The sequence below is a fragment of the Reyranella sp. genome, from assembly GCF_004297265.1.
Lineage (GTDB): Bacteria > Pseudomonadota > Alphaproteobacteria > Reyranellales > Reyranellaceae > Reyranella.
On the sequence record NZ_SCUT01000043.1, the window covers coordinates 54,820 to 99,258 of the forward strand.

Here is a 44,439-nt window from a genome sequence, read left to right on the forward strand (position 1 = left end):
TTGAGCAGTGTGCGTTCGATGCCGCGCACGCCGAAGATCGTGTTGATCAGCAGCGGCCATGTGCCGGCCAGGAAGATCAGCGCGATCGCCGGCTTGTCGCCGATGCCCAGGAACAGCAGCGCCATGGGAATGAGCGCGATCGGCGGGATCGAGCGGAAGATCTGGATCGACCAGTCGGTCATCGTGTCGAGCAGCCGGTAGCGGCCGATCATCAGGCCGAGCGGCACCGCGAACAGGAAGGCGAGCGAAATGCCCACCGCGACGCGGCTGATGCTGGCCAGTGCATTGCCGAGCACGGTATCCCAATCGTCGATGAAGACCATCAGGACCTTGGCCGGCGGCGGCAGCAGGACAGGCGGATAGACCTTGGCCTGCACCGCCAGTTCCCAGGCGAGCAGCAGCAGCGCCAGGGGCAGAAGCCCCAGCGCCCGTCGGAACTGCATCAGACGTAGCCGAGGTTCAGGAAGTTGTCCCAGTCGGGTTCCTTCTCGAGCATCTTGTCGTCGATCATCATCCTGGCCAGCGACTTGAGGCCGCTGACGAAGGCCGGACCGGAGTCGGCGCTGAAGAACAGGTTCTTGGTCGAGAGTTCCGCCACTTCCTTGGTCATCTTGAACTGCTTGATCGTGGTCTCGATGGCGATCGAGGGATTGGCCGCCATCTCCTTGGTCGCCTTCACATGCGCGGCCACCATCTTCTTCGTGAGGTCCGGGTCCTTCTTCACGAAGGCCGAAGACGCGACGAAACCCAGGTTGGTCTTGCCCATGGGGGAGTCGTAGGGAACCCACAGCCGCTTGCCCCAGCCATTCTGCTCGGCGAGCGCGGCATAGGGCTCGAACACGCAGATGGCCGCGACGTCGCCGCGCATCAGCGGAATCGGCTGGTCCTGGTTGTCCATGAAGGCCAGATCGACTTTTCCGAACACGCCTTCCTGCTTCAGCTTCCAGTTCAGCGAGACGAGGCCGATCGAACCGTTCTGGACGGCGATCTTCTTGCCCACCAGATCTTTGAAGCTCTTGATCGAGGGCTGCGCCAGCACCATCCAGCCGCCGTCGCAGCCATTGGCCAGTACCTGCATCGGGAAGCCCTTGGTCGCGACCTGCATGGTGGCTGAAAGACCGCCATTGCCGATATCGACGTCACCCGAGGCAACGGCCTGCATGCGCTGCACCAGCGAGGGGAACATCACCAGTTCGAGGTCGATGCCCTCGGGCTTCAGCAGCGCAGGCATCAGGAAGGCCGCGTTGGTCGTCGTGGTGAAGGCCGAGCCCATCTTCACCTTGCGAAGGTTCTGTCCGAGCGACGCGCGCGAGACGATGGCAGGCGCGGCGAACGAGGCGGCAGCGGTGGCGAGGAGCTTGCGTCGCAACATATGTGAATCTCCATGGGCCGCGAAGGCGGCAGACGGGCCGCTGTCAGCAATCGCCGGGCCAATCCCTAGAAACCTTCATGCGCCTCAGATGCGGAATGATGGCACCGTAATGCTAGGGTAACCAACATGAGTGAGATCGGTACCGGCCTGCAGAACGCATCAGGCATCCGCGCCGCCGTCGAGCGGGCGGGCTATGCCTTCGTGGAAGCCTCCGACATGCGGACGGCCCTCGCCCGCTTCGGGTCGCTGGCCGATTGGCCGGCCTTCGCCGAGAGCTGGAACGATCTCGAGGTCGATACCTACATGGGCGATGGGGGCCGCTACCGGAAGCGCCGCTTCGGCGTCTACGCAGCCGAGCGTCAGGGCGCGATCGTGCGCGCCCCTCACCAGCCGCATTACCAGACCCTGGACTACAACACCCTGAATGGCGGCATCGAACGGTGGTTCAAGCCGGTGACCGAGGAGATCGGCAGCGGCGCCTCGATGCGCACCATCCTCGAATATTGCCGCGCCCTGTTCGGTCGCCTCGTACCCGAGGCGAAGAAGTGGCACATCGAGGTCCACCAGTTCCGAATCGAGGCGAAGACCGGCGAGGCCGGCAAGCCGACGCCCGAGGGCATGCATCGGGACGGCGTCGACTATGTGCTGGTGCTGCTGATCAACCGCCGCAACATCGCCAGTGGCACCACCACGGTGCACGATCTCGACAAGCGCGTGCTGGGCAGCTTCACCCTCACCGACCCGCTCGATGCCGCGCTCGTCGACGACTCCCGCTGCTATCACGGCGTGACGCCGGTCGAGCCGGAGAATCCCGCCCAGCCCGCCTATCGCGACGTGCTGGTGGTTACGTTCAAGAAGAGGCCGTAGTCACTCCGGTCGGGTATCGGACAATCGGAAGCTGCCCAGCGTGCAGCTGACCGCGAAGATCGGGACCGGCTCGCAGAAATCGACCGTCCCTTTCGCTCCCTTGGCCGCAGCCGCCGCTGCAATGAACGTCCGGATCTCGAAGCCGCCCTGCCCGGCTTCGCGATAGGTCTCGGCATCCGTGTAGGACAGCAGCGCCTCGCGGTCGTTGGCCGACCAGCGGCGCAGGAACTCGCGGTCCCATTCCTGGTTGATCTTGCCTGAGTCCGGCGTGGCCGGCCAATGCGAGAGGCCGCCGGTGCCGATGAGCGCGATGCGTTCGGGCACCGCGTCCGCGGCACGTCGCAGCGCCTCGCCGAACGCCCAGGCGCGCGCCAGCGGGCTAAGCGGCGGGCCCTGGCAGTTGATGTTGGCCGGAACGATCGGCAGGTCGTAGTCGGGTGTCAGGAAGTGGAGCGGCACCGAGATGCCGTGGTCGAACTTCCATTCCTCGGCATAGGCCACGTCGACCGTCTGCATCACCTTCTCGATCAACCGGCGCGACAGGGCCTTGTTGCCGGGCACGGTCGTGCGCCCGATGCGCAGGAAGGCCTCGTCCTCGATCGGCCCCTCGTAACTGTCAGCCATGCCGATGGCGAAGGCCGGCATGTTGTTCATGAAGAAGTTGGCGAAGTGCTCGGCCGCGATCACCACCAGAGCATCGGGCCTGGTGGCGCGGATATCGTCGCCCATCCGGCGGAACGCGCTCTCCAGCGCCTGCCGTGTCTGGGTGTCGGCACGCTCGGCACGGGCCGTCATGCCGGGGGCGTGGCTGCAGGCGCCGCAATAGACCAGGGGCATCAGCGAGTCTCCCGTTCTGCCTTGAGGCGGGCCTCATGCGCTTCGACGCCTTCATAGCCGGTGGCGGCATAGACGCCCTCGCGCACCTGGCCGTGATCCCTGAGCCCCTGCCGCATCCGTTCGAGATAGTCGGTCCACTCGATACGGTGCAGGGCCGCGAAGTGCATCAGCAGCTGGCCGTTGACGCCCAGCACATAGAGGAGCCCGATATCAGGCTTCAGCAGCGCGCCGATCTCCTCTCGCGTGAGATCGTACTCGCCGAGCACCGCGTCGGGTTCGTCGGCATAGCGCTGCCGCGTGCGCGGGTCGCGGTTGAGCTGATAGATCAGCTTCTGGACCTGGTAGAGGCTCATCCCGATCCTCCCGCGCCCTAGGCGGGGCGGTCAGCCGCCGCTGCCGATGGTCACGCCGGCGTCGGCGATGATGGTCTGGCCGGTGATGAAGGCTCCGGCCTTGCCGGCCAGCATCACCGCGATGCCGCCGATATCGTCCGGCTCGCCAATCCGGCCCAGCGGCGCGCCCTTGAGACGGACGGCGAGGTACTTCGGATCGTCCCACAGCGCCTTGGCGAAGTCGGTCTTCACCAGGCCCGGGGCGATCGTGTTCACGCGGATATTGTCCTTGCCATACTCGACGGCGAGGTTGCGTGCGAGCTGCATGTCGGCGGCCTTGGAGATGCCGTAGGCGCCGATCACCGGGGTGCCGCGCACGCCGCCGATCGACGAGACGATGATGATCGAGCCGTCCTTCTTGGCGCGCATGTCGGGCAGGCAGAAATTGATCAGCCACATGCTCGACAGGATGTTGTTGTGCATCACCTTCATGAACACGTCGTCCGGCAGCTTCTCGTTCGGCCCGTAATAGGGATTCGAGGCGGCGTTGCAGACGAGGATGTCGACCGGGCCGAGCTGCTTGCGTGTCTCCGCGATCAGGTTCTCGCACTGCGACTTGTCGGAGATGTTGCAGGGAATGACGATCGCCTCGCCGCCGGCCGCCTTGATCTCTGCCGCCGCTTCCTCGCACGCCGGCGCCTTGCGGCTCGACACCACGACCTTGGCGCCCTGCAGCGCGAGATGCAGGGCGATCGACTTGCCGATGCCCTTGCTCGAGCCGGTGACGACGGCGACCTTGCCGGTGAGGTCGAAGAGCGGCGATGCCATTGAGCTGTCCTCCAGAGGTTTTCAGCTTCTTGTGTGGCATGAACGCAAGGACTCGAAAACCCCCGCTCCCGGGGTCGCGATCGTTCACGAAGGCCTGATTTGCTGACGCGAACATCGCGACCCTAGCCTGACATCCAGTCCACAGGAGTTCTCGATGCGCCTCACGACCAGGATCGGCGCCGTGCTCGCGGGTCTCGCCGCGCTGCCCGCCCTCGCCGTCGCGGCCACGATCGGCGGCGTTTACTATGCGCCGCAGTACGACTATCGCGACTTCTTCGCCGCGACCGACGGCAGGAATTTCCCGGTGATCCTCGCGGGCGATGCCTTCCCCGGCGTCGATCCCGGCGTAGTGGCACGGGACCTCCTTCCGGCGATGCAGGCGGCCAAGCCGCGCCCGGCGCTCACCTTCACCTACGACCGCCCGATTCCGCCGGCCAGTCCCGACTACCGGCTGGTCTTGGTGTTCGATCCCGCCAACGATCTCAATGCCGATCCGGTATGCGCGGGCGAGCCGGCGCGCTTCAAGCCGGGCACGCCGGGCCGTTTCTATGTCTATGCGATCTATTGTCGGAACGACCGAGCCATGTCCTTTACCACGGCATGGACACAGGCGACCGGACCGGCCGATCCGCGCATCGAACAGCTCTTCCGGCAGCTCTTCATGGTCATCTTCACCGATCAACAGCGGCGTTATGCGGAACTCGACCCCAGGTTCATACCGTGAGCGACCGCGCTCCGCTGCGGGTCGTGGGCCAATAGACGCGCAGACGCATCCCTTTTAGCCGCCGCGCGTTGTATGTGTCGCGTGGCATGGCCTTTGTAGATCGCGAGTTCCTGCGTTGGGCGCGCATATGCTGCCTCATCTCGATGACCTGGGCGGCATCGGCGAGCCTTTGGTCGCGCGCGGTCGATGCGCGAACGGGCAAGGTCGTTCTTGCCGTGGCCGGAGACGAGCGCATGTCGTCCGATCTCAAGGAGCTGTCGGAAGACTTCCAGAAACAGCAGCCCCTGACGGGCGATGCGCTGGGAATATTGCAGGGCGCGCAGGCGATTGCCGCCCAGTTCAACACGGCCCTGCGGTCGCGGGGTTTCTACGACGCGACGATCAATGCCACGATCGACGGAAGACCGATAGCGGACGCCTCCGCCCTGGAGGCCCTCGAAGCGCGTCCCGACACTGAGGCGACGACCGTCGACATCACCATCGATACCGGCCCCCGCTATCGGATCGGCTCCCTCGCGATCCGGCCGCCCGGCAGCCAGCAGTCGCTGCCCGGGATCGACCGCGCGGAGCTCGGCATCGCGCCCGGCGATCCAGCCGACGCCTCCGCCATCATCGCCGCCCAGAACAAGCTGCTGGACGAACTGCGCAAGCAGGGCCACGCGCTGGCCGCCATCAAGGACCGCGAGGTCATCGTCGATCATGCCACGCGCGAGGCCGAGGTGACCTTCGTCGCCGAGCCCGGCCCGCTCGCCAGAATGGGCCCGGTGCGCTTCACCGGCACCGAGAAGGTCGACACGGTCTGGCTTCAGCGTCGCGTGCCCTTCAAGGAGGGCGAGCCCTACTCGCCGGCCAAGGTCGAAGAGCTGCGCGGAAAGCTCACCTCGCTGGGCACGTTCAACGCGGTACGCCTGAAACCCGCGACGGAGCTCGATGCAAACGGCGAGTTGCCGATCGAGGCCGAGCTGACCGATCGGCTGCAGCGCTCGATCGGCTTCGGCGTGAGCTACGAGACCCAGCTCGGTTTCGCGGTCGAGGGTTTCTGGGTCCATCGCAACCTGTTCGGCCAGGCCGAAAGCCTGCGCCTGTCGGGTGAGATCAACCATATCGGCCAGGGCTACGCGATCCTCGACACCGGCTTCGCCTTCCGTGCGGCCTTCCGCAAGCCCGACTGGTGGTTGCCGGGACAGGATCTGCGACTGGAAGCGGCGGCGCTGCGCGAAGTGGTCCCTGCCTATACGAGAAAGGCCGCCACCTTCTATGGCGGTTTCGACCGGACCTTTTCGCCGCGCTGGCAGGCCCGCGTCGGCCTGGCCGGCGAGATCGCCGACATAACCCGCAACGGGATCACCCAGAGCTATCGCATGCTGGGGCTTCAGGGGACGGTGCTCTACAATCGCGCCAACAGCGACCTCGACCCGACGCGTGGCTATCGCATCGAGTTCAACGTGCAGCCTTGGATCGATACCGGACCGGGCGGCGACATGTTCACCATCCTGCGCCTGACCGGCCGTCACTATTGGGACATCGCCGAGCCCGGCCGCACCGTTCTTGCCACGCGCGCTTCGTTCGGTATCGAGCCTGCCACCAGCATCGGCGGCATCCCGCCCGACAAGCTCTTCTATGCGGGCGGCGGCGGCTCGGTTCGCGGCTTCGTCTACCAGACCGCCGGACCGCTGGACGCCTACGGCAATCCGCTGGGCGGCCCGAGCGTCGTCGAGGCCAACATCGAATTGCGCCAGCGCATCGGCAAGGCATTCGGCGCCGTCGCCTTCGTCGATGCCGGCAGCGCCTACCCTGACATCCTGCCAAACTTTTCGCAGTTGGCGCCGAGGGTCGGCGCCGGCGTCGGCATCCGCTACTACACCGACTTCGGGCCAATCCGGGCCGATGTCGGCATCCCGCTCAACCGCCGCCCAACCGATCCGCCGTTCGGCATCTATGTCAGCCTGGGTCAGGCCTTCTGATGCGCGCGCTCCGCATAGCGGCCTATGTGGTCGCCGTCATGGCGGTGGTCGGCCTCGCCTTCGCGGGCGTGCAAACCGCACCGGGCAAACGGTTGCTCGCCTCCGTGGCCTCCAATCTCGCCTCCTCTCCGGACCAACAGATCCGCATCATCGGCGTTGAGGGCTTCGTGCCGACCGACCTCCGCGTGGCGCGCGTCGAAATCGCCGACCGAGCAGGCCCGTGGCTAGAGGTCGAGGAGGCGCACCTCTCCTGGTCCTTCGCCTCGCTCCTGCAGCGCCGGCTGCGTATCGAACTCCTGTCGGCCGCGAAGATCATCGTTCTACGCGTGCCGCAGGAAGAGAAGAAGGAAAGCACGCCCACGACCGGCGGCCTCCGGCTTCCCTTCGACATCGAGCTGCAGTCCCTGCGGGTCGACGACCTCCATCTCGCGGCCGCTCTCGGCGGCATCGATTCACACTGGAAGATCGGGGGCGAGGCGGCGGTCGCCCGCGACCTCGCCGAAATCAGCGCCCGGCTCGCGGCCGACCGACTGGAAGGCCCCAAGGGCAAGCTCACCGCCGACGTGCGGCTGGAGCGCTCGCCCCGCAGGATCGCGGCCGACATCACGCTCGACGAGGCGTCCGGAGGCATCGTGGCGGCGCTGATGCAGCGGCCCGACTTGCCGGACATTTCTCTGAAGCTCTCGGCCTCGGGCGACGAACGGGACGGCACGGCCGAACTGAGCGCCAAGGCCGGCGATGCGGCGACCGCCAACGGCGGTCTGCGGTGGATGCCGGATGGCAGCGACACCGGGTTTCAGTCCACCCTCGACGCGGGCCCCATCGATGTCCCGGCGCAGGGCCTCGCCTGGCAGGGTCTCCATCTCAAGGCGGATGGCAAGCTCACCGGCGCGGTCCGCGTGCGGGGCACTGTCCAGGATCTGAAGCTGGCAACGCTCGATCCCCGCCTGCCGCAACCCGGCACCGTCACGGTCGATGCCACGGTCTCGGATTTTGTCGGTGGCAAGATAAGGGTTCGGTCGTTCGATGTTGGCATGCCGCTCCTGCGCCTGACAGGAGACGGGGACTACGTCCCGGCGGACGACAAGGGCGAGGTGCGTGCGAAGGTCGAGCTGCCGAGCCTCGAGCCGCTGTCGGCGCTGGCCGGCCGCACGCTGAGCGGCAAGGCGCAGGTCGACCTCACGGCGGGCATCGACAAGGGCAATCTCTCCGCTGGTTGGCAGGGCCGAATCGACGGGTTCGGGGCCCCCGACGTGCCGCAGGGTCTGGTGGCCACCGTCAGTCTCGCCGGCAACGCCACCCTCGCGCCCGATGGCACCTGGACGATCCGGCAGGCGAAGCTCGGCAGCGACAGCGGCACGCTCACGGTGTCCGGCCGGGGCCAAGAGCAGGCGGGCACCCTCGACCTCGCGCTCGATCTGCCCCGGCTGGCGACCTTCCGCGCCGAGGTGCAGGGCGCTGCGACCGCTGCGGCGACCGTGGATTTCGGCGGTCCCGAAACCTCGCTCAGGCTCAAGGTCGAGGGCCGCGACGTCGCCTACCAGAAAATCACATCGCGAACCCTCGTCCTCGACACCACCGTATCGCTCGCACCCGGCGGCAAGTTGACGGGCTCGCTTCAGGCCGACGGTGACGTCGCGGGCCAACCCCTGTCGCTCGCGGGGAAGTTCTCGCACGAAGAGGCCGCCGGCCTCTCGGTGCCAACCCTCCAGGGACGCTGGTCGAGCGCCCTGCTCGACGTCACCAATCTTGCCATTGCCCAGACGCGGACGACCGGGCACGCACGCCTGGCAATTCCCCAGCTCAAGGATATCGAGGCGCTGGCCGCGCTGGGTCTCGAAGGATCGCTGGTTGCGGAAGTCACGGCCGATCCGAATGCCCCCGCAGGCCGGCTCGACGTCTCGGTGAAGGGTACCGACCTTGCCGGCCAGGGCCTGGGCGCCGGCACGCTCGATCTCAAGGGGCATGTCGACGATCCGGCCGGCCGGGCCGCCACGGACCTCACACTCGATGCGACACGCCTGCGCGGCGCCGGCGGTCTGTCCGCCCTGAAGGCGACGGCCAAGGGTGATCGGGCGAGCGGCATCGACCTCGCCCTGCAGGGTTCGGGCCCGGAACTGTCCGCCGACCTCGCCGCCAAGATTGAGTTCGCGGCCGAGGAAGTCCGGGTCGCCTTATCCAGGTTCACCGGCCGCTACCGTGACATTCCGCTCGGTCTGAACGCGCCGGCGAAGATTACCGTCGCCGGTGCACGCATCGTGATCGATCCGACGAACTTGCGCGTCGGCGCCGGCCGGGTGGCCGTACGCGGCACGCTCGATCCCGTGGCGAGTGACCTGCAGACCGAAATCACCGGCCTGCCACTCGCCCTGGTCGACACCTTCGCGCCCGGGACCGGCCTGGAAGGCACTCTCCAGGCCAAGGTTCGCGCCACCGGGGCGATGGCCTCCCCGAGGCTGGAGGCGAATTACAGCGCGGCCGGCATCCGCGTGCGCCGGCCCGACGCGGTCTTGGTGCCCGCGGTGTCGCTGCAGGGAACAGCTTCTCTCGTCGGCCAGGAGGCGAGCATCGACACGCGGCTTGCGGCCGGCGGCAGCACGAACTTGACAGTGAAAGGCACGGGAACCGTGCCTCGCGGCACTGGACCTGTCGCCGCCAGGATCGCCCTGGGGGGCTCGATCGACATCGCGCCCTTTGCGCCCCTCCTGGGCAACGACATCCGTAACGTAACCGGCCGGATCCGGCCCAGCGTGTCGGTATCGATCAACGGCACGCAGATCAGCGGCACCGGGGCGATCGACCTCGAGGGCGGCGCTCTGGCGATGCCGGAAGCAGGCCTGAAACTCACCGGCGGCCAGGGTCGCTTCATCCTCCAGGGCGACACGCTGCAGGTGCAGCAGCTGACCTTCCGCGCGGGTACCGGCACCGTGACCGGAAGCGGTTCGATGCGCGTCGATGCCAACCAGGGTCTCGTGCTGGACCTCGGTCTCGCGACGCATCGTGCGCTGCTGGTGAGCCGACCGGACATGGTCGCCACCGTTTCGAGTACCCTCAGGATCACGGGGGCGACCACTTCCGGCATCGAAGTCTCCGGGCCGGTGACGATCGACCGTGCCGAAATCTCGGTCGGCGGTGGCCAGACCGCTTCCTTCCCGACTATCGAGGTCAGGGAGATCAACAAGCCGGGTGCCGCTCCTCCAGCAGCTCCATCGGCACAGCGCCGCCCGACCCCGAAAGCCCCGCCTCCCCCCGACTCCACACCGATCAAGCTCGCACTCGACGTGCGCGCACCGCAGGCAATCTTCGTCCGCGGTCGCGGCCTCGACGCCGAGATGAGCGGCCAGCTCACGGTCAGCGGCAGCCCCAGTACGCCCGCCGTCATCGGCGGCTTCACGATGCGCCGCGGCACGTTCAGCCTGGGCAGCCGCAGGCTCACCTTCTCCAAGGGCATCGTGACCCTCGACAACCTCAATACCATCGACCCGCGCCTCGACTTCCTCGCAAGCACGACGGCCAATTCGGCCACGATCGGCGTCGCCATTACCGGAACCTCCCGCGAACCGAAGCTCGAAATCACCTCGACGCCCTCGATGCCCCCGGACGAGGCGATGGCCCTTCTCATCTTCGGGAAGCCGGCCTCGCAGCTCGGGGCCTCGGAGCTGCTTCAGGTCGCGCAGGCGCTCGCCGAGCTGGCCGGCCAGTCTCCGGGCGAGGGGGTCCTGAGCCGGCTGCGCAAGGGGCTGGGGCTCGATCAGCTGAGCGTCGGATCCTCGTCTGCCAGGACAGGTGAGCCCACGGGTGCCGCCGCCAGCGGGGTGTCCCTCGAAGCGGGCCGCTACGTGGCCCCGGGCGTCTATGTCGGCGCCCGGCAGGGGGCGGAAGGCAATTCCAGCCGCGGCGTGGTGCAGCTCGACGTCTTCGACAACATCAAGGTCGAGGGCGATATCGGCGCCAATTCCACGGGGCGGGTGGGGGTCAAAGCCGAGTGGGACTACTGATCCGGACGACGGAAAGTTCTTTGTGCATGGCATCGGAACTTCCAAGGGGCGCGCGCGTTTAAGCCCTCGGACGGACCCACCGTGGGTTTAGATCCGAAAATCGAGGGAAACCATTCCATGCTCAAAAAACTCCTGGTCGTCGCCGCGGCGACATTCCTGTTGGGCGCCTGCGCGTCGGAGCCGCCTCCGCCGCCGCCTCCCCCGCCGCCGCCGCCGGTCCAGGCGCAGACCTTCATGGTCTTCTTCGATTGGGACCGTTCCAACCTGACCGCCCAGGCCGTGGAAACGGTCCGCCAGGCCGCCCAGGCCTACAAGACCCGCGGCAGCGCCAGCATCGTGGCGACCGGTCATACGGATACTTCGGGCTCGCCGCAGTACAACATGGCGCTCTCGCTGCGCCGCGCGAACTCGGTCAAGGAGCAGCTCGTCCGCGAGGGCGTGCCGGCGACCGCGATCACGGTCAACGGCCGGGGCGAGGAAGGCCTGCTCGTGCAGACCGGCGACAATGTCCGCGAGCCGCAGAATCGTCGCGTCGAGATCGTTGTCGGTGGCGGCCAGACCACGGTCAGCACCGTGTTCTCCGACCCGGCCTCCTACTGCAAGGCGCTGAGCGACAAATGGCGCCAGTATCGCACTGCGGTGATCGAGCCGCGTGAGGCGGCCGCCATCGCGAAGTGCGAAGCGGGAGACTATGCCGCCGGCATCCCGGTGCTCGAAGACGCGCTGATCGGCGTCAAGATCCCGCTGCCGGCGCCCGGCTATCGCTGGCCCGGCCGTCCCATCGGCCCGGCCTGAAACCTGGCCCGTTGAACCACGGAAGGCGGCCCCTCGCGGGGCCGCCTTTTTCGTTGTAGGCAGTGCGAATGCTCGACGGCGACCTCGCCTCCTTCCTCGATTTCATCCGCCAGCACGGCGACGCCGTCTATGCCTTCGTCACCGTCTATTCGATGGCCAACAGCCTCCTGCTGGCGCTGTTCTCCGGCTATGCCGCACAGGCGGGTGCGCTGGGCTACGAACAGGCGCTGGCCGCCTGCTGGACCGGCACGTTCGCCGGCGACATCATCCGCTTCTGGGTCGGCCGGCGCTTCGGCACGCGCTGGCTGCGCGGCATCCCGCGCCTGCAGCGCGCCGTCGAGACGGCAGCCCGCCTTGCCGACCGCCACCATACCTGGATGATCCTGATCCACCGCTATCCGCGCATCATCCGCAACGTCGCGGGCTTCGCCTACGGCGCCTCCGCCTTGAGCTGGCCGCGCTTCCTCGTGTTGAACTTCATCGCGGCGGGCCTGTGGGCCGGTATCGCGGTCTCGGCGGGCTATGGTTTCGGCTTCGTCTCCGAGAAGACCATGACCGATGCCCTCTCGGCCTTCGGCATCGCCATGCTGGTGGCCTTCCTCGCGCTCGGCTGGTTCCTGACGCGACGTCTGGAGCGTGTGATGGAGCGCAACTAGGATGAATCCCTACTGGAGCCGGATCGCACGCGAACTGTCGCCCTACACGCCGGGCGAACAGCCACGTATCGCCAACCTCGTTAAGCTCAACACCAACGAGAGCCCGTTCGGCCCTTCGCCCCGCGCCGAGGAGGCGATGCGGGCGGCGGCCTCCGACTCCCTGCGACTCTATCCCGACCCGGAAGCCGTGGAGCTGCGCCAGGCGCTGGCCGACCATCACGGCGTCAGGCGGGAGCAGGTATTCGTCGGCAACGGCTCCGACGAGGTGCTGGCCCACGCCTTCGCCGGCCTGCTGAAACAGACCCGGCCGCTCCTCTGCCCCGACATCACCTACAGTTTCTATCCGGTGTGGGCGCAGCTCTTCGGCATCACCCTGGAGACCGTACCGCTCGACGCGGGGATGGGCGTGCGCATCGAGGACTATCGCCGCGAAGCCGGGGCGATCGTGATCGCCAATCCCAACGCCCCGACCGGCATCGCCCTACCTCGTGCCGCCATCGCCCGGCTGCTCGACGAGCATGCCGGCATTCCCGTCCTGGTCGACGAAGCCTATGTCGATTTCGGCGGCGAGAGCGCGGTGCCGCTGATCGCCGACCATCCGAACCTGCTGGTCGTGCAGACCATGTCCAAGTCGCGCGCCTTGGCCGGACTGCGCGTCGGCTATGCGCTGGGCGATGCAGGGCTGATCGAGGCGCTGCGCCGGGTGAAGGACTCCTTCAATTCCTACCCGCTGGGGCGCATCGCGCAGGCCGGCGCCACCGCCTCGGTGCGCGACGATCCCTGGTTCCGCGACAGCTGTTCCCGGATCGTTGCGACGCGCGAGACGATGACGCGCGAGCTGACGGCACTGGGCTTCATCGTCCTGCCCTCCTGCGCCAACTTCGTCTTCGCCCGGCATCCGTTGATGGGCGGCGCGGCGTTCGCCGCGGCCCTGCGCGACCGTGCGATCCTGGTCCGGCACTTCGACAAGCCCCGCTCCGCGCCCTACATGCGCATCACCGTCGGCACGCCGGACGACGTCCGGAAGCTGATCGCGGCCGCTTCGGACATCCTGAAGGGCCGCTAGCCGGAAAAGGGCGCGACGATATGCGATGAGGATGCGAAAGATGATCACGCGACGACAGGCCGTTCTCGCAGGAGCCTCACTTGGCCTGTTCGGGCTCAACGGCCCGACACAGGCCCAGGAACTGCGCGTACTGGACTCCGCGCCCCAGGCGAACGCGGTGGTCGGCCAGCGCAGCAGCGCTTTCTATGTCCGCTTCAACCGTCCGGTCGACCATCAGGATTCCCGCCTCGCCATCAAGCGGGACGGCAGGATCATCGAGGTCCTGCATCCCCGACTGGAGTCGACACCGGACGTGCTTTTCGCCCGCGCACCCACCCTGCAGCCGGGCCGCTACAGCCTGCATTGGATCGTCGGCGGCGAGCCGCAATTCGACGGCGAGATCCCCTTCTCCGTCGGCAACGACTGAGGATCAGTCGAGCAACTCGCGCAGGACGCGCCCGGTGGCCGTGATGGCGAGCAACGTCGGCACCTTCACCACGGCCTTCACGGCCGCCTTCGTTGCGGGCCCGTAGCTCATGCAGTCGAGCGCCACGAGGTCGGGCTTGCTCGCCGCCAGACGACCGGACACGTCGGCCGCCTCTTCCGGCCCGGCACTCGGCACGAGTGCCTCGACCGTGACGGCGACGCCGCTCCGCGCCCATTTGGCGGCGAGTTTCTCGCCCTGCTCGGCAAACGGCACCAGCAGGCCGAGCCGCCCGCGCGGCAGCAGGCCTTCGGCGATGCCGCTCAGGACCCGCGACGGGAACAGCACACCGGCATCGCCTTCCATCGCCGGAAACTCCCCCGTGCAGGCATAGACGATGGCATCGCAACCGTCGGCGCGCAGCTTCGCCAGCGTCTGCGGAGAGCGGGCGATCACCGCCTGCTTGGAGATCTTCACGTCGCGGCCGCCGCGCAGGCGCGTATAGAGCGTGTCGGCGCCGCTGAGCGGCGGCAGGGCATCGACCTCGGCGTCGCTGAGGCCATCGAGCGCGCCGCGAAGGATCACCTTCGTGCCGGCCGGCGCCTGGGCGGCGAACAGTTCGACGATGTCGTCCCGCGGCGCCTGTCCGACGGTGACGATCCCCAGCGTGCTCATGCTCTCAGCCCTCCAGTGCCACGGCGTCGCCGTCGTTCCAGGCAAGCCCGACCGCATCGCCCGGTGCCCGCGAGGCCCTTTCGCCGGCATGGGTCTCGCGAACCAGCATCGACGGCCCGTTCGCGGGCTGAACGCGCAGCAAGGTCGAGCCGCCGAGATAGTTCGAGGTCTCGACCGTGCCCGACAGGCGCGCACCGTCGGGTGCCACCAGCCTGATCTTTTCGGGCCGCAGCGCTCGGAGGCGGCCGCCCTCTTCCAGAATGTTGATCTCGCCGATGAAGTCGGCGACGAACCGCGTGCGCGGCCGCTCGTAGATCTCGGTCGGCGTGCCGACCTGCTCGACCTTGCCGCCGTTCATCACGGCGATCCGGTCGCTCATGGCCAGCGCCTCCTCCTGGTCGTGGGTCACGAAGACCAGGGTGACGCCGAGGCGCTTCTGCAGTTCCTTCAGCTCGAACTGCATCTGCTGACGCAGTTTGCGGTCGAGCGCGCCCAACGGCTCGTCGCAGAGAAGCACCGGCGGCTCGACGACCAGCGCGCGCGCGAGCGCCACCCGCTGCTGCTGTCCGCCGGAAAGCTGGCCGGGCTTGCGCGTCTCGAAACCCGTCAGCGCCACCTGTGCCAGCGCCGCCGCGACCCGCCGCTCGATCTCCGGCTTCGGGACCTCGCGCATGCGCAATCCGAACGCCACGTTTTCCGCCACGGTGCGATGCGGGAACAACGCATAGGACTGGAACACCATTCCCATGTCGCGCCGGTGCACCGGCAGGTCGGTGATGTCGTTGCCACCGACATGGACGCGGCCCGAGTCGGGATGCTCGAAACCCGCGATCATGCGCAGGCTCGTGGTCTTGCCGCAGCCCGATGGCCCGAGCAGCGAGAAGAACTCGCCGGCGGCGATATCGAGCGTCACCGAATCGACGGCCATGACGCGGCCGTCGAACGTCTTGGTCACCTGGTCGAGCTTGATGGCCGCGGAAGTCATTCAAACACCATCCTCACCCTGAGGAGGCCGCAGAGCGGCCGTCTCGAAGGGGCGGTACGCGCACCTTGTTTGTTACCCATCCTTCGAGACGCGGTCCTGCGGACCGCTCCTCAGGATGAGGGTTTGCACTCACGCCTAGCCCTTCAGGATCTTGGTGACGCGGGCGTCGATGTCCTCGCGGCGTGCATTGTACCACTTCCAGTCCGGCTGGATCAGGGTCGCCACCTTCTCCGGCGTGGTGAGGAGCTTGGCGTCGTACTTGGCGTCGAGCTTCACCTTCCTGTTCGCCGGGGAGTACCACACGGCCTCTGCCAGCAGCTTCTGCACGTCGGGGCGCAGCATGTAGTCGATATAGGCAAAGGCCAGCTCCTTGACCTTCGATCCCGGTGTCACGTTCAGCACCTGCTCCAGTGCCAGCACGCCCTCGGAGGGGCTGGCGAAGTCGACCGGCTGCATGTTCGCGCCTTCGTATCGGTAGACACCCGAGTCATGGATGACGCCCATCGACACTTCCGCCGACAGCAGCATCTTCTCCATCTGGCCAGTGAAATCGACCAGCTTGATCGGCTTCAACGCCTCGAGCGCCTTGTAGGCGGCGTCGAGATCGGTAAGGCCCTTGCCGTAGACCTTGCCCAGCATCATCAGGTGCGCCTGGCCGAGGCTGTTCACCGGGATCAGGTAGCCGCCGCGCGCGCCGGCCAGCTTGGGATCGGCGAGATCCTTCCACGAGGTCGGCTTGGCGAGGCCCTTGTCGGTGCGATAGCCCAGTCCGATGGCGCTGGTGAAGATCGTGACACCGACGATCTTGTCGCTCACCGCGTAGGGATAGACGTCGGCGATGTTGGGCACTTCCTTGGCGGTGATCTTGTCCATCACCAGCCCCTCGACGACGGCGTTCCACTGCTCGTTCGAGTTGGCGTGCAGCACGTCGTAGATCGGGTCGTTCTTCGGGCTGACCTGCAGCTTGGGCAGGAACGGGAAGGCCTGGTCGGCCGACACCGTGCACTTGAACTCCTTCTCGAAGGCCGGCAGCACCGTGGCCTTCATGACCTCGCCCCACTTGCCGCCCCAGGTCGTGATCTTGAGCGTCTTGGTCTGGGCGTGGACGATCGACGGCGCCCCCATCGTGGCCAGGGCCGCGAGGCCCGCACCGGCACGCAACGCTTTGCGACGTGAAATCATGGCAACCCCCTGTTCGTTCCCGATCACAGCTTAACGTAGGCCTTGAGGCCGATCAGCCTTTCCAGCACCAGAACCACCGACAATGCGAGCAAGATCGAGACCATCGAGGCTGCGGCTATCGCGCCGTCGAGATCGAATTTCATGTAGTTGAACAGCACCACGGGCAAGGTCTCGCCCTTCGGCACCACCAGGAACAGCGATACCGGGAACTGGTCGAACGAGACGATGAAGGCGAAGACCCCGCCCGCGAATACGCCCGGCCGGATCAGCGGCAGGGTGACCTCGAAGAACACCCGGACCGGGCTGGCCCCCAGGACGGCGGCGGCCTCCTCGATGCGGCGGTCGAAATTGTGCAGCACGGCAAGCGTCGTGCGGATGACATAGGGCACCGCGACCAGGGTATGGGCTGCGATCAGCCCCCACACCGGACGGCCGATCCCCGACAGGAGATAGGCCTGGAACAGCGCGAGGCCCGTCAGGATGGCCGGCACCATCAGCGGCGACATGAAGAAGGCCGTCAGGACCGCGCGCCCCGGCAGGCTGCCGCGCGCCAGGGCGAGCGCGCAGGCGGCGCCGATCACGATCGACAGGACCAGCACCACCGTCGCCACCCAGAGCGACAGCCAGAGCGCATTCATGAACTCGGCGTTCGTGAAGAACTTCTCGAACCAGCGCAGGCTCACGCCGACCGGCGGGAACGAGATGTAGGGCGTCGGGTTCAGCGCGAATACCAGCACGATGGCGATCGGCAGCAGCAGGAACCCGAGCAGCAGCGCGTTGAGCGCGAGATAGGCGGCGCGGCCCGCATCGAACGGCCGGCGGTTGGGTGCGGCGCTCATGCCATACCCTGCCCGCCCGCAAGCCGCGCCAGGATGCGGTTGTAGGCAACGACGATGGCGAGCGACACCAGCAGCAGGATGACGCCGAGCGCGCCCGCAAAGTTCGGATTGAAGCTGGTGCCGACCTGCTGGGCGATCAGCATGGGAAGCGTCAGCACGTCGGTGCCGCCCATCAGCGAGGGCGTGACGTAGGCGCTGATCGACAGCGCGAAGACCAGGAGCGAACCCGCCAGGATGCCGGGCAGGCTGAGCGGCAGGGTCACCTCGACGAAGGCGCGCAGGCGGCCGGCGCCCAGACTACGCGCCGCCTGCTCCAGCCGCTCGTCGATGCGGCCGATCACACCGGTCAGGGTCAGGACCATGAACGGCACGTAGATGTGGACCAGCGCGACGATGGTGCCGAACTCGTTGTACATCAGCGGCAGCGGCTTCTCGATCAGGCCCCACTGCATCAGCGTCGTGTTGATGACGCCCTTGTCCTGCAGGATCGTCATCCAGGCGAAGGTGCGCACGACGATGCCGGTCAGCATCGGCGCGATCACCGCCATCAGCACCAGCGCATGGCCGAGACGCGACTGCATGCGCGCCATCCAGTGGGCGAGCGGATAGCCGATCAGCAGCGAGACGATCGTGGTGACGAGGCCGATGCGCAAGGTCGACCACAGAGCCTCGTGGAAGATGCCCGCCGTGTCGAAGAGGAAGCGCTCGTAGTGCCGGGTCGTGAGGAAAGCGTTGGGGTTGGTGACCGGATTGCCGGAGTAGAAGGACATCGCGGTCATCACGGCGAACGGCAGCACGAAGAACAGGACGAACAGCAGCCCGGCCGGCGCGATCAGCCAGGCGATCGGTGATGGGCGGGCCGCGTTCGTCATGCCGGCACGGTCACGCGGTGGCGGCGACGTCGCCGACGACCCGGACGCGCACGCGGACCGAGTTGCCAGGCAGGTAGGCGAGAGGCATGTCCTCGCTCTCGATCGTGTGCAGGGTCGCGCGGTCGGCGCCGGCTGCGACGGCACGGTCGTTCGCGATCTCCTGCGCGGCGGCGAGCGCCTCGACCCGGCTCATGTCCTTGAAGATCTGGTCGCATTCGCCCGAGACCTGCGCGATGGCGGCGCCGACGGCATTGGCGCAATCGCCATGCTCGACATGGATGACCTGCGAGACGCCCGTCATCTTCTCGGGGATCAGGAAGGCCCCGCCACCGACCGCGATCAGCGGCACGTCGCCCGCCTCCGTCTTCATGCGATCGACCGCTTCCTCCGCAAGACGCGCCGCCTCGGAAAAGACCTTCGCGCAGGTCACGGCATCGAGATGCTCGACCTTTATCCTGTCGCCGAGATCGAGAATGCCGGAGGCGACCGCCACGTCGGTGGTGGTGAGCTGCGCGCCGCCGAAGGCGATGCCGTCGGTCAGCAGCCGGTAGCCCACGGAAAGCGGGCCGATGGAGAGCGGATCGAGCACCACATGGCTGCCGCCGCCCAAACCGATCGACAGCAGGTCGGGCATGCGGAAAAGCGTGCGGACACCGCCCACCTTGACCACGGAGTTGGCCTCGCGCGGGAAGCCGAGCTTGAGTTGGCCGACGTCGGTCGTGGTGCCGCCGACGTCGATCACCATCGCGTCGCTCAGGCCCGAGAGGTAGGCGGCGCCGCGCATCGAGTTGGTCGCGCCCGAGGCAAAGCTGTAGACCGGCAGGCGACGCGCCTGGCTCGCCTCGGCAACGGTGCCGTCGTTCTGGGTGATGAAGAGAGGCGCGGCGATGCCGGAATCGCGGATCGCCTTCTCGAAGGCCGCGATCGTGTCGCGCGACAGGTCGGCGAGCGCGGCATTCAGCAGCCCGGCATTCTCGCGTTCCAGCAGCCCGATGCGGCCGAGATCGGACGAGCAGGTGATGGCCGCATCCGGGATCACCGAGGCGACCAGTTCGGCCGCGCGCTTTTCGTGGCTGGGATCGAGCGGCGAGAAGACCGACGAGATGCCGACCGCGCGCAGACCCGCGGCCTTCATTTCCTGCGCCGCCTTCAGGACGGCGGCCTCGTCGAGCGGCATGAACGGGCGGCCGTCATATTCATGGCCGCCTTCGACCATCCAGACGCCGCCGCGCACCAGCTCGCCAAGATCCTCGGGCCAGTCGCAGAACGGCGGCAGCGAGGCGCCGGACGGCAGGCCGAGCCGCAGCGCAGCCACCTTCGTAAGATGCCGGCGCTGGACCACGGCATTGATGAAATGCGTGGTGCCGATCATCACGCCGTCGACCTTCTTCGGCGCGCCGTCAGCGCCCTTCAGCACGCCGGTCGCGGCGAGCTTCTTCAGCGCGTCGAGGATGCCCGTCGTCACGTCCTGGCTGGTCGGCGCCTTCACCGCGCCCACGACCCTGCCCTCTTCGATCAGGACGGCGTCGGTGTTGGTGCCGCCGACATCGATACCGATTCGTCTCATGACGCGAACACGCTCCTGAAGTCGAGATCATAGCCAAAGGCCCGCGGACCGACATGGGCCAGCCCTTCGGGGGTGAGAAAGATGTCGGGGCCGGGCAAGGCAATCACCGTGACCCGCTGGCCGTAGCGGATGGTCTCGGTGCCGACCGCCTCGCCCGACACCGAATCGAGCACGCAGATCAGGTCGGGGCTCATGGCGACCGGCTCGCCGTCACGTTGCGCCACGATCCACTCGTTCTGAAAATTGATCTGCATTGCCGAGCCGCGCCAGTCGTCCATGCCCTCGAAACGCACGACGCCGCGCAGGAAACCCTCTGTGGCGCGTCGCTCGACGTCGACCACCTTGCCGCGATAGAGGAGCTTGCCCGGCTCGACGGCAAGGATGGCGGCGACCGGGTCGTCGTGCGTGCGCTGCGCCTCGCGCACGGCACGACCGATGGCGATCGCCTTGGTAGTCGTGCCGTGGATGCCCCAGCGCTTGACCTCGGCGCCGGTACGCGGCGGCTGGCAAGTCGAGGCGGTCGAGCCGTACTCGACCACGATCTTGCGGCCGACCCGCTCGGCCCACTTCCAGGTCGGCACGGTCTCGACGACTGCCTCCAGCCCGCGAACATCGACCACAGTCATCGGACACGGCTTGAGCTTGCCCACCGCCACCGAGGTCATCTGCGCCTCGGGATAGGCGCGCCCCATCGTGTCCGAATCGACGACCGGGATGCCGAGATTGGCTGCGACCATCAGCGGGCGCACGCCGTTGCCGCCGCCGATCTCCATGCCCATGACGGCATCGAACCTGCGCCTGGTGTGCTCTTCCATCAGCGTCGCCGCGCGGGTGAACACGCGATGATCGGTGAGACGCTCGATACCGACCAACGGCGCGCCCATGCCGGCGATCACGGCGACATAGGCATCGTCCGACAGATCCTCGGCGTCGATCAGCCCCACGCGTTTTCCCTCGCGATAGAGCAGGCGCATGTTGAGCAGCGACAGATAGGGATTGCCGCCGCCGCCGGTGCCCAGGATCCAGGCGCCGACGGCGAGCGATTCGACATCGTCCTCGGTGATCTCCCGCCGGCTCAAGCGAAGACGCTCTTGAACTCGATGTCGTAGGCGAACGCCCGGGGCCCCACGTGCTGCAGGCCCTTGGGGCTGAGGAACACGGGGGGCGGCGGCAGCGCGATCACCGTCACCCTCTGTCCGTAGCGGATGGTCTCTGTCCCCACGGCCTCGCCCGATACGGAATCCAGCACGCAGATCAGGTCGGGCGACATGGCGATCGGCTTGCCGTCGAGCCAGGCCACGATCCATTCGTTCTGGAAGTTGATCTCCATGGAAGAGCCGCGCCACTCGTCCATCCCGTCGAAGCGGGTGCGACCGCGCAGGAAGCCCTCGGTCGCACGCCGCTCGACGTCGACGACCTTGCCTTTGTAGAGGAGCTTGCCGGGCTCGACCGCGAGAATGGCCGCGATCGGGTCCTCGTGCCGGCGCTGGGCCTCTCGCACGGCGTGGCCGATCGCGATGGCCTTGGTCGTGGTGCCGTGGATGCCCCACTTCTTCACCTCGGCGCCGGTGCGCGGCGCCTTGCAGGTCGAGGCGATCGAGCCGTACTCGACGCAGATCTTGCGGCTCACCCGCTCCATCCATTTCCAGGTCGGCACCTTCTCCACGACCGACTCGAGCCCGCGCACGTCGACGGTGGTCAGCGGACACGGCATGAGATCACCGACCGCGACCGACGTCATCTGCGCTTCGGGATAGGCGCGACCCATCATGTCGGAATCGATCACCGGGCGCTTCAGATGCGCCGCCGCCATCAGCGGCTGGATCGAATTGCCGCCGCCGATCTCGAGCGCCATGATCCCGCGGAAGCGATATCGCGTGTGGCGCTCCATCAGGTCGACGGCGCGCGCGATGGTGCGGCTGTCGGTGAGACGCTCCTGCCCGACCAGCGGCGCGCCCATGTTGGACACCGCGGCGACCCAGTCGTCGTCGGCCAGTTCCGACGCCGGCATGAGCTGGACGCGATAGCCCTCCTTGTAGAGCGCCCGCATGTTGAGCAGGCCGAGATAGGGACTGCCGCCCCCGCCGGTGCCGAGGACCCAGGCGCCAACGGCCAGCGATTCGATGTCGTCGAGAGTAATGTCGGTCAGGGGCATGGGCCGGTGTTTCGGGCGAGGTCGCTCTTGTCGGGTCAGACGAGGTCCGCCGGAGCGAGGCCTTGCAAGATCGGGACCATCGAAGCGGCGTATTTCGTCGCGTGATGGGTTCCAGCCCGCATGACATCTTGCCCCGTGTTCAGGCATGTCTATGGATTGGACAGGCAGGCATCAATACGTGCGAACACGTAGGGGGGAGTAGACAGGTGGGGACCAGGCGCACACCGCGCATCGCCGTGATCACGATGGGCCACGCGCCACGTCCTGACGTGATGCGGGAAATCAGCCCTCTGCTCGGCGAAGCCGAGTACGACGAATTCGGCGCCCTCGACAACGATACTGAATCGATGATCGCGAGCATGGCGCCGCGCGGCGACGAGTTGAGCTACCTCACGCAGCTGCGCGACGGCCGCCACGTGATCGTCGAAGCCGGCTTCGTGACGAGCCGCACCGAGGCACTCGTCGCGGAACTCGATGCTCGCAACTACGACCTTCTCATCCTGGCGATGACCGGTATGCGCGCACGGCTTGCGACGCGGACGCCGCTCATCCATGGCCAGGACTCGCTCGATGCCTGGATCTCCGCGCTGGTCGCCAGCAACTCGCGGATCGGCATCATCTTCCCCCTGGCAAGCCAGCAGTCGGCCGCGAGCGAAAGCGACTACGGCACCATGCTGAAGAGTTCGCTGGCGAGCATCGGCGGGAGCCAGAGTTCAGACCTGACCCAGGCCATCGATCGCGTGTCCGGCGCGGACCTGATCGTGATGAACTCGGTCGGCTATACCGGCGAGCTGGCCCAGCTGGTCGCGCGCGCCAGCGGCAAGCCGGTCGTCACCGCCTGCCGCATCATCGGCAGCACGGCACGCCTGCGACTGTCCGAAATTGCCGGCAAGCCGCTCGATCTGCAGGCCACGACCTATACCGGCGCCGAACTGCTGCGGCGCCTTCCGCAGCCCGCCCGCGAGACACTCACGCGACGCGAGACGGAGGTGCTGGTCCAGGTGCTGGAAGGCGCCGCCAACAAATCCATCGCGCGGACACTGGGCATCAGCCATCGCACCGTCGAGATCCATCGCGCCCGCGCGATGCTGAAGCTCGGCGCGACGTCTACGCCGGAACTCATCCGGCGTGCCCTGAGACAGCCGGAACGCTGAGGTCCAGTGGCGGACCTCACGGCGCGAGCGGCGGCAGGGCAGCACGAATCGGCGCGCTCGATATCTGCATGAAGCCGGAGAACGGCTCGACCATCTCGAGGATCAGGAACAGGGCCGCCGACGCCGAAAGCGCCACCAGCACGAGCGCCACGGCCGATGTCGGATTCACCGGTGAGAACAGGCAGTAGCTGGCAAACAGCACGGTCAGCCAGAAGATCAACACGATGAGAATCGGCATCGGCAACCCGGACCTCGACTGCTCGTAGAGCGCGAGCCTGGCCTGCGAGATCGGAACGGCGAGCTGGAGAGCCTGTGCGACGAGGGCCGATCTTACGACCGTCCCGGCGGGCAAGGCATGGAGACCCGCATAGACCTGCGACGCCAGCGTCCCGCTGCCGTACAGCGCGCCACGAACCTTGGCCTCAGGACCATGCCAGATCCGCTCGACCATCTGGTCGCTGGCCTCCCTCAGCAGCAAGCGGACCGGCTTCGTTTCCGGCCCGTATTGATCGAGCACCGCGTCGAGCAGGATGAGGTTGGCGGCAATCTGGCGGACCTCGGCGCGCTGAGCCTCGTAGAGGCTGCTCGCCGAATTGATCAGGAGGCCGAGGACCAGCGCCGCGATCGTTCCCACCAGGCCCGCCCCCAGCCGCACGATGTCCCGGGCATGGTCGTTGAGATGATGGTCCGGTAGCCATCGGCGCAACAACACACCGATGACCGCGCCAAGGAGCATGACCCCGCAAGTCGCGAGCGAGATCCAGATGGGTTGCACGAATTCGACCTTTCCCGGGAGCGCCGAACGATGGCGAACGGCAAAGTTGTAGCACTCCTGCGAAACGGGCACGGCTTGCTTTTTGCAGGGCTTCCGGCGCGCATGTTAGCGTTCGCGTAGCGTTTTCGGAGGTCCTCGATGCAGCCATCCATCCAACCCGTGAGGGGACAGCCCGTCGCTCCTCCCCTGATCGGCGGCGAGATTCCGCTGATCGATGTCTCGGCCTATCTCGCAGGCGTTCCCGGTGCCGCCGAGAAGGCCGCGGCCGAGCTGCGCTACGCCTTCGAGAATGTCGGCTTCTTCTATCTCGCGGGCCACGGCGTGCCGCAGACGTTGATCGACGCCACCTATGAAGCGGCGGCACGCTTCCATGCCCAACCGGTGGAGGCCAAGCTCGCGGTCAAGGTGGACGAGCACAATATCGGCTATATGCCGATCGCCCAGAAGGCGCCGCCCAACGCCGCCGCGCAGGGCAAGAAGCCCAGCCAGAACGAAGCCTATTTCCTCCGCCGCGAGCGCGACGCCAGCGACCCGGACGTGATCTCGGGCCGCCGCTTCCATGCGCCGAACAAGTGGCCGGCCGACCTGCCGGGCTTTCGCGAGACGACGCTCGAATACATCGGGACGCTGGAGAAGCTCTGCCAGAAACTGGTGAAGCTCTACGCGCTCGCGCTCGACCTCCCGGAAACCTACTTCGACGCCTGTTTCGCCAAGCCGCACATGATCCTGCGCATGTCGCGCTATCCGCAGATCGACGGCGCCGACGAGAGCGTCGAGAGCCTGGTGCCGCACACCGACTCGGGCTTCATGACCCTGCTGCCGCCCAACAAGGTGCAGGGCCTGTCGATCCTGCTGCCTGACGGGCGCTGGATGGATGCCCCCGGCATCGAGGACGCCTTCGTCGTGAACGGCGGCGACATCCTCCATCGCTGGAGCAACGAGCGTTTCCTGTCGACGCCGCACCGCGTGCGCAACGTCTCGGGCCAGGTGCGATATGCCATCCCCTTCTTCTGCGACCCCGACCACGACACGATGATCGAGTGCCTGCCTTCGTGCCAGTCGGCCGAGAAGCCCGCCAAGTATCCTCCGATCAAGTTCGGCGATTATGCGCTGTGGTTCGCCGCCCAGCGCTACGGGCACATGTCGAAGGTCGCCGCGCCGACCGAAGAAGAGATCGCGCCGGGCGAGCGCGCCACCTCACGCTGGCAGGCCTGATCCCGATGCGTTTGCGTACCCTCTTGGCGGCCGGTTCGGCCGCTGCTCTCCTTGTCGCGTCACCCGCCTTCGCCCAGACGAAGACCATCAAGGCGGTGATGCATTCGGACCTCAAGGTCCTCGACCCGATCTGGACGACCGCCAACATCGTGCGCAACCACGGCTATATGGTCTGGGACACGCTGTTCGCGATGGACGAGAAGCTGCAGCCGCAGCCCCAGATGGTCGACACCTGGACCCTGAGCGACGACAAGCTCACCTACACGTTCACCCTGCGCGACGGGCTGAAGTGGCACGACGGCAAGCCGGTCACGACCGAGGACTGCATCGCCTCGCTGAAGCGCTGGGGCGCGCGCGATTCGACGGGCGTAAAGCTGTTGAGCTTCGTCTCCGCCTTCGAGCCGGTGAACGACAGGACCTTTAGGCTGGTGCTCAAGGAACCCTACGGCCTGGTCATCGATTCGCTGGCCAAGCCCGGCGGCTCGACGCCGCTGATGATGCCCAAGCGCATCGCCGACACCGATCCGGCCAAGCAGATCAGCGAGTTCGTCGGCTCCGGCCCGTTCATCTTCAAGGCCGACGAGTGGAAGCCTGGCGACAAGACCGTCTATGTGAGGAATCCCGACTACAAACCGCGCACCGAACCCGCTTCCGGCCTGGCCGGCGGCAAGGTGGCGAATGTCGATCGGGTCGAGTGGCTGGCCATCCCCGACCACCAGACCGCGGTGAACGCGCTGCTGGCCGGCGAGATCGACTATATCGAGGCGCCGCCGCACGACCTGAAGTCACTGCTGCTGGCCGACAAGAACATCAGGCTCGAGGTCTACAACAAGATCGGCGCGCAGTACGTGTTCCGCTGGAACACCGTCGTCCCACCCTTCGACAACGAGAAGGTGCGCCGCGCCGCCGAGTATGCCTTCGATCAGAAGGCGTTCCTTCAGGGCGTGATCGGCGACGAGAAGTATTACCAGACCTGCGATGCCATGTTCGTCTGTGGCACGCCGCTCGAGAGCAATGCCGGCATGGAAGGCCTGGTGCGCGGCAACTTCGCCAGGTCGCGGGAGCTTCTCAAGGAAGCGGGCTATGACGGCACGCCGATCGTGATGCTGCACACGACCGACATCGCCGTTTTGACCAATGCCGGGCCGATCGCCAAGGACCTGCTCGAGAAGGGCGGCTTCAAGGTGCAGATGGTGCCGCTCGACTTCCAGGCCATCGTGGCGCGGCGCCTGCGCAAGACGCCGCCGCAGGAAGGCGGCTGGAACGGCTTCATGACCGCCTGGCTGTCGGTCGACATGATGAACCCGCTGACCAACAGCATGCTCACCGCCTCGTGCGACAAGGCCAATTTCGGCTGGCCCTGCGACGCCGAGGTCGAGAGGTTGCGCGACGCCTTCGCGCGGGCGCCCGACCTCGAGAGCCGCAAGAAGATCGCGGCCGACCTGCAGGCGCGCGCCATCACCTACGGCACGCACGTCCCGCTCGGCCAGTACACCCTGCCGACGGCGACGCGCTCTGACCGTCTGAGCGGTATCGTGACGAGTCCCATTCCGGTATTCTGGAACATCGAGAAGAAGGGTAACTGAAGACTAACGTGCCACCGCCGACGATGCTTTCCGAGAAGACCCGCATCGTCGGCGCCAGCGCCATCGGCAATGTCCTCGAATGGTTCGACTTCGCGATCTACGGATACTTCGCGATCACCATCGGGCAGGCCTTTTTTCCGCACCAGGAACCGGTGGCGCAGTTGCTGTCCACCTTCGGCGTCTTTGCCATCGGCTGCCTGATGCGGCCGCTGGGGAGTCTCGTATCGGGCAGCATTGGCGACCGGTACGGCCGGCGTGCCGCTCTGAATGTCTCGATGACCGGGATGGCATTCTCGACCTTCCTCGTCGGCATCCTGCCCGGTTATGAGACTCTGGGACTTCTCGCCCCCATCCTGCTGACGGTACTGCGTGTCGTGCAGGGCCTGGCGATCGGGGGCGAGTGCCCCACCGCCTTCATCTTCATGATCGAACATTCCGGCCCGAACGGGCGCGGCCTGGCCGGCGCCATGGCGACGGGCGGCGGCACCGCGGGGATTCTCGTCGGGTCCGCGGCCGGCGCGCTCCTCACCGCCGTCCTACCGCCTGATGTTCTGCAGGATTGGGGCTGGCGCCTTCCGTTCCTGTTGGGCCTGCCCGTCGGATTCCTGGGGATCTGGCTGCGTCGTCGGGTCCCGGAACCGCCGAGAACCGGCGAGGTCGTGGCCGCACCGGTCCGGGAGGTGCTGAAGCACCATCTCCCGCTGCTGTTTCGGCTGGCCGGCATCGCCGCACTGGGCGCCGTGACCTTCTACATCGTCTTCCTGTATCTCGTGAGCTGGCTGCAGTTCGTCGACGGCATCGCGCCCGTTACCGCCCTGGCCTTCAACACCGTGGCCATGGCGGTCGCCCTGCCCGTCTATCTCGGTGCCGGCTGGCTGAGCGACCGCGTCGGCCGCCGCAGGCTGCTCCTGATCGCGATGACGGCCGCGATGCTCGGTGCCGTCCCGCTGTTCTGGCTCCTGCACCATTCCGATCCGCTGCTGGTGCTGGCGGGACAGTTGGGGTTTGTCATGATCATCGGCACCGTATTCGGCATCGAACCGGCCTTCATGGTGGAGGCTACGCCCGCCCCGATCCGCTGCACGGCAGTGGCGCTCGCCTTCAACCTCCCTGCGGGCATCCTGGGCGGTCTCTCGCCGCTCGCGGCGGCGTGGCTGATCCATCGAACGGAGAACGATCTCAGCCCCGCCTTCCTCATCATGGCGGCCGCGGCGCTATCCTTGGCGGCCACGGCTTCGTTTCGCGACAGGACCGGACTGGCCGACGAACAGCCTGCGGAAAGTCCGAAGTGATGCCCACCCGCCATCTCATGGCATAGTCCGGCGAGATGAACTCCGCCAGCACCCGCCGCATCGTTGCGGCCGGTACCATCGGCAACCTGCTCGAATGGTACGATTTCGCGATCTACGGCTACTTCGCCGCCACGATCGGCCGCGTCTTCTTCCCGGCCGAGAATGCCGTGGCACAGGTCCTGGCCGCCTTCGGCATCTTTGCACTGGGCTATCTGATGCGGCCGTTGGGGGGTGTTGTCGTCGGCCATATCGGCGACCGCCTTGGCAGGCGCGCCGCCCTCACCTTCTCGATTGCCGCCATGGCGATCCCGACCTTCCTGGTGGGCCTGCTGCCGGGATACGAGACGCTCGGAATGGCGGCGCCGATCCTGCTGACATTGCTGCGCATGGTGCAGGGCCTGTCGGTCGGCGGCGAGGCCACGACCGCCATGGTCTTCCTGGTCGAGCAGGCCCCTGCCGGACGCCGCGGCCTGGTCGGCAGCTTCTGCTCGCTGGCCGCCACGGGCGGCTTCCTCCTGGGCTCGGCGATCGGCGCGACCTTCGCCGCCCTTCTGCCTGCGGATGCACTCGCCGCCTGGGGCTGGCGCGTACCCTTCCTGCTCGGCCTGGTGCTGGGCGTCGTCGGCTGGTGGATCCGTCAGGTCATCGTCGAGGAGGCGCCGCCCAAGGCGGGCCACGGGTCGCCCCTGGCCGAGACTTTCCGCCATCATGGCCGCGCCGTGATGCGCGTGGCCGGTATCACGATCTTCAATGCCGTCGGCTTCTACCTGATGTTCCTCTACGTGGTGACCTGGCTGCAGACCGTCGATGGGATCCCGCCGGCGCGCGCCCTGGAGATCAATACCGTCAGCATGTTCTTCCTGCTCCCGGTGATGCTCCTGTCCGGCTGGCTGTCGGACCGCATCGGGCGGCGCCCGTTGATGTTCGCCGCGATGATCCTGGGCCTCGTCGGCGCGCTGCCGTTTCTCTGGCTGATGCACCATCCCGATCCGAGGCTGATCCTGGCCGGACAGCTCGCCCTGGTCGTGCCGGCCGGCATGGGGCTCGGCATCCTTCCCTCCATCCTGACCGAGGCGGTGGCGGGCCGCGTCCGCTGCACCGCGATTTCGCTGGGCTACAACATCGCCTTCGGCGTCATCGGCGGCCTGACACCGCTCACCGCGGCCTGGCTGATCGCCCGCACGGAAGTGGACTTGAGCCCGGCCTGGCTGTTCATGGGCGCCGCCGCCATCTCGATCGCGACGCTGCTCACCTTCCGAGAGACGTCGCGCGACGCGACGCTGCCGCCGTGAAGATCACTCGTCGCGCGCTGGCGCCGATGGCGCTCGCGGCAGCGACACTTCCGGCGCGCGCAGCGCCTTCAGCGTGGGTCGATGCTCATACCCATGCCTTCGTACGAGGGCTCAAGCTCGCCGTCGATGCCCGTTATGCGCCCAACTACGACGCCTCCTGGCAGACGTTGCTGGCGCTGGCCGAGGCCAACGGCGTCGGCCGCGCCGTTCTCCTGCAGCCGTCATTCCTGGGCTACGACAATTCCTACCTGTTCGGAGCGCTGAAGGCCGAGCCACAACGCTTCCGCGGCGTGCCATGGGTCTCGCCTTCGGTCGAGACGCGGCCCGAGGAGTGGGAGGAGATGGCGCGGATCGGCGTGCGTGGCTTGCGCTTTCCGATCTTCGGCCTGCCGTCGCCGCAATGGTCAGCCTATCACGAGATGCTGGGCGAGGCGCTGAAGCGGGACTGGCCGATCCACCTCTATGTCGAGAGCCGGCGCCTGCCCGAGATGCTGCCGTTCCTGCTGGATGGCGGCCACAAGGTGGTGATTCCCCACTACGGCATGTTCGACCGCACCCTGGGACCCGCGCGCGATGCCGGCTTCAAGGTCCTGCTGGAAAGCGCCAGGACCGGCCGCGTCTTCGTCGTGATGTGCGGCGCCTATCGCGTCGGCCCGGAGCGCGCCCGGATGGCAGCGCCGATGCTGCTCGATGCCTTCGGCCCCGAACGCCTGATGTGGGGCAGCGACTGGCCGCACACGGATACGGACCTCAATCGCGTCACGACCTATCCGATCACGCTCAGGACGTTCGAGGACTGGGTGCCGGACGAGGCTGCACGGCGCATCATATTGGTCGACACACCGTCCAAGCTCTACGGATTCTGAGCTCAGGACATCATTGGAGCGCGCCACTCCAGTGGCGCAATCATGATCATGAGCGCCACTGGAGTGGCGCGCTCCAATGAATTCTAAGCCGATCCCCCCTCGACGGCGCGGCCTTCGGCGCGCCAGCGGAGCATGCCGCCGGGGAGGTTGGCCACGTCGGCAAGGCCCGCTTTCTGCAGGATCGCGGTAGCGTGCGCGGAGCGGCTGCCGGCGCGGCAAACGGCGACGATCGGCTTGTCCTTCGGCAATTCCCTGGCGCGGGCCGCCAACTCGCCCAGGGGTACGAGCGTCGCGCCGCGGATGTGGCCGAGCGGACCCGAGAACTCGGCCGGTTCGCGCACGTCGACGACGTTCACCTGGGCCAGATTCTCCTCGAGCCAATGTGGTTCGACTTCCCAGACGCCGCCGAAGGTGAAGCGCAGGGGCGCCCAGCCGGGTTCTGCAGGTGGCTGGGTCCCGTTCCCGGGCTGGCCGCAGCGCAGGTTGGCCGGCACCGCCTCGTCGATCTTCTTCGGATGCGGAAGGTCGAGGTTCTTCATGTAGCCGACATAGTCGTTCTCGCCGACCTCGCCACCCAGCCGGGGATTGAACCGTTTCTCCTCGATCACACTGCTGACCGTCAGGCCGCGATAGTCGTGCGCCGGGTAGAGCAGGCAGCTCTCGGGCAGCGCGAAGATGCGCGAGCGCACCGAGCGATAGAGCGCGCGCGGATCGCCCTGCTGGAAGTCGGTGCGGCCGGAGCCCCGGATCAGCAGGCAATCGCCGGTGAAGGCCATGCTCTCGTCGTCGAGCACGTAGGTGACGCAGCCCGAGGTGTGGCCCGGCGTGGCGCGGACCTCGAGCGAACGGCGGCCGAACTCGATGCGGTCGCCGTCCTGCAGCAGCCGGTCGGCTCCGGCCGCGCCCGACGCCACCGACAGCGCGATCTTGCTCCCCAGCCGCTGCTTCAGGAGCCAGGCGCCGGTCACATGGTCGGCATGGACGTGGGTGTCGAGCGTCCAGGCAAGTGTGAGGCCGAGCTCGCCGATCAGGGCCGCGTCGCGCCGCGCCTGCTCGAACACCGGATCGATCAGCAGCGCCTCCTTGGAGACGCTGCAGCCGAGCAGGTAGGTATAGGTCGACGAGGTCGGGTCGAAGAGCTGGCGGAAGACGAGCATTGGCCCTTCCCTGCTCAGGCCGGTGCGCTGGCCTTGTCGAGGGCGGCGACCGATTCGGGATCGAGCTCCAGGGTCGTCGAATTGAGAACGTCGTCGAGCTGCTTCAGGCTGGTCGCGCTGACGATCGGCGCAGTGATCGCCTTGCGCTGCAGCAGCCAGGCCAGCGCCACCTGCGCCAGAGTGGCGCCGCTCTTTTCCGCGGCTTCGTCGAGGGCTTTCAGGACGGCCATGCCCTTCGGGTTGATGTATTTCTTCACGCCGGCACCGCGCTGGGCGTTGCCGACATCGGCCTCGGAGCGGTACTTGCCCGTCAGGAAGCCGCTGGCCAGCGAATAGTACGGGATCACGCCGATCCCCTCCTTCAGGCACTCGTCCTCCAGCGCACCCTCGAACAGGCCGCGCTCCATCAGGTTATAATGCGGCTGCAAGCTCTCGTAACGCGGCAGGCCCTTCTCCTTGGAGATCTTCGCCGCCTCGGCGAGTCGCGGCGCGTCGAAGTTGGAGGCGCCGATGAAGCGGATCTTGCCCGCCTTGACCAGCTCGCCATAGGTCGAGAGGGTCTCCTCCTGCGGCGTGTCCTTGTCGTCCTTGTGCGACTGGAAGAGATCGATGCGGTCGGTGTTGAGCCGCTTCAGCGACGCCTCGACAGACTCCTTGATGTTCTTCGCCGAAAGCGCGCCGCTCGGCAGGCCCATGCCGCACTTCGTGGCCAGCACGATCTTGTCGCGCTTGGACGGATCCTTCTTGAGCCAGGTACCGATCACCGTCTCGCTCTCGCCGCCCTTGTTGCCGGGGAACCAGCGCGAATAGACGTCGGCCGTATCGACGAAGGAGAAACCGGCATCGACGAAGGCGTCGAGCAGCTTGTGAGAGGTCGCCTCGTCGGCCGTCCAGCCGAAAACGTTGCCGCCGAAGGCGATGGGGACGAATTCTAGATCGGACTTACCGAGCTTACGCTTTTGCATCTTTGACTCCTCTGGAGAACTACTCGGCGGCCTTGGGGGCCGTGGCGGCAGACGCTTCGGCCTTTTCGTCGGCCACCGGCGGCGCCCCGGGCGTGGCCGGAATTGGGAACACGTAATTGTTGCCGGTCGCGAACTGGATGCCGAGCGCCGGGAACTGGTCGTACATGCGCCGGATTGCCATGCGCTGGACCATGGTGGGATTCTTCGGACGCGCCATGAACTTGAAGCGCACGATCAGCGAGTTGTCCTTGATGTCGACGACGCCCTGCATCTTGAGCGGCTGCAGCAGGATGGGCTTGAACTGCGGCTCTTCCATCATGTCGAGGCCGATCTTCTTCACCGTCTTGCGCAGCAGTTCGACATTGGTGCCGTTGGCGAAGGCGATGTTGAACTTCACCACCGTCCAGTCGCGGCTGAAGTTGGTGATGTGGCCGACCTGGCCGAACGGCACGATGTGAAGCTGGCCGTTCTGGTGGCGCAGCTTCAGCGAACGCACACTGAACCCTTCGACCGTGCCTTTGACCTTGCTGCAGTCGACATATTCGCCGATGCGGAACGAATCCTCGGCCAGGAAGAAGACGCCCGACACGATGTCGCGCACCAGCGACTGGCTGCCGAACGAAACGGCCAGGCCGAAGACAGAGGCGCCGGCGATCAGCGGCGTGATGTTGATTCCCAGTTCCGACAGGACCAGCAGGCCGCCAATGACGGCAATGGTGGCGCCCGCGACGACTCGCAGCAGCGGCATCAGGGTGCGCAGCCGCGACGCTGCGACCTGGACCTCCTCCTCCGCATCGCCCGAGACGTCGGCCGACGGCAGCGGATTGGCCGCGATGTAGGAGTCCATGCGGTACTTCAGGAACCGCCAGCCGGCATAGATCGCGACCGCGCTCAACGCAGCGACCTTGGCGCCACGATCGTGAGTCACCCACTCGTCGGCCGTCGCCGCTGCCAGCACCCGGACGATCAGCGCCTCGGCGATCAGGATCGCAACATAGAGGCGCACGAGCAGACGGACGCAGTCGGCCACTACATCGGCCGCCATCGGCAGTTCGGAGACGATGTGGCGGGTGATGCGGTGCATCAACGTCTCGAACAACAGCAACGCGATCAGCGACGACTCGATGACAGCCAGTCCGCGCGCGGCCGTGCCGCTCTCCGTCAGCGCGGCATAGACCGAGGCCGCGCCCAGGAGCACGTAGAAGGCGAGGCCGCCCATCCACCAGTTGCGCGCCGCGTCGAGCTTGAGCTGGCGGCTGAAACCGGTCGGCGGCACCATGGCCGTCAGCCAGGCGGCCATGTCGAAGCGCCAGCGCCAGACGACCATGACCAGCAGCACGGCGATCACCGGCACGTAGAGGATGACGGCGGCACTCGTCATCTCGCGATTTGCGCCGGTCGCGTCGAGGGCGCGCGCCGTGAGGCTGCCCAGCAGCGGCAGCAGGACCACGAGGTCCAGTGCGACCAGCAGGCGACGCGCCGTGCCGTCATCGACCGGCGCGATGCGGCCCTCCGGCAGGTGCGGGCGCAGGAAGGCGCGGAACACCAGGTTGAAGGCGCGCCAGTAGACGAGCGCATGGAGCACCATCTGGCCAAGCTGCGAGCCAAGGCTGTCCGACGGGCCGAGAAACCCGAGCACCAGCCGGCCCGCAACGGCCAGCGCCACCAGCGCCAGCGCGTCGAGCAGCAGCGCCCGGAAGAAGGCGCGCAATGGCGTCTTGCTGGCCATCCGGTCGAAGGCGCTGACCCGGGCGCGGCTCAGGATCAGGCGGGCAAGATATTCGGCGATCAGCCCGGCCACGACGATGCCGACCAGGAGGAGCGCGGTGCGACCGCCTATTGCTTGCGGCAGGGCCAGGAGATGCGCACCGAGTGCGGGAAGTTGGGCGACCGTGAACTCGAAGCGCTCGGTCATCAGCAACAGGAACCCGGCCGTGGCGGTGTGGCCGCCCGTCACTGTCTGGGCCAACGCCGGAAACGCCCAGGTGGCGGCCAGGGCACCGATCGCGAAGGCGCCGCCACAGCTTGACCGCTTCATTGATTTTCCCCCAAAGGATGTCTTCCAAACCTAAGGCAATTGGCGCCCAGCCGCCAGACGACACGACAGGAGAGACGCCCCGATGCTCGGCCTCATGCAGGATCGCCCGCTTCTGATTTCGCAGCTCATCGAGCATGCCGCCCTCAACCACGGCGACACGGAGATCGTCTCCCGCACCGTCGAGGGCCCGATCCACCGCTACACCTACCGCGATGCGAACAAGCGCGCCAAGAAGGTTGCCGAGGCCCTGCTCGGCCTCGGTATCAAGGTCGGAGACCGGATCGGGACGCTGGCCTGGAACGGCTATCGGCACTTCGAGCTCTACTACGGCATCTCAGGCATGGGCGCGGTCTGCCACACGATCAACCCGCGGCTCTTCCCCGAGCAGATCGTCTACATCGTGAACCACGCCGAGGATCAGCTCCTCTTCGTCGACCTCAACTTGCTGCCGGCCGTCGAGAAGCTGCTGCCGCAGATGAAGGGCGTGCGCCACGTGGTGGCGATGACCGACCGCGCGCACCTTCCCAAGGACTGCAACATCCCCAACCTGCTGGTCTACGAGGAACTGATCGCCGACAAGCCCGGTACCTACGAGTGGCCGGAGTTCGACGAGCGCACCGCCTCGTCGCTCTGTTACACGTCGGGCACGACAGGCAATCCCAAGGGCGTGCTCTATCACCACCGCTCGACCCTCCTGCACGCCTACGGTGCGGCCCTGCCCGACACGCTGAACCTCTCGGCGCGCTCGGTGGTGCTGCCGGTCGTGCCGATGTTCCACGTCAATGCCTGGGGCCTGCCCTACTCGGCCGCCCTGGTCGGCGCCAAGCTGGTGTTCCCCGGAGTGGCCCTGGATGGCGCCAGCCTTTACGAGCTGTTCGAGAAGGAGCGCGTCACCTTCACCGCCGGCGTGCCGACCGTATGGCTCGCGCTGCTGAACCATATGAAGGCCAACAAGCTCAAGCTCTCGACCGTCAAGTACGCGGTGATCGGCGGCTCGGCCGCACCGCCGGCCATGATCGAGACCTTCGACAAGGAATTCGGCGTCGAGGTGCTGCATGCCTGGGGCATGAGCGAGATGAGCCCGCTCGGCACGGTCAACCACCCGAAGGAGAAGCACAACGACTTCTCGCCGGCAGACCTGCTGCAGGTGCGCCTGAAGCAGGGCCGCCCGCCGTTCGGTGTCGAGATGATGATCGTCGACGACGCCGGCAAGGAGTTGCCGCGCGACGGCAAGGCGTTCGGCGACCTGCTGGTGCGCGGGCCCTGGATCACGTCGGGCTACTTCAAGGGCGAAGGCGGCGAGGTCCTGCGGGACATCGAGGGCAAGGGCGGCGGCTGGTTCGCCACCGGCGACGTCGCCACCATCGATCCCGACGGCTATATGCAGATCACCGACCGCTCCAAGGACGTGATCAAGTCCGGCGGCGAGTGGATCAGCTCGATCGACCTCGAGAACGCCGCCATGGCGCATCCCGCCGTTGCCGAGGCGGCGGTGATCGGCGTCGTCCACCCGAAGTGGGACGAGCGCCCGCTGCTGATCGTGCACCGCAAGCCCGACACCCAGATCGACAAGCAGGAGCTGGTCGAGTTCCTCGCGACCAAGGTCGCCAAGTGGTGGCTGCCGGACGACGTTCAGTTCGTCGACGCGATCCCCCACACGGCCACTGGGAAGATCCTGAAGACCCGCCTGCGCGAGGACTTCAAGGACTACAAGCTGCCGACGGCTTAGTTGTCGTCCTGAGCGGAGCGAAGGACCTCCCGGAGCGACCAAAGGGTTCCCTGGCGGACGTGGGATCCTTCGCTTCGCTCAGGATGACAAGGCCGCCCACAGGAACAGCAGGGTCGCCCCCACGCCCAGCATCGTGCGCTTGGCGTGGAGTTTGCCCCAGCGCCGCAACAGCGTATGGCTGTCCTCGCCGGCATCGTCGAGTTCGATGGCCTGTAGCTCCTTGTTGACGGGCATGATCATCAGCGCCGTGTAGGCCCAGTTCGAACCCAGCATGATCGCGCCGACGATCCAGAGTTCGTCGCGCGTCTGCCACCACGCCGCGAGGCCCAGCACGAAGCCCAGGGCAGCCAGCGAGCCCTGCATGATCGTGCCGCGCCGGTAGGCGAACTTCCACTGCTGGAGCTGCGCCCGGTCCTCGAGCTGCGAGCGCGCCGGATGCTCGGCAAAGCTCACATAGAAGGCCGCGCCGGTGAACAGCGCCGCGGCTACCAGGGCCAGGATGCCGAGGATCATGGTCGGTTCACTCCATCTTGACGCCGGCCGCCTTCACGATCGGTGCCCAGCGTTCAACCTCTGCCCGAACGAAAGCCACGGTCGAGTCGGGCGTCGAATCGCTGACGGGGACAATGCCCTGCTCGGCCAGTACCTTCAGCAGCGCGGGATCGTTCATCGTCTCACGGACCGCCGCGGCAAGGCGCGCCACCACTTCGGGAGGCAGACCAGCCGGACCGGCGAGGCAGTGCCACAGCACCGCTTCGAACGGCATGCCACCCAGCGTTTCCGACACGGTCGGCACATCGGGCGCCAGGGTGGTCCGCTGGGCCGTCGCGACAGCGAGCAGCCGCGCCTTGCCGGATGAATGGAAGGGCAGCGCGGTTCCCAGCGTCGTCGCCACCAGGGCGATCTGGCCCGCCAGCAGGTCGGTCATGGCGGGACCGCTGCCACGATACGGCACGTGGGTCATGTCGACGCCTCCGGCCGCGGCCTTGAGGCGCTCTGTCGTGAGGTGCAGCAGCGTGCCCGCCCCCGGCGAGCCGTAGCTCAAGGTGCCCGGTTTGGCGCGCGCGGCCTCGAGCAGGCCCTTCAGCGAATCGGGCTGAGCCAGGTTGCCCATGAAGGCCGCCGGTCCGCCGCCAATATGGGCGACATAGGTGAAGTCCTTCAGGACGTCGTAGTCCGGCTTGGCGGTCATCGAGGGGTAGAGCGCCTGGGTCGATCCGGTGCCGAACACCAGCGTGTAGCCATCGGGCTTGGCGCGCGCGACGCCGGTACTGCCGATAATGCCGGCGGCGCCCGCCTTGTTCTCGATCACTACGGGCTGGCCGAGCGCACGACCGAGGCGGTCGGCGAACAGGCGACCGTACACATCGGTCGGTCCTCCGGGCGCAAAGCCGATCACCATCCGGACCGGCTGTGCGGGCCAGGTCTGGGCACGGACGAGCGAGGGAGCGGCCAGCGTTACGCCGGCGGCGGCAAGAAGAGTGCGACGACGCATGGTAATTCCTTCGCGAATCATCCTACAGGCCCGCCGACTGCCAGTTCTCGGCAGGCTCCTCGGGGTGCGAGATGAGGCCTGCGGCGCGCACCCCCATGATGGCGGCATATTCGTCGCGATCGGATGCATCGCCGCTGATGCCGATCGCTCCTACGACGTTGCGTTCACCGCGGACGGCCAGCACACCGCCCGGCACCGGCACGAACCGGCCGCCCGAGGCTGCGGCGAGCGCACCCTGAAACGCGGGCCGGTTGCCGAGGCGATCGCGGATGGTGCGGCTGGAGATGCCCATGCCCAGGGCGCCCCATGCCTTGCCGAAGGCGATGTCGAAGCGCAGCACGCCGCAGCCATCCTCACGCTTGAAGGCAACCAGATGGCCGCCGGCATCAAGCACAGCGACGGTGAGCGGCAACAACTCCGCTGCACGCGCGGCCTGCAGGGCTCCGTCGATCATCCGCTCGGCCTGAGCGAGCGTCAGGCTCGACTGAACATGCATGACATAGTGATCGCTCATACCTGAAGAACTCCCCCCATTGCCTTGAACAGCGCATTTGTGCGGCTGGACCGCGCGCCTTGCGCGGCAGTATCGTTCATTCCGACATCGATTGTGAAGAAAAGAGGGAGCCCCCGTGGCCACCGAAACGATTCCCGTCATCGATCTCGGCCCGTATCTCGCGGGCGAACCCGGCGCGATGGACCGCACGGCCAGGGAACTGCGCTTCGCGCTTACCGAGATCGGCTTCTACTTTATCGTCAATCACGGCGTCGCACGCCAGAAGATCGCCGCCATGTTCGCCGAGGTGAAGCGCTTCCACGATCAGCCGATCGAGAAGAAGCTCGAACTCAAGCTCGACCAGCACAATACCGGCTATCTCCCCATGCGCGGCAACACGCTGCGCACCTCGACCGTCCAGACCGGCACCAAGGCCAATCTCAACGAGGCCTTCTTCGTGAAGCGCGAGATGGCACCGGATCATCCCGACGTTCTCTCGGGCCGCCGCTTCCGCGGCCTCAATCGCTGGCCCGACCTGCCAGGCTTCCGCGACACCGTGGTCGACTACTGCAACGAGATGGAGCGGCTGGTACAGAAGATGGTGCGGCTGTACGCCCGCGCGATCGACCTGCCGGCCAACTATTTCGACACGGCCTTTTCGGAGCCGATGTTCTCGATGCGCATGACGCACTATCCGCCGCAGGAGGGGCCCCCCCTCGACGACAACAATCGCGACGAGTTCGGCCTGGCGCCGCACACCGACACCAGCTTCCTGACGCTGCTGGCGCCCAACGAGGTGCAGGGCCTGTCGATCCGCAGCCAGAGCGGCACCTGGATCGACATGCCCGCGATCGACAATGCCTATGTGGTGAACGGCGGGCAGATGCTGCAGCGCTATACCAACGACACGTTCCTGGCGACGCCGCACCGCGCGATCAACAAGACCGGCGGCGCTCGCTATGCCCTGCCCTTCTTCTGCGACAGCGGCATCGACTGGCCGGTCGCCGCCGTGCCGACCACGGTCGGTCCCGACAGGCCGCCGAAATATCCGACCACCTGGTACAGCGACTACATGACCTGGTACCTGAAGCGGAACTACGACGTCCTCAACACGGAGGCTCCGCAGGCAGCCGAATGAGCACGCGCGCCGACGCCATCCCAATCATCGATCTGGGCCCCTGTCTGGCGGGTGACCCCCGGGCGATTGGGCGCGCCACCGGGGATCTGCGCGAAGCGCTGACCGAAATCGGCTTCTATTTCATCGTCAATCACGGCGTGCCGCCGGACCTGATCCGCAACACCTTCCATCAAGCCGCTCGGTTTCATGCCCTGCCCCTGGACCGCAAGATGGAGGTCAGGATCGACAGGCACAATGTCGGCTACCTGCCGATGCGTGGCGACACGCTGCGTACCTCCACGGTTCAGACCGTCACCAAGCCCAACCTCAACGAAGCCTTCTTCGTCGCGCGCGATCTTCCGGCCGACCATCCCGACGTCATGGCCGACCGGCGCTTCCGCAGCGCCAACCGGTGGCCGTCAGACCTGCCTGGCTTCCGCGGGGCTGTCGTTGCCTATTGCGACGCGATGGAACGGCTGGTCCGCAGGCTGGTGCCGATCTATGCCCGCGCCCTCGGCCTGCCCCCGACATACTTCGACGCGCCCTTCGCCGAGCCGCAATACAAGCTGCGCATGACGCACTATCCCAATCAGCCCGCCCTCGCCGATGACGAGTTCGGTATTGCCCCGCACACCGACACGAGCTTCCTCACCCTGTTGGCGCCCAACGACGTGTCCGGCCTGTCGATCCGCAGCCGGAACGGGCGCTGGATCGAAGCCCCCGTCTTGCCCGACGCCTATCTCGTGAACGGTGGGCAGCTGCTGCAGCGCTGGACCAACGATGTCTGCCTTGCCACACCGCATCGCGCGGTCAATCGCAGCGGCGGCGAGCGTTATGCTTTGGCCTTCTTCTGCGACAGTACCATCGACTGGCCGATCGCCGCCGTACCGACAACGGTGGGCCCCGACAGGCCGCCGAAGTATCCGACGACCTGGTACACGGACTACATGGTCGAGTATCAGAAACGGACCTACGACCTGCTGAATTCCGACCCGAAAGCCGCCGAATGAGTGACCCGATCAAACTGGGGCCCGTCGTCCCGATCCTGCGCATCTTCGACATCGTGAAGGCCAAGGAGTTCTATGTGGACTTCCTGGGCTTCACCTGGGACTGGGAGCATCGATTCGACGAGAACGCGCCGGTTTATGCACAGATTTCACGCGCCGGCATCATCCTCCATCTCAGCGAGCATCACGGCGGCGGCACTCCGGGTGCAGCCATGATGATCGAGACCAAGGGCATCGCCGAGTTGCATCGCGAGCTCACGGGGAAGAACTATCGCTATGCGCGGCCGGGGCTCGAGGATCAGCCCTGGGGCGCCCGCACGATCAACGTGACCGACCCGTTCGGCAACAAGCTTACCTTCAGCGAAACGAACGAATAGACTTCCCGCATCACCGGCGAAAAGCCGGGACTCGGGAGGAACATGAGAAAATGAGTGGGGCGACCCTCGCCCGCGTCGAAGCGCACGTCTTCCGCACCCCCATCGCGGAGCCGGTCCGCACATCCTTCGGCACGATGATCGAGCGCGCCGCCGTGTTCGTGAGGGTCGAGGATTCCGACGGTGCCCGGGGCTGGGGCGAAATCTGGTGCAACTTCCCCAACGCGGCCGCCGAACATCGTGCGCTGTTGTTCGCCGACATCGTGGCGCCGCGCGCGCTGGGCAGGTCCCTCGACGATCCGGTCGGCCTGTGGGGCGAGATCGATCGCGCGCTGCATGTGCTGCGCGTCCAGAGCGGTGACGCCGGGGCCCTCTCCGCGGCCGCTGCCGGCCTCGACCTGGCAATCCACGACCTGCGCGCCCGCAAGCGCGGCCTGCCGCTATGGCGCGCTCTCGGTGGGACCGACGACTCGCCCGTCCCAGCCTATGCGTCGGGCCTCAATCCCGGCCGTGCCGCCTATGACACGGTGGGCCGCATGCGCACGGCCGGCCATCGCGCCTTCAAGATAAAGGTCGGCTTCGGCGAGGAGACCGATCTCGGTTCGCTGCGCCCCGTCCGCGCCGAACTGCGGGCCGCCGAGCAGCTGATGGTCGACGCCAACCAGGGCTGGGACCTGCGCACGGCCTGCGCGATGGCACCGAAGCTCGCCGAATTCGGACTGGGCTGGATCGAGGAGCCGCTGATGGCAGACCGGCCGCTCAGCGAGTGGACGCAGGTCGCCGCCGTGACGCCGGCCCGGCTGGCCGTCGGTGAGAACCTGCGCGGCGCCGGGCCGTTCCAGGACATGATCGACAGCGGCCTGTTCGGCGTGATCCAGCCGGACGCCGCCAAGTGGGGCGGCCATTCCGGTTGCCTGCCTGTCGCGCGCGCCGCGCTGGCGGCCGGCCGCACCTTCTGTCCGCACTTCCTGGGCGGCGGCATCGGCCTCCTCCATTCGCTGCACCTGCTGGCTGCCGTGCGCGGCCCTGGCCTGCTGGAGGTTGATGCCAACCCCAATCCTCTGCGCGAAGGCATTCTGCAGGACGTTTTTTCGGTCCGTGACGGCAGCGTCACCCTTCCCGGCGGGCAAGGACTCGGTCTAGAACCAGACATCAAGCCGCTCCTGACCCTAAGAAGCCTTCATATCGAGCGGCGCGCGTAAGAGAGGAAACGCCATGCTGGGTTTGATGCAAGACCGTCCGCTGCTGATCTCGCAGATCATCGACTATGCGGCCGCCGCCTATCCCGATGTGGAGATCGTGACCCGCACCGTCGAGGGCCCGATCCACCGCTACGGTTACAAGGACGCGCGCAAGCGCGCCAAACAGCTGGCGGAAGCGCTGCAGGGACTGGGCATCAAGCTCGGCGACCGGGTCGGCACCATCGCCTGGAACACCTACCGGCATTTCGAACTCTATTTCGGCATCTCCGGCATCGGTGCCGTGCTGCACACGCTGAACCCGCGCCTGGCGCCCGAGCATGTGGCCTACATCGCCAACCATGCCGAGGATCAGATCCTCTTCGTCGACCTGAATCTCGTACCGGTTGTCGAGGCTGTCTACGACCAGCTCAAGACCGTGAAGCATGTCGTGGTCATGACCGACCGCGCCCACATGCCGACCTCGGCCAAGATCCCGAAGCTGCTCTGCTACGAGGAGCTGATCGCCGACAAGCCGGGCACCCTCACCTGGCCGGAGTTCGACGAGAAGACAGCCTCGTCGCTCTGCTATACGTCGGGCACCACGGGCAATCCGAAGGGCGTGCTCTATTCGCACCGCTCCACGATGATTCATTCGATGATGATGTGCTCAGGCCCGGTGCTGGCGCTCGATCCCGACACCACGATCCTTCCCGTGGTGCCGATGTTCCACGCCAATGCCTGGGGTCTCGTCTATGCCGGCCCCTTCTGTGGCACCAAGCTGGTCTTCCCGGGCTTCAAGCTCGACGGCGCCAGCATCTACGAGCTGCTCGACAAGGAGCAGGTGACCCTGTCTGCCGGCGTGCCGACCGTGTGGCTGGCCCTGCTCGACTACTGCCAGCAGAACAAACTGAAGATGTCGTCGGTCAAGCGCACCCTGATCGGCGGCTCGGCAGTCCCCTACGCCATGATCGAGCGCTTCTGGAAGGAACACGGCGTCGAGGTCGCCCAGGGCTGGGGCATGACCGAGATGAGCCCGCTCGGCACCCTGACCCGCTTCAACAGGGGCGAGCGCAACCTGCCCGACGCCGAGCGCTTCGCCATCACCGCCAAGCAGGGCCGCCCGGTCTTTGGCTGTGAGATGAAGATCATCGACGATGCCGGCAACGACCTGCCGCTGGACGGTAGCGTCTCGGGCAACATGGTCGTGCGCGGCCCGTGGATCGTGAAGGGCTACATGAAGGGCGACGGCAAGAGCCAGTTCCTGGAGAACGACTGGTTCCACACCGGCGACGTCTGCAAGATCGAGAGCGACGGCTCGGTGGTCATCACCGACCGCTCGAAGGACGTGATCAAGTCGGGCGGCGAGTGGATCAGCTCGATCGACCTCGAGAACGCCGCCATGGGCTGCGCGGGCGTGGCAGAGGCCGCGGTGATCGGCGTCGCTCATCCCAAGTGGGACGAACGCCCCCTGCTCATCGTCGTCCGCCGCCCCGACGCCACTATCGAGAAGGCCGACGTTCTGAAGTTCCTCGAAGGCAAGATCGCCAAGTGGTGGATGCCGGACGACGTGCAGTTCATCGACGCGATCCCCCACGGCGCCACCGGCAAGATCCTGAAGACGGCCCTGCGCAAGCAGTTCGAGAGCTACAAGCTCCCGACCGCCTGAGGGGCGCCGTCCCGCGAGCGACGCAGCTCGACCAGGGCGTGACGAGTCACCTGGAAGGCACCGACCAGGGCGAGGCCGGACATGATCGCGGCGACGACATAGTCCGGCCAGCCGCTGCCCGAGCCGAACACGCCCGCGGCGGCGGCGAGCACGGCGAGATTGCCGATCGCGTCGTTGCGCGTGCAGATCCACACCGAGCGCATGTTGCTGTCGCCCGCGCGCCAGCGATAGAGCAGCAGCGCCACGCCGAAGTTGGAAGCCAGCGCCAGCGCGCCGACCACACCCATCACCGGCGCCTGCGGTACGGTGCCGGCCAGTGCGTGGCTGATCGTGGTGATCGCGACCCACAGGCCGAAGGCGCCCATGCTGGCGGCCTTCAGCAGCGAGGCGCGGGCGCGCCACTGGATCGCCATGCCCAGCACGAACAGGCTGATCCCGTAGTTGCCGGCATCGCCCAGGAAGTCGAGCGAGTCGGCCAGCAGCGAGACCGACTGCGCGGCGACGCCCGCGCCGATCTCGACCACGAACATGGCGAGGTTCACTGCCAGTGCGATCCACAGGATGCGCTTGTAGGCAGGCGAGGACGACGCCGCATTGGCGTGCTCATGACCGTGATCGCAGCAACCAGCACTCATCTCAATGCTCCGCAATGTGGGTGACCATGTCCTCGACCATGCGGCGGACATGGAGGTCGTCGGCCTCGTAGTAGACCTGCTTGCCCTGCCGGTCGGCCCGCACCAGCCGCGCGCCCTTCAGCAGCCGCAGGTGATGGCTGACCAGCGAAACCGAGAGGCCGAGCCGCTCGGCGATGTCCGACACCGCGAGCGGCGCGCGCAGGCAGGAGACCACGATCTTCAGCCGGGTCGGATCGCCCAGCAACCGGAACAGGTCGGCCAGCGCCACCGCATGGTCGTCGGACA

The 44,439-nt window shown here is 66.9% G+C and carries 42 protein-coding genes (1 of these 42 only partly in view); 20 read left to right on the top strand and 22 right to left on the bottom strand.

The window, feature by feature from the left end:
* Window positions 1-443 carry the 5' portion of an ABC transporter permease gene (locus EPO41_RS18525; RefSeq protein WP_296327977.1) on the bottom strand. The gene continues 319 nt to the left of window position 1, outside the view, so the window shows 443 of its 762 coding nt (coding positions 1-443); it begins with the start codon at window positions 441-443; its stop codon lies beyond the left edge, outside the window.
* The gene (locus tag EPO41_RS18530; RefSeq protein WP_296327979.1) at window positions 443-1,372 is read right to left on the bottom strand and encodes an ABC transporter substrate-binding protein; all 930 of its coding nucleotides are present in this window, start codon (window positions 1,370-1,372) and stop codon (window positions 443-445) included. The genes EPO41_RS18525 and EPO41_RS18530 overlap by 1 nt, the downstream gene beginning before the upstream one ends.
* 126 nt (window positions 1,373-1,498) lie before the next feature.
* Between EPO41_RS18530 and EPO41_RS18535 the strand changes: the two genes are divergently transcribed.
* A complete protein-coding gene (locus tag EPO41_RS18535) occupies window positions 1,499-2,239 on the top strand; it encodes a 2OG-Fe dioxygenase family protein (protein WP_296327982.1) in 741 nt (246 codons plus the stop codon).
* Here the strand turns inward: EPO41_RS18535 and EPO41_RS18540 are convergent, their stop codons facing one another.
* The 3 genes from EPO41_RS18540 to EPO41_RS18550 are packed head-to-tail and all read right to left on the bottom strand — an operon-like array spanning window position 2,240 to window position 4,236.
* Entirely contained in the window at window positions 2,240-3,076 is an 837-nt protein-coding gene (locus EPO41_RS18540; protein ID WP_296327985.1) for a hypothetical protein, read from the bottom strand.
* A complete protein-coding gene (locus tag EPO41_RS18545) occupies window positions 3,076-3,429 on the bottom strand; it encodes a hypothetical protein (protein ID WP_296327987.1) in 354 nt (117 codons plus the stop codon). Before EPO41_RS18545 ends, EPO41_RS18540 begins: the two co-directional genes overlap by 1 nt.
* A gap of 30 nt (window positions 3,430-3,459) precedes the next feature.
* Window positions 3,460-4,236, bottom strand: coding sequence for an SDR family oxidoreductase (locus EPO41_RS18550; RefSeq protein ID WP_296327992.1), 777 nt, complete (start codon window positions 4,234-4,236; stop codon window positions 3,460-3,462).
* 154 nt (window positions 4,237-4,390) lie between these two features.
* Here EPO41_RS18550 and EPO41_RS18555 point away from each other — a divergent pair, with 154 nt between their 5' ends.
* The 7 genes from EPO41_RS18555 to EPO41_RS18585 all read left to right on the top strand — a co-directional run bounded on the left by EPO41_RS18555 (window position 4,391) and on the right by EPO41_RS18585 (window position 13,845).
* A complete protein-coding gene (locus tag EPO41_RS18555) occupies window positions 4,391-4,960 on the top strand; it encodes a hypothetical protein (protein WP_296327995.1) in 570 nt (189 codons plus the stop codon).
* A gap of 86 nt (window positions 4,961-5,046) precedes the next feature.
* Entirely contained in the window at window positions 5,047-6,924 is a 1,878-nt protein-coding gene (locus tag EPO41_RS18560) for an autotransporter assembly complex family protein (RefSeq protein ID WP_296327999.1), read from the top strand.
* The gene (locus EPO41_RS18565) at window positions 6,924-10,922 is read left to right on the top strand and encodes a translocation/assembly module TamB domain-containing protein (protein ID WP_296328001.1); all 3,999 of its coding nucleotides are present in this window, start codon (window positions 6,924-6,926) and stop codon (window positions 10,920-10,922) included. Before EPO41_RS18560 ends, EPO41_RS18565 begins: the two co-directional genes overlap by 1 nt.
* A 117-nt stretch (window positions 10,923-11,039) precedes the next feature.
* Window positions 11,040-11,717: an OmpA family protein gene (locus EPO41_RS18570; protein WP_296328004.1), complete on the top strand. Its 678-nt coding sequence runs from the start codon at window positions 11,040-11,042 to the stop codon at window positions 11,715-11,717.
* 68 nt (window positions 11,718-11,785) lie between these two features.
* Window positions 11,786-12,373: a DedA family protein gene (locus EPO41_RS18575; RefSeq protein WP_296328007.1), complete on the top strand. Its 588-nt coding sequence runs from the start codon at window positions 11,786-11,788 to the stop codon at window positions 12,371-12,373.
* 1 nt (window position 12,374) lies between these two features.
* A complete protein-coding gene (gene hisC, locus EPO41_RS18580; RefSeq protein WP_296328009.1) occupies window positions 12,375-13,439 on the top strand; it encodes a histidinol-phosphate transaminase in 1,065 nt (354 codons plus the stop codon).
* Window positions 13,440-13,479: 40 nt separating this feature from the next.
* The gene (locus EPO41_RS18585) at window positions 13,480-13,845 is read left to right on the top strand and encodes a copper resistance protein CopC (RefSeq protein ID WP_296328011.1); all 366 of its coding nucleotides are present in this window, start codon (window positions 13,480-13,482) and stop codon (window positions 13,843-13,845) included.
* Between the two features lie 3 nt (window positions 13,846-13,848).
* Here EPO41_RS18585 and EPO41_RS18590 read toward each other — a convergent pair whose 3' ends face one another.
* The 8 genes from EPO41_RS18590 to EPO41_RS18625 all read right to left on the bottom strand — a co-directional run bounded on the left by EPO41_RS18590 (window position 13,849) and on the right by EPO41_RS18625 (window position 22,117).
* The gene (locus EPO41_RS18590; protein WP_296328013.1) at window positions 13,849-14,517 is read right to left on the bottom strand and encodes an AroM family protein; all 669 of its coding nucleotides are present in this window, start codon (window positions 14,515-14,517) and stop codon (window positions 13,849-13,851) included.
* Between the two features lie 4 nt (window positions 14,518-14,521).
* Window positions 14,522-15,502, bottom strand: a complete 981-nt coding sequence (locus EPO41_RS18595) for an ABC transporter ATP-binding protein (RefSeq protein WP_296328016.1) — start codon at window positions 15,500-15,502, stop codon at window positions 14,522-14,524.
* Between the two features lie 135 nt (window positions 15,503-15,637).
* Entirely contained in the window at window positions 15,638-16,684 is a 1,047-nt protein-coding gene (locus EPO41_RS18600; protein ID WP_296328018.1) for an extracellular solute-binding protein, read from the bottom strand.
* 23 nt (window positions 16,685-16,707) lie between these two features.
* The gene (locus tag EPO41_RS18605) at window positions 16,708-17,523 is read right to left on the bottom strand and encodes an ABC transporter permease (RefSeq protein ID WP_296328019.1); all 816 of its coding nucleotides are present in this window, start codon (window positions 17,521-17,523) and stop codon (window positions 16,708-16,710) included.
* A complete protein-coding gene (locus tag EPO41_RS18610; protein ID WP_296328021.1) occupies window positions 17,520-18,395 on the bottom strand; it encodes an ABC transporter permease in 876 nt (291 codons plus the stop codon). The genes EPO41_RS18605 and EPO41_RS18610 overlap by 4 nt, the downstream gene beginning before the upstream one ends.
* A 10-nt stretch (window positions 18,396-18,405) precedes the next feature.
* Complete coding sequence (locus EPO41_RS18615; protein WP_296328022.1) at window positions 18,406-19,962, bottom strand: hydantoinase/oxoprolinase family protein; 1,557 nt, start codon at window positions 19,960-19,962, stop codon at window positions 18,406-18,408.
* Window positions 19,959-21,041, bottom strand: a complete 1,083-nt coding sequence (locus tag EPO41_RS18620; protein ID WP_296328025.1) for a DUF917 domain-containing protein — start codon at window positions 21,039-21,041, stop codon at window positions 19,959-19,961. The genes EPO41_RS18615 and EPO41_RS18620 overlap by 4 nt, the downstream gene beginning before the upstream one ends.
* Window positions 21,038-22,117 carry a DUF917 domain-containing protein gene (locus EPO41_RS18625; protein WP_296328027.1) on the bottom strand — a complete coding sequence of 360 codons (1,080 nt, stop codon included), beginning with the start codon at window positions 22,115-22,117 and terminating at the stop codon, window positions 21,038-21,040. Before EPO41_RS18625 ends, EPO41_RS18620 begins: the two co-directional genes overlap by 4 nt.
* A 206-nt stretch (window positions 22,118-22,323) precedes the next feature.
* Here EPO41_RS18625 and EPO41_RS18630 point away from each other — a divergent pair, with 206 nt between their 5' ends.
* Window positions 22,324-23,271: an AroM family protein gene (locus tag EPO41_RS18630; RefSeq protein ID WP_296328029.1), complete on the top strand. Its 948-nt coding sequence runs from the start codon at window positions 22,324-22,326 to the stop codon at window positions 23,269-23,271.
* A gap of 16 nt (window positions 23,272-23,287) precedes the next feature.
* On the opposite strand, the gene EPO41_RS18635 is transcribed toward EPO41_RS18630, so the two are convergent.
* On the bottom strand, window positions 23,288-24,046 hold the full coding sequence (locus tag EPO41_RS18635; protein ID WP_296328032.1) for a DUF4239 domain-containing protein: 759 nt from the start codon (window positions 24,044-24,046) through the stop codon (window positions 23,288-23,290).
* A 138-nt stretch (window positions 24,047-24,184) separates the two neighbouring features.
* Here EPO41_RS18635 and EPO41_RS18640 point away from each other — a divergent pair, with 138 nt between their 5' ends.
* Genes EPO41_RS18640 through EPO41_RS18660 form a run of 5 tightly spaced genes read left to right on the top strand, consistent with a single transcriptional unit; the run spans window position 24,185 to window position 30,297 of the window.
* On the top strand, window positions 24,185-25,261 hold the full coding sequence (locus EPO41_RS18640; protein WP_296328034.1) for a 2-oxoglutarate and iron-dependent oxygenase domain-containing protein: 1,077 nt from the start codon (window positions 24,185-24,187) through the stop codon (window positions 25,259-25,261).
* A 5-nt stretch (window positions 25,262-25,266) separates the two neighbouring features.
* Entirely contained in the window at window positions 25,267-26,847 is a 1,581-nt protein-coding gene (locus tag EPO41_RS18645; protein ID WP_296328036.1) for an ABC transporter substrate-binding protein, read from the top strand.
* A gap of 8 nt (window positions 26,848-26,855) precedes the next feature.
* A complete protein-coding gene (locus EPO41_RS18650) occupies window positions 26,856-28,139 on the top strand; it encodes an MFS transporter (protein ID WP_296328038.1) in 1,284 nt (427 codons plus the stop codon).
* Between the two features lie 35 nt (window positions 28,140-28,174).
* Window positions 28,175-29,431, top strand: a complete 1,257-nt coding sequence (locus tag EPO41_RS18655) for an MFS transporter (RefSeq protein ID WP_296328040.1) — start codon at window positions 28,175-28,177, stop codon at window positions 29,429-29,431.
* Window positions 29,428-30,297 carry an amidohydrolase family protein gene (locus EPO41_RS18660; RefSeq protein ID WP_296328041.1) on the top strand — a complete coding sequence of 290 codons (870 nt, stop codon included), beginning with the start codon at window positions 29,428-29,430 and terminating at the stop codon, window positions 30,295-30,297. The genes EPO41_RS18655 and EPO41_RS18660 overlap by 4 nt, the downstream gene beginning before the upstream one ends.
* A gap of 83 nt (window positions 30,298-30,380) precedes the next feature.
* On the opposite strand, the gene EPO41_RS18665 is transcribed toward EPO41_RS18660, so the two are convergent.
* From EPO41_RS18665 to EPO41_RS18675, 3 genes are read right to left on the bottom strand one after another with little or no spacing between them, the layout of a single operon-like run.
* Complete coding sequence (locus EPO41_RS18665) at window positions 30,381-31,454, bottom strand: MBL fold metallo-hydrolase (protein ID WP_296328043.1); 1,074 nt, start codon at window positions 31,452-31,454, stop codon at window positions 30,381-30,383.
* A 14-nt stretch (window positions 31,455-31,468) separates the two neighbouring features.
* Window positions 31,469-32,419, bottom strand: a complete 951-nt coding sequence (locus tag EPO41_RS18670) for an aldo/keto reductase (RefSeq protein WP_296328045.1) — start codon at window positions 32,417-32,419, stop codon at window positions 31,469-31,471.
* A 19-nt stretch (window positions 32,420-32,438) separates the two neighbouring features.
* Complete coding sequence (locus tag EPO41_RS18675; RefSeq protein ID WP_296328046.1) at window positions 32,439-34,457, bottom strand: mechanosensitive ion channel domain-containing protein; 2,019 nt, start codon at window positions 34,455-34,457, stop codon at window positions 32,439-32,441.
* Window positions 34,458-34,539: 82 nt separating this feature from the next.
* Between EPO41_RS18675 and EPO41_RS18680 the strand changes: the two genes are divergently transcribed.
* Window positions 34,540-36,186: a 3-(methylthio)propionyl-CoA ligase gene (locus tag EPO41_RS18680; RefSeq protein ID WP_296328048.1), complete on the top strand. Its 1,647-nt coding sequence runs from the start codon at window positions 34,540-34,542 to the stop codon at window positions 36,184-36,186.
* Window positions 36,187-36,264: 78 nt separating this feature from the next.
* On the opposite strand, the gene EPO41_RS18685 is transcribed toward EPO41_RS18680, so the two are convergent.
* From EPO41_RS18685 to EPO41_RS18695, 3 genes are read right to left on the bottom strand one after another with little or no spacing between them, the layout of a single operon-like run.
* Window positions 36,265-36,699 (bottom strand): DUF1772 domain-containing protein, encoded by a 435-nt coding sequence (locus tag EPO41_RS18685; RefSeq protein WP_296328049.1) that lies wholly within the window; start codon window positions 36,697-36,699, stop codon window positions 36,265-36,267.
* A gap of 7 nt (window positions 36,700-36,706) precedes the next feature.
* Window positions 36,707-37,681, bottom strand: coding sequence for a tripartite tricarboxylate transporter substrate binding protein (locus tag EPO41_RS18690; RefSeq protein ID WP_296328052.1), 975 nt, complete (start codon window positions 37,679-37,681; stop codon window positions 36,707-36,709).
* Window positions 37,682-37,703: 22 nt separating this feature from the next.
* Window positions 37,704-38,195: a heme-binding protein gene (locus EPO41_RS18695; protein WP_295142995.1), complete on the bottom strand. Its 492-nt coding sequence runs from the start codon at window positions 38,193-38,195 to the stop codon at window positions 37,704-37,706.
* 115 nt (window positions 38,196-38,310) lie between these two features.
* Here EPO41_RS18695 and EPO41_RS18700 point away from each other — a divergent pair, with 115 nt between their 5' ends.
* Genes EPO41_RS18700 through EPO41_RS18720 form a run of 5 tightly spaced genes read left to right on the top strand, consistent with a single transcriptional unit; the run spans window position 38,311 to window position 43,519 of the window.
* Entirely contained in the window at window positions 38,311-39,312 is a 1,002-nt protein-coding gene (locus tag EPO41_RS18700) for a 2-oxoglutarate and iron-dependent oxygenase domain-containing protein (RefSeq protein ID WP_296328054.1), read from the top strand.
* Window positions 39,309-40,301, top strand: a complete 993-nt coding sequence (locus EPO41_RS18705; protein ID WP_296328056.1) for a 2-oxoglutarate and iron-dependent oxygenase domain-containing protein — start codon at window positions 39,309-39,311, stop codon at window positions 40,299-40,301. Before EPO41_RS18700 ends, EPO41_RS18705 begins: the two co-directional genes overlap by 4 nt.
* Window positions 40,298-40,675 carry a glyoxalase superfamily protein gene (locus EPO41_RS18710; RefSeq protein ID WP_296328058.1) on the top strand — a complete coding sequence of 126 codons (378 nt, stop codon included), beginning with the start codon at window positions 40,298-40,300 and terminating at the stop codon, window positions 40,673-40,675. Before EPO41_RS18705 ends, EPO41_RS18710 begins: the two co-directional genes overlap by 4 nt.
* A 50-nt stretch (window positions 40,676-40,725) precedes the next feature.
* Window positions 40,726-41,874, top strand: a complete 1,149-nt coding sequence (locus EPO41_RS18715; RefSeq protein WP_296328061.1) for a mandelate racemase/muconate lactonizing enzyme family protein — start codon at window positions 40,726-40,728, stop codon at window positions 41,872-41,874.
* A gap of 13 nt (window positions 41,875-41,887) precedes the next feature.
* On the top strand, window positions 41,888-43,519 hold the full coding sequence (locus EPO41_RS18720) for a long-chain-fatty-acid--CoA ligase (RefSeq protein ID WP_296328064.1): 1,632 nt from the start codon (window positions 41,888-41,890) through the stop codon (window positions 43,517-43,519).
* On the opposite strand, the gene EPO41_RS18725 is transcribed toward EPO41_RS18720, so the two are convergent.
* Window positions 43,498-44,154 carry a cation transporter gene (locus tag EPO41_RS18725; RefSeq protein ID WP_296328066.1) on the bottom strand — a complete coding sequence of 219 codons (657 nt, stop codon included), beginning with the start codon at window positions 44,152-44,154 and terminating at the stop codon, window positions 43,498-43,500. The genes EPO41_RS18720 and EPO41_RS18725 overlap by 22 nt on opposite strands.
* 1 nt (window position 44,155) lies before the next feature.
* The gene (locus tag EPO41_RS18730; RefSeq protein ID WP_296328071.1) at window positions 44,156-44,422 is read right to left on the bottom strand and encodes a metalloregulator ArsR/SmtB family transcription factor; all 267 of its coding nucleotides are present in this window, start codon (window positions 44,420-44,422) and stop codon (window positions 44,156-44,158) included.
* Window positions 44,423-44,439 lie beyond the last annotated feature (17 nt).

Bases quoted from the DNA above. Each gene is read 5' to 3' on its own strand.
- EPO41_RS18530 (WP_296327979.1), bottom strand. From the start codon at position 1,372: ATGTTGCGACGCAAGCTCCTCGCCACCGCTGCCGCCTCGTTCGCCGCG.
- EPO41_RS18535 (WP_296327982.1), top strand. From the start codon at position 1,499: ATGAGTGAGATCGGTACCGGCCTGCAGAACGCATCAGGCATCCGCGCC.
- EPO41_RS18540 (WP_296327985.1), bottom strand. From the start codon at position 3,076: ATGCCCCTGGTCTATTGCGGCGCCTGCAGCCACGCCCCCGGCATGACG.
- EPO41_RS18545 (WP_296327987.1), bottom strand. From the start codon at position 3,429: ATGAGCCTCTACCAGGTCCAGAAGCTGATCTATCAGCTCAACCGCGAC.
- EPO41_RS18550 (WP_296327992.1), bottom strand. From the start codon at position 4,236: ATGGCATCGCCGCTCTTCGACCTCACCGGCAAGGTCGCCGTCGTCACC.
- EPO41_RS18555 (WP_296327995.1), top strand. From the start codon at position 4,391: ATGCGCCTCACGACCAGGATCGGCGCCGTGCTCGCGGGTCTCGCCGCG.
- EPO41_RS18560 (WP_296327999.1), top strand. From the start codon at position 5,047: ATGGCCTTTGTAGATCGCGAGTTCCTGCGTTGGGCGCGCATATGCTGC.
- EPO41_RS18565 (WP_296328001.1), top strand. From the start codon at position 6,924: ATGCGCGCGCTCCGCATAGCGGCCTATGTGGTCGCCGTCATGGCGGTG.
- EPO41_RS18570 (WP_296328004.1), top strand. From the start codon at position 11,040: ATGCTCAAAAAACTCCTGGTCGTCGCCGCGGCGACATTCCTGTTGGGC.
- EPO41_RS18575 (WP_296328007.1), top strand. From the start codon at position 11,786: ATGCTCGACGGCGACCTCGCCTCCTTCCTCGATTTCATCCGCCAGCAC.
- hisC (WP_296328009.1), top strand. From the start codon at position 12,375: ATGAATCCCTACTGGAGCCGGATCGCACGCGAACTGTCGCCCTACACG.
- EPO41_RS18585 (WP_296328011.1), top strand. From the start codon at position 13,480: ATGATCACGCGACGACAGGCCGTTCTCGCAGGAGCCTCACTTGGCCTG.
- EPO41_RS18590 (WP_296328013.1), bottom strand. From the start codon at position 14,517: ATGAGCACGCTGGGGATCGTCACCGTCGGACAGGCGCCGCGGGACGAC.
- EPO41_RS18595 (WP_296328016.1), bottom strand. From the start codon at position 15,502: ATGACTTCCGCGGCCATCAAGCTCGACCAGGTGACCAAGACGTTCGAC.
- EPO41_RS18600 (WP_296328018.1), bottom strand. From the start codon at position 16,684: ATGATTTCACGTCGCAAAGCGTTGCGTGCCGGTGCGGGCCTCGCGGCC.
- EPO41_RS18605 (WP_296328019.1), bottom strand. From the start codon at position 17,523: ATGAGCGCCGCACCCAACCGCCGGCCGTTCGATGCGGGCCGCGCCGCC.
- EPO41_RS18610 (WP_296328021.1), bottom strand. From the start codon at position 18,395: ATGACGAACGCGGCCCGCCCATCACCGATCGCCTGGCTGATCGCGCCG.
- EPO41_RS18615 (WP_296328022.1), bottom strand. From the start codon at position 19,962: ATGAGACGAATCGGTATCGATGTCGGCGGCACCAACACCGACGCCGTC.
- EPO41_RS18625 (WP_296328027.1), bottom strand. From the start codon at position 22,117: ATGCCCCTGACCGACATTACTCTCGACGACATCGAATCGCTGGCCGTT.
- EPO41_RS18640 (WP_296328034.1), top strand. From the start codon at position 24,185: ATGCAGCCATCCATCCAACCCGTGAGGGGACAGCCCGTCGCTCCTCCC.
- EPO41_RS18645 (WP_296328036.1), top strand. From the start codon at position 25,267: ATGCGTTTGCGTACCCTCTTGGCGGCCGGTTCGGCCGCTGCTCTCCTT.
- EPO41_RS18655 (WP_296328040.1), top strand. From the start codon at position 28,175: ATGAACTCCGCCAGCACCCGCCGCATCGTTGCGGCCGGTACCATCGGC.
- EPO41_RS18665 (WP_296328043.1), bottom strand. From the start codon at position 31,454: ATGCTCGTCTTCCGCCAGCTCTTCGACCCGACCTCGTCGACCTATACC.
- EPO41_RS18670 (WP_296328045.1), bottom strand. From the start codon at position 32,419: ATGCAAAAGCGTAAGCTCGGTAAGTCCGATCTAGAATTCGTCCCCATC.
- EPO41_RS18675 (WP_296328046.1), bottom strand. From the start codon at position 34,457: ATGAAGCGGTCAAGCTGTGGCGGCGCCTTCGCGATCGGTGCCCTGGCC.
- EPO41_RS18680 (WP_296328048.1), top strand. From the start codon at position 34,540: ATGCTCGGCCTCATGCAGGATCGCCCGCTTCTGATTTCGCAGCTCATC.
- EPO41_RS18685 (WP_296328049.1), bottom strand. From the start codon at position 36,699: ATGATCCTCGGCATCCTGGCCCTGGTAGCCGCGGCGCTGTTCACCGGC.
- EPO41_RS18690 (WP_296328052.1), bottom strand. From the start codon at position 37,681: ATGCGTCGTCGCACTCTTCTTGCCGCCGCCGGCGTAACGCTGGCCGCT.
- EPO41_RS18695 (WP_295142995.1), bottom strand. From the start codon at position 38,195: ATGAGCGATCACTATGTCATGCATGTTCAGTCGAGCCTGACGCTCGCT.
- EPO41_RS18705 (WP_296328056.1), top strand. From the start codon at position 39,309: ATGAGCACGCGCGCCGACGCCATCCCAATCATCGATCTGGGCCCCTGT.
- EPO41_RS18710 (WP_296328058.1), top strand. From the start codon at position 40,298: ATGAGTGACCCGATCAAACTGGGGCCCGTCGTCCCGATCCTGCGCATC.
- EPO41_RS18715 (WP_296328061.1), top strand. From the start codon at position 40,726: ATGAGTGGGGCGACCCTCGCCCGCGTCGAAGCGCACGTCTTCCGCACC.
- EPO41_RS18720 (WP_296328064.1), top strand. From the start codon at position 41,888: ATGCTGGGTTTGATGCAAGACCGTCCGCTGCTGATCTCGCAGATCATC.
- EPO41_RS18725 (WP_296328066.1), bottom strand. From the start codon at position 44,154: ATGAGTGCTGGTTGCTGCGATCACGGTCATGAGCACGCCAATGCGGCG.